Genomic DNA, 57,671 nt, shown 5'->3' on the forward strand with positions numbered 1-57,671 from the left:
TCCTGGTTTAATTCCCCTCTTTCTACTTCGCCGATAACCTGTATTTTAAAGGCCATGCTGTAATCCCGTTGTGTGCGCTTAATGGCTGGTTTTTCCTGCTTTTTCATCTTTAAGTTGATTTAGGGTCAACTTATTTCAGGATGGGACACCATAAACAAAAGAAGCTGGTTTTTTAACCGGCTTCTTTTGTTTTACACGGTTTTGAGAAAACCAATTTCCAAACAAAAACCCTTTTTTAACCTCTTTTTTTGATACGTAAAACTACGCAATCATCATCGTGCTGCCACGCAATCTTTTGGTTGGGTTAAAACCGATGCTTCTTTTACCACCTCATTTTTAGGCATTTATCAATTTTTGCACCAATAATTTTTGCTTTGCAATTAAGCCTTCAATATAAATTATCAAAGCTTTTGTTTTAAATTTATCCTAAACAAAAACCAAAAAACCATGGAAACAGAAAAATCAGTAAATGAAGAAAACGATTTCAGGAGAGGAAAACTTGAACATGTTGGAGGGCCAATTTCTTTAGAAAAAGTAAGGCTTTGGACAAGCAATTACCGAAAGATCAACGACAAAACAATTACCACGTCCCACTTTTTTGGCAGGGAAGTAATTGTGAAATTACTAAAGCAAAGAGGCTGTGTCGGTATCCGAATGCACTATGCGCTGGACGACAAAGGCCACAGGCAATTGATTTTATCCGGTGTGGACGAACATGGAAAAGACCAATTGCCCAACCATACAAACAATAGCTTAAAGGAAGATGGACAGCCTCATACAATTATGGCCGAGGCAAGTGCCAACGGAACTGGCGAATTCAGTTTTTATGACCAGTCATGGCCTTGTCCCGGCACACAAGGCTGTTCTTGATTTATTGCATAGTTAAACAGGCAAACAACGGGTTTTATAAAAATGCCAATATTAAGTTATTTAAGTTTTACATCAGGTTTACTTCCCCTGATAGCGGCAATCATAAATTTTAAAAACCTAAACCAGGTTTTAAAACTGATTGCCGCTTTCCTTGCAATTACTTTTATAATTGATTCTATGGAATGGGTTTATTTTCTCATGCATATTTCCATAAAAAATAATTTTCCATTTGTAAAAAATAATTATCCAATCTTGTATTTATCCATTATATCAAGTTTTATATTTTACACTTGGATATATTTTAATTCGTTCTACAACATTTATCTAAAAAGATTTACGCTCTACGCCGGAATCTTAAGCTTACTGATGTGCTTATTTTTCATCGTTAAAAACAGTATTTGGAATTACCCAACCTGGGGAAACACGGCGTTAAGTTTCTTTATGATTACTATTTGCCTGTTGTATTTCCATCAGTTATTTAACCGGCAAGAATTTTTACACATCGAAGAGCAGCCTTTTTTCTGGTTCAATTCTGGGGTCCTTATCTACGCATCTTTCAACATATTTCTTTACATGCTTTTTACGAAGTTTAAATTTCCCGGCGATTTATACGTCATCCATTTAGTTACCAACATCATTGCTAACCTGTTTTTTACCATCGGATTATTTTGCCAACCACGGAAAGTAGCTTAACAACCATATTAATTATTGGCACGCTCGTCGTAGTTTTGTTGATTGTTTTTTTGTTCCTCTTCGTGATTATTTACCAACGCAGAATGATTGCGAACCAGGAAGAAAAGCGGAATTTACAGATCGAAAAACAGAACGATTTGCTGCGCACCATTTTGGAAACGCAGGAAAGCGAGCGCAAAAGGCTGGCCGAAGACTTGCACGACAGCGTTGGCCAGGTGCTTTCGGCCATCAAACTCAATTTGCACCGGTTAAATAAAACGTGTGCGGCCGATGAACAAGCCGTTCCGCTGTTAAGCAGTACCCGAAACCTGGTTGACGAGTGCATCCAGGAAATCCGCAGCATCATCCAAAACGTGCGGCCGCCGCTGCTGACCGATTTTGGTTTGGTTGAAGCTTTGGCCGACTTTTGCAAAAAGATACAGCAAAACACGGGCATCGAAGTTGGTTTTAAGCACGAAACTTTACAAAACCGCTTTTCGCCCGAAGTTGAAGTTACGCTTTACCGAATCGTGCAGGAACTTTTCGGCAATTCTATCAAACATGCACATGCTTCTTTTATCGGCATAAATTTGGTGTCGGGCCACGAAATGTTGGTTTTGACTTATCAGGACAATGGCTCAGGTTTTGATCTGGCTGCTTATAAAAATGGTTCGGGCCTGAAAAACATGCAAAGCCGGACGGATTTTATCAAAGGGCAGATCGAAATCAAATCAAAACCGGGCGAAGGCATGTCGGCAGAAATAAAAATTAATTTAGTTACTTGATTCTCAAGCGATAATATTAATTTTAGCGATAAAAAAAGCATCATGCCAGTCATAAACTTAGCTATCGCCGATGACCATAAAATTTTCAGGGAAGGTTTAAAAGCCACGCTGGAAGATTGTGCCGATCTGAACATTTTGTTTGAAGCCGGAAACGGGATTGAACTGGTTAAACAATTGGCCTTTAAAAACCCCGACGTGGTTTTGATGGACATCAAAATGCCGGAAATGGACGGGATGCAGGCTACGACCCACATTCAGCAAAATTTTAGCCATGTGAAAGTGCTGGCCTTGTCCATGTTCAACGAAGACAAATACATTCTGGACATGATGAAGGCCGGTGCCTGCGGCTATTTATTAAAAAACGCCGAGCCGCAGGAAATTATTGATGCTGTTTTTACCGTGCATAAAAAAGGCTATTATTTCAACGAGCACCTTTCTATTTCGCTGGTCAAGCAGTTTATGGAAAAAAGCACGCTGCGCGGAAAAGGCAAAGAAGAAACCGAACTGAACGAACGCGAAATCGAAGTTTTAAAGCTGATTTGCCAGGAAAAACAAAACACCGAAATTGCCGATAAACTGTTTTTAAGCGTTCGCACTGTGGAAGGTTACCGCACCAAATTGTTTGAAAAAACAGGCTCAAAAAATATTGTGGGTCTGGTGATTTATGCGATTAAAAAAGGGATTATGGAGGTGTGATACTTTTGTTTGATACCTTTCAACCTTTTACCTTTCCACCTTTTTTTACCCGATAAAAGAAGCATCAGCAAAAAGCCGGCTTGCTGAACCGGCTTTTGTAAATTTAAGTGGATACTGTTTTTATCACACCTTTTTCAATACCGAAACGCTTAACGGCGGCAAAGTTAATTGCACAGATTGGTTTCGATAATTCCAGGCAATTTCCTCTGATTCTAAAGGTTCCGGATTGAGGATCCCGCTTCCCCAATAATGCAAATCATCAGAATTAAATATTTCTTTCCAGGTTCCGGCGGTAGGCACGCCGATACGAAAACCAGTACGGACAACCGGCGTTAAGTTTAAAGCCACCACCAAATCATCTTTTGGGTCGGTCCCTTTTCGGAGGTAAAGCAAAACGGAATCCGTAGCGTTGCCGTCGTCAATCCATTCAAAACCTTTTCCTGTAAATGCCTCCTCATACAAAGCCGGTTCGGTTTTGTACAGTTGGTTCAACGCTTTCACCAAATTCTGCATGCCTTTGTGCGGCCGGTATTGCAGCAAATGCCAATCCAACGATTTGCCAAAAGCCCATTCTTCCGATTGCGCAAACTCATCGCCCATAAACAGTAATTTGGTTCCCGGATGCGTAAACATATAGCTGTACAAAGCGCGCAAATTGGCATATTTTTGCCATTCGTCGCCCGGCATTTTGTTGATCATGGAATGTTTGCCGTACACAACTTCATCGTGCGAAAGCGGCAGCATAAAGTTTTCGGTAAAAGCATACAGCAAGCTGAAAGTGATTTGCTGGTGATGGTATTTCCGGTTGATCGGGTCTTCCTGAAAATACTTGATCGTATCGTGCATCCAGCCCATCATCCACTTCATGCCAAAACCCAAACCGCCCAAATAAGTTGGTTTGCTTACGCCGGGAAACGAAGTGGATTCTTCGGCAATGGTTTGCACATCGGCATAATTGCCATAAACCGCTTCGTTAAATTCGCGCAAAAACTGAATGGCTTCCAGGTTTTCGTTGCCGCCGTAAATGTTTGGTTCCCACTCTCCTGCCTCCCGCGAATAATCCAAATACAGCATCGAAGCAACGGCATCAACCCGCAAACCGTCAACGTGGTAACGGTCCAGCCAAAACAAAGCGTTGCTGATCAAAAAAGCCTTGACTTCGTTGCGGCCGTAATTAAAAATGTAGGATTTCCAGTCGGGATGAAAGCCTTTGCGCATATCTTCATGCTCGTACAAACTGGTGCCATCAAAGCGGAAAAGGCCGTGTGCATCGCCAGGAAAATGCGAAGGCACCCAATCCATAATCACCCCAATCCCGGCTTCGTGAAATTGATCAATTAAAAACATTAAATCCTGCGGGGAACCGTAACGCGTGCTGGCCGCAAAATAACCGGTAATTTGATAGCCCCAGCTTGGATAATAGGGATGTTCGGCCAGCGGCATAAACTCCACGTGCGTGAAACCCATGTCTTTTACGTATTTCACCATCACGTCGGCCATTTCGCGGTAGCCGAGAAACTTTTCAGGGTTTTCGGGACTACGTGCCCAGGAACCAAAATGTACCTCATAAACGGAGTACGGGCTGGTTAAGGCATTATGTTGATGGCGCGTTTTCATCCAGTCGGCATCTTTCCATTCAAAATAAGTATGCGTTACGATGGAAGCGGTGCGAGGCGGTTCTTCCCAGCGCAGCGCAAAAGGATCGCCTTTTTCCAATTCTTCACCGTAAAAAGAACGGATGGCATATTTATAAACTGCGCCATCGCCAACATGCGGAACAAAGCCTTCCCAAATCCCGGAACCGTCCCAGCGCACAAAAAGCTGGTGGCTGTTCCGGTTCCAACCATTAAAATCGCCGGTTACAGAAACCGTTTCTGCATTTGGCGCCCAAACGGCAAAATAAGTCCCGGTTACGCCTTTGTATTCTAATGTATGCGAACCAAACAGTTCGTACAAACGGTAATGCTTGCCGCCTTTAAACAAACCAATATCAAAATCGGTAAAACGGCTGTAAACTTCAACCGGGCTTAAGCTGATGGTTTGAGTGTTTTCTGTTTCGGCAACGCCCGTTTCGGGGGAAACAGTTGCTGGTTTCTTATTTTTTTTGGTGCCTGCCGATGCTTCTTTTACCGCACCTTTTTTGGTGGCCGGTACTTTTTTTTCTTTGGGCAAAGTATCTTTGTTTACTGCTTCACCTGTTGCGGAAACTCCTTTTTTGGCCATAGTATTTTTGTTTTAATATCGGGATAAAGCTATCAATCTGACTGCAAAACTACTGCTTTAAATTGCTTACAATCGGATGATATTTTTAACAGGTTAATAACAATAAAGTTGCAAACGAGAATTAGAATAATATCTACTTTCGCCCGTAATAATACACAAAACTGTAATTGCTAATTTATGCCGCTAAAAGAAGCATCCGGGCAATATGCTATTGCAAACTGTTATTTTACATTAATAACAAGGCAACTGCCTCCTTTTTACGTAGAAAGAACATCAATCTAAGCAGTTCATTAAAAAAAATCTGAGTTACTACCTATGTTCAAACTAAAATTTGCTGTTAGTTTAATTGCCGCTATGGCACTATCTGCAGCACTTTATGCCCAAAACCAAACTGATACCCTGACCCTGAAATTTCAAGACGCCGAAAAAAGGTTTCTGGTAAACAACTTCAGCCTGATTGCGCAACGGTACAATGTGGATGCCAGCAAAGCGCTGATCCAGCAGGCCCGGCTTTGGGACAACCCTGCTTTAAGCACCGATCAAAACTTGTATTCCCGTGGACTGGGGTTTTTTAACCATTCCAACGGCAACGGACAGCTATTTGCACAAATCAGCCAGGTATTTTTAACGGCCGGCAAAAGGGGCAAACAAATAAAAGTGGCGCAAGACGATGCCAGCATCCAGCAAGCCCAGTTTAACGATTTGCTGCGCAACCTGCGTTATAATATGCAGGTTGATTTTGCCCAATTGCACAACCTGATCGAACAAAACCGGATTTTTCAGTACGAGATCGCTTCTTCCAACAATTTGGTTAAAGCCATCAGTACACAATATAGTGTTGGCAATTCCTCTTTGCGGGATGTGGTTCGCCTTCAGGCTGTTGCTTTTGGTTTGGAAAATGATTTGGTGGAGAATGTGCGCCAGATCAACGAACTGGAAAACGACTTAAAAACCTTGCTGGTGGTTAAGGAAACCACGTTTATCGTACCGGACATCGGCACGCCAACCACCAACCCTGTTCCGCTAAATATCAATGCTTTGATTGATACGGCCAGGGCAAACCGCGGCGATTACCAGGCCAGCAAATATGCTTTGGCGCAGGCCGGCCATAATTTGTCGTACCAAAAAGCACTTGCCGTGCCTGATGTTTCTATCGGTGTGGATTATGACCGCGCCAGTAACTACGTGCCCAACTATTATGGTTTGGCCATCAGCCTGCCGCTGCCGTTTTTCAACCGGAACCAGGGCAATATCAAATCGGCAAAATTTAACATCCAAAACCAGGAAAACGTGCTTAAAAACAGTGACCTGCAAGTACGGAACGATGTGGTAACGGCTGTAGAACAATATAATTTGAGCCTGCAATTGTTCTCAAAAAACAATTTGGAGTTTTATAACACTTACGATAAGTTGTTTGGAAATGTGGTTCAGGCTTACCGTTCGAGACAAATGGGTTTGGTTGAGTTTGTTGATTTTTTTGAATCGTACAAAGACACCAAACTAAAAGTGATCCAGCAGGAATACAACCTGCAAAAAGCCATTGCCGACCTTAACTTTAATGTTGGCTCTACCGTAATCAACCCTTAAAAAATAACCCCATTCTATAAAAAAATGAAAAGAGAATTAATAGCCGGTTTCTCCGTATTGGTGTTTTTGACTTCCTGCGAACATAAAAAAGAAGAAGTGGCGCAAAAAAAAGCGGTTTGCATCACCGATTCTTTGGCCAAGATCATCAGTATTGATACGGTTAAAACAACCAATATGCAGGACGAGCTGACACTGTCCGGAGAGGTTTCTTTTGATGAAAACCGCGTGGTCAAAGTTTATCCTTTTTCCAGCGGCCAAGTTACGGACGTCAGGGTTTCTTTGGGCGATAAAGTAAGCAAAGGCCAGGTTTTGGCCGTGATGCGAAGTGCTGACGTGGCAGGCAGTTACACCGATCTCTCAGCTACAAACGCCGATCTTTCTATTGCCAAACGCCAACTGGCACAAACAGAATATTTGTACAAAAACGGCATTTCCAGCGAGCGCGATTATACCGAAGCCAAAGAAAACTACAACAAAGCGCAGGCCGCCAATACAAAAATCCAGGAGCAGCTTTCTATCAATGGCCATGGCAACACCAGCGCCAGCGGCCAATACGTAATCAAAGCATCAGAAAGCGGGTACATTGTAGAAAAAGCCGTTACGCCCGGCAGTTTTATCCGGCAGGACAATGCGGCAAGCATGTTCACCATTTCGGATATGAAAGATGTTTGGATTTGGGCCAACGTTTTTGAGAGCGATATTTCTAAAGTAAAACAAGGTTATGCCGCCAAAGTATCAACGTTGGCTTACCCGGGCAAAGTTTTTCCAGGCAAGGTAAACGAGGTAAGCTCGGTGCTGGACCCGGACAACAAAGTGATGAAAGTTAAGATCACGCTGCCCAACCCAAACATGCTGCTGAAACCGGAAATGTTTACCTCGGTTGTCATCACCAACAGCGAGCAAACGCAATCGGTAACTGTACCGGCTTCTTCCATTATTTTTAATGACAGCAAAAATTTTGTGGTGGTTTACAAAAGCAAGTGCGAATTAGAGGTGCGTGAAGTTAATGTGATAAAAACAGTAGATAATGTAAGCTACCTGTCGTCAGGATTAAAGGCCGGCGAAATGCTGGTTTCTAAAAACCAATTGTTGTTGTACGATGCGCTGACCGAAGAATAAACGTTTTAGCAAGGGTTTGTTTAAATTTTTGCCAAAAATCAACATGCTTCTTTTATGCCTATAAAATTGGTTTTTGTTGATAATACAGATAGAAAAACATTGGCTTTTCAAAATTTTAGGTGCTAAAAGAAGCATCAAAATTTAGGTGATAAAAGAAGCATCGCAAACAAACAGGACAAAATTTAACCAGTTCCAAGTAATTGCAAGACAAGTTGCAATGAAACCATTTTCAAAAAAGAGAACGATTTTAACTCATAACCAACAATGAACAGTTTCATTAAAAATATCATATACTTCTCGTTAAGGCACCGCTACCTGGTGTTTTTTTTAACGGGCGTACTTGCTGCCCTTGGTGTTTGGAGCTATTTAAACACACCTATTGAAACCTTTCCGGATGTAACCAACACCCAGATCATCATTATTGCACAATGGCCTGGCCACAGTGCAGAAGAGGTGGAAAGGATGATCACCATCCCGATGGAAACGGTACTGAATTCAGTCCAGAAAAAATCCAATTTGCGTACTACCTCTTCTTTTGGTTTGTCTTACGTCCGCATTATTTTTGATGACGATGTGGATGACGCTTTTGCCCGCCAGCAGGTTTTAAGCCGCTTGTTAAATGCAGATTTACCCGATGGCGTAAAACCGGAAGTGGAACCGCCATACGGCCCAACCGGTGAAATTTTTCGTTACACGCTGAGAAGCAAGATCAGAAGCATACACGACCTGACCGAGATACAGGATTGGGTTTTAGACCGTCAGTTTAAAGCAATTCCCGGTGTTGCCGACGTAAACAGCTTTGGCGGGGAAGAAAAGGATTTTGAAGTAAGCGTTAACCCTTCTTTGCTTCAAAAATATGGCTTAACCTCGCTGGATGTTTATACCGCCATTAACCGCAGTAATATCAATGTGGGCGGTGATGTGATCGAGAAAAATAATCAGGCTTATGTGGTTAGGGGGATTGGTGTAATTAATAATATTAACGAGATCCAAAACATCATCATCAAAAACGTAAACAACGTACCTATTTTGGCGCGTAACGTAGCTGATATCCACGAAAGCGGCCTGCCCCGTTTAGGCCAGGTTGGCCGTGATAAAGACAACGATGCCATTGAAGGTATTGTGGTGATGCGGAAAGGCGAAAACCCCTCTGAAGTTTTGGTACGGATCAAGGATAAAGTAAAAGACCTGAACGCCCATATCCTGCCGAAAGACACCAAAATTGATGTTTTTTATGACCGTACAACTTTGATGGATTTTGCGACCCATACCGTTATCCATAACCTGATTGAAGGAATTGTGCTGGTAACCGTGATTGTGTTTTTATTTATGGCAGACTGGCGAACTACTTTAACCGTGGCCATCATTATTCCTTTAGCATTGCTTTTTGCCTTTATCTGCTTAAGGTTGAAAGGCATGAGCGCCAACCTGCTTTCCATGGGTGCGGTTGATTTTGGGATAATTATAGACGGGGCCGTGGTAATGGTCGAGGGGATTTATGTTGCACTGGACCACAAGGCCAAAGAAGTTGGCATGGAGAAGTTTAACAAGCTGGCCAAGCTGGGCATATTTAAAAATGTAGGTACAGAAATGGGGAAAGCTATTTTCTTTTCTAAGCTGATCATCCTCACCTGCTTAATGCCGATTTTCGCTTTCCAAAAAGTAGAAGGCAAAATGTTTTCGCCGCTGGCTTATACATTAAGTTTTGCTTTGCTGGGCGCTTTAATTTTTACGTTGACTTTTGTTCCGGCATTGTCGAGCATTTTACTCCGCAAAAACGTCCGCGAAAAACACAATCCGATTGTACTTTTCTTTGAAAATGGTATTCACAGAATGTTCAATTTCACTTATAAAAACCAAAAGTTAAGTTTGATTGTAGCCTTGGTTTTTATGGCTTTAACTTTTGCTTCGGCCAAATTGCTGGGGACGGAGTTTTTGCCGCAATTGAACGAAGGCGCGCTTTGGGTTACAGCACAATTGCCAATGAGCACATCGCTGGAAAGTTCGGTCAGCACCACCAATAAAATGCGCAGTATTTTGGGTTCGTTCCCGGAAGTGCGACAAACCCTTTCGCAAGTGGGCAGGACGAACGACGGAACTGACCCGAAAGGTTTTTTCAATGTACAAATCCAGGTTGACCTAATACCAAAAGACGAGTGGAAACGAAACATCACCCAGGAAGAGCTGATCGCGCAGATGGACAAAAAGCTGAGCCAGTTCCCGGGCATCATCTTTAACTATTCGCAACCTATTATTGATAACGTAGCCGAGGCTGTCGCAGGTGTTCCGGCTTCGATGGCGGTTAAAATTTTCGGAACTGATTTCAAAGTTTTAGATAGTAAGGCCGACGAAGTGATGCGGGTTTTAAGCAAAGTCCAGGGTGTGGAAGATTTAGGGATTTTGCGAAATTTAGGCCAGCCGGAGTTTCGGATTGAACTGGATCAAAGCAAAATGGCTTTGTACGGCGTTTCTACGGCCGATGCAAACGCTGTTATCGAGATGGCGATTGGCGGAAAAGCAGCCACTACGTTGTACCAGGGCGAAAGGAAGTTCGACATCCGGATCCGTTACCAAAAAGACTACCGCGATACCGAAGAAAAGATTGAGAACCTGATGGTGCCAACTTTGAACGGTTCTAAAATTGCCATCAAAGAAATTGCCCAAATCACCAAACTCACCGGCCCGGCCTTTATTTACCGCGACAACAACATGCGTTACATCGCTGTAAAATTTTCTGTCCGTGGCCGCGATTTGGGAAGTACCATCGCCGAAGCACAGCAGAAAGTAAACCAGGCGGTAAAATTTGACCAGGGCTATACCACCACCTGGAACGGTGAGTTTGAAAACCAGATTCGTGCATCACATACTTTGTCCAACGTTGTACCGATCTGTTTGTTGGTGATCTTCCTGATCCTGTTCACCACTTTTGGCAATGTAAAAGATGCCGTATTGGTTATCCTAAACGTGCCTTTTGCTTTGATTGGCGGTATTTTGGCTTTGCACATTACCAATACCAATTTTAGTATTTCGGCAGGTATCGGTTTTATTGCTTTGTTTGGTGTTTGTATCCAAAACGGCGTGATCCTGATCTCTGTTTTCCGTAAAAACCTATTGGAAGGCGTTCAGATAGATGAAGCCATTTTGACCGGCGTTCTGTCGCGCGTCCGCCCGGTGGTAATGACAGCTTTAATGGCTGCTATCGGTTTGATGCCTGCTGCTATTTCTACCGGCATTGGCTCCGAAACGCAAAAACCTTTGGCCATTGTGGTAATTGGCGGTTTGGTTACTTCCACCATTTTAACACTGCTTATTTTACCTATTATTTATAAGATGGTGTACAGTTTTATGCACAAACGGGAAAACCGGAAGCTGCTGCAGAAGATTGGTGCGGTGAGTGGGTAATTGTAAAACATTGTTTTTTATGGCATAAAAGAAGCATTGGCCGGTAGGTTTAACAGGAAAGGTTTAGTTTAAATCAGCCTGAAAAACAACCCAAACGTGGGTTATCCCGATGCTTCTTTTATGCCTTTTTATTTTGTATCCGCAGTAAAACAGTTAACACTAAATTTAAGGTGGTAAAAGAAGTATTGGCATTCGTTCATAAAAAAACAATCTTTTTTCAAAAAACTGTTAGCGCCTGTTTAAATTTTGTTCATTAGTGTTTTGGCTAAAGCCAAGCTGCATTTTACCTATCCCACGGTCTGAAGGCCGTGGCAATTAAGCCGCCTTGTTTTACGGTTTTTTTTGTACATTTTGACAGCAGATTTGCATTGATTTGCTGTTCATTGCCACGGCCTTTAGGCCGTGGACAAAAGGAAACAAAAATGGCTTTAGCCAAAACTAAAAGATGCCAAATTTTAATGGTATAAAAGAAGTATGAAAAACAGACCGGATAAAATTTAAACAGGCTTTTACTATTTGCATTAAAAAACGGATGGTCAGTATACTTTTAGTTGAAGATGACGACCGCGTGGCTTCATTTATCAAAAAAGGCTTAGAAGAAAACCAATACACGGTTGAACTGGCAAAAGATGGCGCGGCGGCATTAAAGTTTGGGCTGAACAAAGAATATGGCCTGATTATTTTAGATATAATGCTGCCTTATGTTAACGGTGTTGAAATATGCAAACAGTTGCGTGTTAAAAACGAACAGGTTCCGATCCTGATGCTGACCGCTTTAGGAACGGTTGACGATAAAGTGAAAGGGCTAAAGGCCGGTGCCGATGACTACCTGCTTAAACCTTTTCATTTTAGCGAACTGCTGGCGCGCATGGAAGCTTTGCTGCGAAGAAAAAAGCAAAACGACACCCATTTGCTCGGGTTTGAAGACATCGAACTGAACACTTTAAACTACGAAGCAAAAAGGGGCGGCCGCCCGGTTGCCTTAACCGTAAAAGAGTTTGACCTGTTGGTGTTTTTCATCAGAAATAAAAATAAAATACTAGCCAGGCAGTTAATTGCAAAAGAGGTTTGGGGGATTGATTTTGATACCGGCACCAACATGATTGATGTTTACGTGAACTACCTCCGCAAAAAAATAGAAAAAGACTACGACCGGAAACTGATCCATACGGTAATTGGCAAAGGCTATATTTTTAAATAAAATTACCGGCAATGAAGATCAAAAACCGCCTCTCGCTTTATTTTACCCTCATCAGTTCCGGGGTATTGCTGGCTGTTTTTATTGCCATCTATCTTTCTTTTGTTGTGTTTTTCCGCAATGATTTTTATAACCATTTAAAGGAAAGGGCAACGGTTACGGCCAGGCTTTATTTAGAAGCCGACGAAATTTCTACAGATTCGCTTAACAAAGTGCGAGTGCTTTACCTTAACGAACTGCCGGGCGAGGTTGTCAGGATTTACAACAGCGACAACAATGCTGCTTTTATCCAGGATAAACTGCAGTACTGGGCTTCGGGCATCATCAACCAGGTACGAAAAAACAACTACATGCAGTTTGTGGAAGGCGACAGGCAAACCGTAGGCATTTATTACAAAGACAACCAGGGCAATTTTGTGATCCTGGTATCGGCAAAAGATTTGGAAGGCCTGCACCGGCTGAAACAGATGCGGGAAATCATGTTTTTTCTGTTTATCTCGGTTGGCATCGGTTTGTTTTTGATCAGCAGGTGGTTTGCACAGGAGGCTTTGCTTCCGCTTAAAAAAGTAGTGAAGCAAATGCAGCGCATCAAGGCGACCAACTTAAACCTGCGGGTAAAAGAAGGGAACAGCAAGGACGAGATCGGCGAGCTGGCATTTAGCTTTAACCAGTTGCTGGAGCATTTGGAAAACGCTTTTGAAATGCAAAAAACTTATATTGCCAATGCCTCGCACGAACTGCGGACACCGGTTACCAGCATTATCGGGGAGATTGAGGTTGCCTTGTACCATCCCCGAAGCGAAGAAGAATACAAAACGCTGCTCAGGTCTGTACTCTCCCATTCAGAGAATTTAAAAGAAACCATCAGCAGTTTGATGGAGCTGGCCCAGGTGGATGCAGATTATACCATTGCCGAGCAATCAACTATCCGGGTGGATGATTTAATTTGGGAGCTGCAAAATTACTGGAACGAAAAGTATGGCAAAAACATGCTGAACGTTTTGATGCAAAAACTGCCGGAAGACGAAACCTACCTTCATTTATCGGTAAACCGCCAGTTGCTGGTTATTGCCCTCAACAATATCATCGGCAATGCTTTTAAGTTTTCGGGCCATAAACCGGTGCAGCTTACGCTGGCCGCCGATGAAAAAGGGATGCAAATACAAGTAAAAGACCAGGGGATTGGCATCCCGGAAGCAAACCGCAACCATGTTTTTAACCCTTTTTACCGGGCCGAAAATGCTTATGGCTTTTTAGGCAGCGGCATCGGGCTGTACATTGCCGATAAAGTGGTGCGCTTGTTCAACGGAAAGATCAGCTTTAATTCTGTTGTAGGTGCGGGCACGGTTTTTACCATCACATTTTAACAAGCTTTCGGCCTGTTTAAATTTTGTTTGATCAACCCGATGCTTCTTTTATGCCATAAAATTGGTGCCTGATTTGTAAGCCGCTTTAAGTTTTGCCTTCAATATTTACCATGCTTCTTTTACCATATAAAAATCAGTGTGGTTTTTGTACCGGTATAATTTCGGCCACCGAATTTATGGGCATAAAAGAAGCATCATACATAAGTTAACCGGAAACAGGCCGTCTTCTATCTGCACAACTGGTTGAAATTCTAATCCCGGTTTAATCTTGCGCTTCTTTTTGGCCCGTAATTTTGTCGAAAATATACTGAAGATGCATAGAAAATCAATAGCAGCTATTTTTTTATGTTTGTTTGGGTTGATAGCTGCCGTAAAACCTGCCGCTGCCCAATCACCGCTGCCAATTACCGATACTTTAAAATTAACGGTGAAACAGGCGGAGGACCAGTTTTTAAAAAACAACCTTCAATTGATTGCCCAGCGTTATAACATTGACAATGCCAGCGCTGCAATTATCACTGCAAAATTATTTCCTAACCCTGATTTCAATTATTCAAACGGCATCTATGCCACGGATATTAGCCAGGGGCCGGCCTTTAAAGAAAATTCTTTTAATTTTTCGCAGCTTTTTACAACCGTCGGCAAGCGGAACAAAAATATACAGTTGGCAAAAATTGGCGTGGAGCAAGCGCGGTACCAGTTTTTTGATTTCCTGCGCACCCTTAAATTTACTTTAAGAAATGATTTTTACAGTATTTATTTTCAGGAACAGTCTTCCTTGGTTTATAACCAGGAAATAAATTCACTGTCAAAACTCTTAACCGCTTTTCGGGAGCAGTACGCAAAAGGCAACATTGCCGAAAAGGAAGTGTTGCGCATCCAGTCGCAATTGTACTCGTTACAAGTAGAATACAATAACCTACAGGTTAACATTGATACTACGCAAAGCGAATTTAAAATGCTGATACGGGCTTCCCCGGCTGTATATATCGTTCCTTCGGTTGATGAAAGTATGTATAGCGGCAAAACCATTGTAGCCAGTGTACCCTACATGCAATTGTTGGATTCGGCCTATGTAAACCGGTACGACCTTAAACTGGCAAGAACAACAGTAGCCTATAACAGCACTAATTTGAGCTTGCAGAAAGCCATTGCCGTGCCTGATTTTTCACTGTCGCTTAATTTTGACCGGCTTGGCTCCTATGGCAATAATTATCTGGGTGGCGGGATTGAGTTTAATCTGCCGTTTTTTAACCGAAACCAGGGCGCCATTAAACAAGCCAAAATAGCGATAGACCAAAGTAAATTTCAGTTGCAAAACCAGCAAAACCTGGTAGAGAACGATGTGGCCACCAATTACAAAGTGGCGCTTCGGTACGAAACGGTTTACAACAGTTTTGACCCCAGGTTTAAAGGTGATTTTACCCATCTGATTGAGGAAGTGTTTAAAAATTACGAGAAAAGGAACATCAGCCTGCTCGAGTTCCTGGATTTTTATGATTCCTACAAAACCAACACGCTGCAATTAAATAACATCGGGCTTAGCCGTGTTACCTCGTTAGAGCAGCTCAATTTTGTTACCGGCACACCTTTCTTCAATCAATAGCAACTATTTTTTCTAATATATTTTCATGAAAAAAAGTACCCTTAAAAACAGCATCCATACGGCAGCTATCTGCTTTGTATTATTAAACTTGTTTTCCTGTAAATCAAACGATACCGCCAGTGATGCAAGGGCACCTTATGTGATCCCTGATTCTTTGCTGCGGACACTCGCCATTGATACTGTAAAAACCTCCAACATTGTTGACGTTTTAAAATTTAACGGCATTGTAGATTTTAATACCAACAATGTAGTTAATGTTTTTCCTTTAGTTAGCGGGAACGTGCAAAACGTAAATGTAATGCCGGGGGATTATGTACACGCAGGCCAAACCCTGGGCATTATCAAAAGTGCGGAGGTTGCCAACTACAACTCTGCACTGGTTGATGCCCAAGCTTCTGTGCGTTTGACAGCCAGGCAATTATCACAGCAAAAAGACTTGTACAACAGCGGCCTGGCATCGCAGGTGGACATAACCAATGCAGAATCTGCGTACCAGCAAGCAGTGGCGGCCAGAACTGCAGCGCAAAAGATATTAAGCATCAACGGCAACAACCCGAACGGCGAATATGTAATTAAAGCACCGATCGAGGGTTTTATCGTGCAAAAAAACGTAACGAACGGCATGGCCATCCGCACGGACAACGGTACAGGCCTTTTTACCATTTCCGATCTGAAAAATGTATGGGTACAAGCCAACGTTTACGAAGAAAATATCGGCAAGGTGCACCAGGGCGACCCTGTTGATGTAACTACAATTTCCTATCCCGACAAGGTTTTTAAGGGCCGTATAAACGAGATCATGAACGTGATTGACCCGACCACCAAAGTGATGAAAATGAGGGTGGTTTTAAACAACCCGGGCTACCTGCTAAAGCCCCAAATGTTTACCACGGTAAGTGTGAACAATAATGAAAACAAACAATCCATCTCTGTTTCGAGCCATGCCCTTGTTTTTGACCACAGCCAGTATTATGTTATTGTGATAAAAGGTGAAAAAGATGTACAGATCAGGCCGGTAGATTTGATCAGCACGAATGGAAACACGGCCTACATCAAAAGCGGCCTGGCGCCCGGCGAAAGGGTAATCACATCAAATGCCATCCTTATTTACGGCTCGTTGAACAGCTAATTTTTCATCCTCAAACAAACAGAAATGATAAAAGTCCTCAGAGGTATCATTGGCTTTTCGTTAAAAAACAAATACCTTATCCTATTTCTTGCAGCTGCGTTGGTAATTACAGGCATCGTTACATTTATGCAAATGCCGATTGAAGCTTTCCCGGATGTTACCAATACCGAGGTTGACATTATTACCCAATGGCCGGGCCAAAGCGCAGAAGAGGTTGAAAAACTGGTAACCATCCCGATAGAGATTGCCCTAAACGCGGTACAAAAGAAAACCAGCCTTCGTTCTTCCACCATTTTCGGCCTAAGCTATGTCAAGGTGATTTTTGAAGACAACGTAACAGACCAGGAAGCCCGGCAGCAAGTGTACAATTTATTGACCAATGCTGCTTTGCCCACCGGCATTAGCCCATCCGTACAGCCACCGGTAGGCCCAACCGGCGAAATATTCAGGTACACGCTGAAAAGTTCTGTAAGAGATGTAAGGGAGTTAAAAACCATACAGGATTGGGTGATAGACCGCCGTTTAAGGGCTATCCAGGGCATTGGCGACATCAACAGTTTTGGCGGCAAAACAAAAGCTTATGAAATAACGGTTGACCCGGGCAAACTGACCACACTCGGCATCACCCCTTTGGATGTGTTTACGGCTATCCAGAAAACAAATATCAACGTTGGCGGCGACATGATCGTGCAGAACAACCAAGCTTTTGCGGTAAGGGGTTTAGGGTTGTTGCAGGATATTAACCAGATCGGGAATGTTGTGGTAAGCAACAACAACGGCGTGCCTGTAATTGTGAACGATGTGGCAACCGTATCCATATCAAATGTGCCTCGGCTCGGATGGGTAGGCCGAAGCGATGCGGTAATTGATAAAAACGGCAAAAGAAAGGTAATTGACGATGCAGACGCAGTAGAGGCAATTATCGTGATGAGAAAAGGCCAAAACCCGACCGAAGTTTTGGCCGCCCTCAAAACCGAGATCAACAAGATCAACAATGAAGTTTTGCCGGCAGATACCAAAATTGTGCCCTATTACGACCGCTCAAACCTTATCGGTTTTGCAACTCACACCGTGCTGCACAACCTGATCGAAGGCATATTGCTGGTAACCTTTCTGGTATCCATCTTTATGTTTAACTGGCGCACTACGCTTATCGTTTCTATCATTATCCCTATGGCACTGTTGTTTGCATTTATTTGCCTGCACCTGATGGGCATGTCGGCAAATTTGCTTTCGCTTGGCGCAGTAGATTTTGGGATTATCATAGATGGCGCCGTTGTAATGACGGAAGGTATGTTTGTAATCTTAGACCATGAAGCCGCAACGATGGGAATGGACCGGTTTAACAAAAAGATCAAACTCGGCCTGATCAAAAACAATAGCGCCAACCTGGGCAAGGCAATATTTTTTGCCAAGCTGATCATCATCACTGGCCTGTTGCCCGTATTTGCCTTTCAAAAAGTAGAAGGCAAACTTTTTTCGCCGCTTGCTTTTACATTAGGCTTTGCTTTGCTGGGTGCATTAATCACCACGCTTACTTTAGTACCTGTCCTGATCAGCCTGCTTCTTAATAAAAACGTACACGAAAAGCACAACCCTTTTGTACATAACCTTACAAAGTTTATGCTTTTCGGGTTTACTACTTCTTTTAGGTTTAAAACATTGGTAGTTTTCACATCGCTAATTGCTATGGTAGTAGGCTTATTCTCGTTCAGTTTTTTAGGCAGCGAGTTCTTGCCGGAGCTGAATGAAGGTTCAATATGGCTGAGGGTCCAGTTGCCTTATAGCATCTCGCTGGATAAATCCGTAGAAACATCAAAACAGGTACGCAAAATATTGATGTCTTTTCCGCAGGTGCAATATGCCGTATCCCAAACCGGCCGGCCAGATAATGGTACGGATGTAGCCGGATTTTATAACAACGAGTTTGATGTGGTGATGTACCCGGAAGATGATTGGAAGCCTAAAATTACGAAAGAAGAACTGATCGAGCAGATGAACGCTAAGTTGGCCGTACTTCCCGGTGCCGACCTTAACTTTTCCCAGCCCATAAGCGATAATGTGGAAGAAGCGGTTTCCGGCGTAAAGGGTTCTATCGTGGTAAAAGTTTACGGTGATTCCTTAAACTATGCAGAAGGAAAAGTTACCGAAGTTTATAATGTGCTAAAAGGGGTTAAAGGTATTGCAGATTTGGGCGTATTAAAAAGCATCGGGTTGCCCGAACTGGACATTAAACTCGACCAGCAAAAAATGGCCCAGTACGGCGTGTCTGCCGCTGATGCCAATTCAGTCATATCCATGGCTATCGGTGGCACTGCAGCCTCTACTTTATACGAAGGCGTACGGACGTTTGATATTCGCATCCGTATCCCCGAAGCCTACAGAAAAACACCTACAGACATAGGAAACCTGCTGGTGCCTACCCAAAGCGGGACAAAAGTGCCGGTTAAAGAAATAGCGGAAATCAGCCAGAAAACAGGCCCTTGTTTAATTTTTAGGGACGCGAACGAACGCTATGCTACCCTCAAATTTTCTGTACGCGGCCGGGACATGGGCAGTACCATTGCCGAAGCGCAACAAAAAGTAGCCGCTAAGGTTAAAGTAAAACGTGGCTACCACCTGGCTTGGCAAGGTGATTTTGAAAACCAGCAACGGGCAGAAAAGCGGCTGACCCAGGTAGTCCCCATCAGCCTGGCCCTAATTTTTTTACTGCTTTACATTATGTTTGGCGATATTAAAGATGCCGCACTGGTGTTCCTGAATGTGCCTTTTGCCATTGTAGGCGGCATCCTGGCTTTGCTGATCACCGGCACCAATTTCAGTATCTCTGCCGGTATTGGTTTTATTGCCTTGTTTGGCATTTGTATCCAGGATGGCGTGCTGCTCATCACCGTGTTTAAGCAGAATATTGACAGGTTTAAAGGCCAGCACCAATCTTTGTACACCTCCCTCAAATTAGGCGTAAATTCCAGGATCAGGCCGGTGATGATGACTGCCCTAATGGCCGCCATTGGTTTATTTCCGGCCGCCGTTTCGCATGGCATTGGCTCCGAAAGCTCCCGGCCTTTGGCCCGGGTTGTTATTGGCGGCATCCTTTGTGCCATGGTATTTAGTTTATGGGTTTTCCCGCTGATTTTTGGCTGGGCTTATCGGAAAACGGATGAAACGACGCGGTAGGATAAGTGTCGTTTATTTTTGGTGGATATGCTTCTTTTACCGTAGCTAAAACACAAAAATGGAAAAACAGGAAGAAATTGTTGCAAAAGATTGAAGCGGTGAGCAGATAAGGCTATTAAGAATGAAACGAAAAAGCCGGTTTTTTATCAAAGTTAACTTTTTCTATAGCATTAAGAGCCTGTTTAAATTTTATTCAATTTATATTTATTTACCATGCTTCTTTTACCCTATAAAAATTGGTATTACCTAGTTTTTAACTTATTTAGGCTGTTACAGGCACCAATTTTTTATAGGGTAAAAGAAGCATCAACCTAAAAAGGATGGTCGGAAAAAAGTTTAAACGACTTCAATAATTAACTTCTATTTTCCATATTTCGTAAATTACAAATAGCAGATTTACTTAAACAAAAAGGGGCTGTTCTTTTGAAACAGTCTCTTACACTATTTGAAAAACCTTAATACTACCATCCTGGGTTCTGTACCAAATTCTTATTAATAATAAGATCATTAGTTGGTAAACCCCATGTAAACTTAGCAGCGTCAGCAGGTACTGATAAAGTATTATAGTTAGCACCTATGTTAATGATGTTAAGATTTTGAGGATCATGCCTTGTAAATCCTTCATGATAACGCTTTAGGTCAAATAAACGGAAGCCTTCAAAGGCTAGCTCACGAAATCTCTCGTCTTTAATGTCTTGAATTAAGGATGTACCTGATGATGAAACTGAACCTATACCACGTGCTACACGCAAAGAATTAAGTGCAGCCAATGCATTTGCGGCATTACCAGCTTTAGCAGCAGCTTCAGCAGCAATTAAATAGATTTCACCAACACGGAATACTTTAGGTGCCTGAGCATAGTTGGTACTAGCCCCGGTAAATAAAGTTGGGTTACCGGGGAACTTATTCACTAGTATGATACCCGAAACTGTATTACCAGATATGGATACTGTTTTAGTATCAAAATACACAGATTTACGAATATCTGAACTTGAGTAAAAATCAATTACCCATTTAGATGGAATAAAATCAGGATCAAAAAGCCCGTTTCCAGGAAGATATCCTAAATAAATATTATTAGTATTTGCAGCCTCGGTTGTATTATTTGCATTTAACTGTAAAATATCTTCTACAGTACCGTCTGTAGCCCAATAAGATTTAAATGTAGTTGCATTTAATATCAAAGGATATTTATTACTAGTAATTATGGTATTAGCAGCAGTATAAGCTCCGGCCCAGTCTTGCATGTGTAATCTTACTCTTGCTTCTAAAGCTAAAACTGCATCAAGGGTAAAAGTTTTTGAGCCTTGTGTACCCGTTGTATTTGCTAAAAGGGTTTTGGCCTTAGTTATATCAGAAATAATTTGATCGTATACCTGTTTAACTGTTGCACGAACAGGTAATGCGTTTAAATCGTACTTGGTTAGGACTGGCACACCTAAATCTGTAGCTGCGGTTGCTGATTCATAAGGTTTTGCAAATCTTATGATCAAGTTATGATAATAATAAGCTCTTGCTAAATAAGCATCACCTCTATATTTGTCTAATGTGGCAGCATCAGCTGTACCGGTGGTAGATATGTTATCAAATCCGGCTAAAGCAGTGTTTATGTTTGCAATTGCAAAATAATACCCCGACCATGCAGTAACAATTGCACCGTCATCAGCCAAAAAAGAATCTCCCCATCTATGTGGAGAACCATTTCTATTTCCGTAATCTAATGATGCATTTAATTGATCTGCTTGTACATCCTGGCTAACTACATATGGTCCATATGCCGTACTTCTTAATATACCATAAAGTCCAGCATCCCAAGATTGCGCATCTTTTATTGTTTTAAATGAGGTGCTAACCTCGATAGAATCATACGGATATAGATCAAGTTTTTTGCAGGATGAAAGTACTGTTAAAGAAATTGCAGTGGCAATTAAACTTTTTTTTATGTTTTTCATTGTCATATTTTTAATACCAACATTTATTAGAATTTGAGACCTAAACCTACCGTATATTGTTTTGTGTTAGGATTGGTACCTAAAGCTAAGTTAGAATCAACTTCCGGATCTGGGCCTGTGTATTTGGTAACGGTAAATACATTACGGCCAGTTAAGAAAATATTAATACCCTTAATTACATTAGTTTTTTTAAGGATTGATGCAGGAACATTATAACCTAAAGTAAGTACTTTCAACCTCATGAAATTTGCATTTTCAATCAATCTGGAATCGAATTGAGTGAACTGTACACCATATTTAGGAAATGTAGTTACATCGCCGGGCTGTTTCCAATAATCCAATATGGTAGCCCATTGGTTGTATCCTACAAACTGGTTAGGGTTTTCAAAAAAGTACCTATCGTTATTGATTAAGTTTTTACCAAGTGCGTAACTAAATTGGGCTAACAATGTGAACCCTTGATAGCCAGCGTTCAAACCAAAACCACCGGTCATTTTAGGATTAAGACGAATACCTGTATTTTGCTGTAGTGCAGCAGTACTAAATGTTGAAGTTATTGCACTACCATCTTTCCTTGTCATACCAGGACTGGTAGCATTTGGTAAATACCATTCTGGCAAACCAGTTTGCGAATTTATATCTTTAAATATTGGGTACACAAAAGATACTGGTTGTCCGATTACCCAAGCTACACCAGTACCTGACTGAACCCAATAATCTTTACCTTGAAATAAACTAAGAACTTTATCCTTATTTGAGGTGAAATTAAGATAAGGAGTAATGTATGCTCTTTTAGATCTATTTTTATAAACATCAAAATCCAGGGTAACGTCCCAGCCAGTGTTTTGATATTTACCTACATTGTTATAAACGCTTGAAAAACCCACAACATATTGATATGGTACGCTAACTAACATATTGGTAGTAACACGTTTATAATGTGCAATGTCTAGTCTGATTCTATCGAAAAAAGATGCTGAAAAACCAAAAGTGGTATTTTGTTGCTTTTCCCAAGTTAAATTAGGATTACCAGGTGTACTAATACTAAATCCTGTGCCACCATTATAAGTGTTGGTACTTGCTGTTTGATAACTTAAATAGTTTTGATTGGTTACACCAAAATCAGAGTTACCGGTACTACCAGTGCTTGCTCTTAATGATAAATCATCTAACCAAGTAACGTTTTTCAAAAAGTTTTCTTGACTGATTTTATATAAGCCACCTACAGACCAAAAAGTAGCTGAACGATTATTAACACCAAAACGTGAAGATTTATCCTGACGAATAGATGCATCAACAAAGTAACGGGAATTGAAGTCGTAACTTACTCTCCCAAAAAGAGAATGATATGCATATTCTGTTTTGCCGGAACTTACCGCTATACTAGTAGGTCCGTTATTAAGCAATAACAAACGATCATCGGTTTGACCAGTTGAAGAACCCGAAAAAGCTGTATAAGTATTATCAATAGATTCCTGACCAGCAAGAAGTGTTACATGATTTTTGGTACGAATATTAAATTTATATTCACCAGTATTGGTAATCGTTCTGGTTATACTTCTTATAAAACCTTCACCAAGAGAACCGTTGTTCAATGACCCTAAGTATGAAGGCAATCTTGAAGTAGTTATTCTTTGATCATAAGCATCTAAACCAGCTTGACTTTTGATAGTTAAACCTTTTATTGGAGTAAGTTGAATGTATCCAGTTGGGTTAAATGTTATTTGATTGGTTGGACTTGGGGTTTCGTTTGCTAAGTACTCCGGATTGTACCGGTTCCAACCAGGAATATAAGTATATTTATTACCATTAGCATCAACTGGTGAATAATATGGTGCTGCTAGTAAAGCTAAACCACGATTAGTACTGTTACTTGTGTAAGGGTTAGTTTGTCTTTGATCACTACCTATTGCCATATTTAAACCAAATTGCAACCAATCGTTCACTACTGAAGTTACATTTGAACGTAAAGTATAGCGTTCGTATTTAGAACGGTACGCTAAACCTTCTTGGTTAAAATATCCGGCTGACACATAGTAACTTGTTTTACCACCGCCACCGGACACTGTTGCTGTTGACTGAAAGGTTGGCTGATTATTTCTATAATATGTTTTATACCACTGAGTATTATAGGGATAAGTAGTTTTTATAGTATTAACTTGTGTTTGGGTTAATTGACCACTAGCTAAACGAAAATCTAAAAACTGCTGTGAATTCATGAAACGGGTAAAGAAATCGAGGTTTGCAAGTTTTGATATACCATATTGGCTGGTTATATCAATCTGTGCAGGTGCGTTTGCGTTACCTTTCTTAGTAGTTAAGTAAATTACACCATTAGCTGCACGTGCACCATAAATCGAAGTGGCAGAGGCATCTTTTAAAACAGAAATATTTTCAAAATCATTAGGATTTAAGCTTAGAATTGAGTTTTGATCAACAGGAATTCCATCCAGTACATATAAGGGAGTGGAACTTGCACTTAAAGAACCTGAACCATTTATCCTTACTGAAGATACTGCGGAAGGCTCACCAGAAGAAGTAAAGATTTGCAAACCAGCTACTTTACCTTGTAAGGCATCAAAAGTATTTGCTGTTGGTTTATTCTCAATATCTCTTGCACTTACTGTTGCAACCTGGCCAACAACATTAGATGCCTTTGTACCAGTACCATAACCTACAACTACTACCTCATTTAATTGTTGATTGTCGCTGGCTAATTTTACACCAACTCTTCCTGACACAGGAATTGGAACATCTTTTTTTATAAAACCTATAAAAGTAAATACCAATCTTCTGGCATCATTAGGAACAGATAGAGAAAATTCACCATCACTACCAGTAATCGATCCAATTTTAGTTCCTTCCACCATAACCGACACTCCTGGCAACGGCTGCCCATCATCAGCCCCAGTCACTCTTCCCGAAATTTTTCTGTTCTGCGCAAATGCACTGCTCAATGCAAATAACCCGAAAAGAAAAAAAATAAGTAATTTTTGCTTCATGCTTTATTTTATTTAGTTAAAGTAATCTCCGAAAATATAAAAAAATTTATTAAGTGAAGAATTTGTAATAAAATAAATAAAAAAATCACAAATTTATACCGAACTAATTAATTAGTAATTATTGTTGCAAGGAAAAGCAGCTTTTATTACCGGAATAAATTTTTAATGAAGCTTTAAACATCCACACTCTATTAAAGAAGAGATTTATGAAGAAAAAGCATCAGAATAAATAAAATCAACCTGCGATTCCTTGTTTTTTACAAAAATCACATCCTTTCAGGAACTTTTATTCCTAACAAAAGCATGGCGGCACTGATTATTTTCGCCGAAACTCCAGATAAAGCTAACCGAAACTGTTTTACCGCCTCTTCCTCTGCTTTTAAAATACTTTCTTCATGGTAAAATTTATTGTACAGCTTGGCCAGTTCGTAAACGTAGTTGGCAACCACAGCGGGACTGTAAGTGTTAGCAGCTTCCGTTAAAACAGTCGGATATTGCTCCAACTGTACGATCAAATCCTTTTCTACCGGCGATACTGTTTTTACCGGCATAAAAACAGTATCCGTTTTGAAACCGCCTTTAGTTAAAACCGATCGGATTCGCGCATAAGTATATTGGATAAAAGGTCCGGTATTTCCCTGAAAATCCACGGATTCGTTCGGGTCGAACAACAAACGTTTTTTAGGTTCTACTTTTAACAGGAAATATTTGAGCGCGCCCATGCCAATCGCATGGTACAATTCCTGTTTTTCTGCTTCCGGGAAATCGGCTGCTTTTCCTAAAATATCTGTTTGTTCTTTGGCAGTGGCTTCCATTTCTGCAATCAAATCATCGGCATCCACCACTGTTCCTTCGCGCGATTTCATTTTCCCGGAAGGCAAATCCACCATCCCGTACGATAAATGGTATAAACCTCCGGCCCAGCTTCGGCCTAACTTTTTCAGGATCAAATACAGTACTTTAAAATGGTAATCCTGCTCGTTGCCCACCACGTTGATGGCTTTGTCGGTTTGGTATTCATCGTATTTTAACTGCGCGGTTCCCAAATCCTGCGTCATGTAAACCGAAGTCCCGTCGGCACGCAAAACCAATTTTTCGTCCAAACCATCGGCCGTTAAATCAATCCAAACCGAACCATCCGGCTTTTTAAAAAAAACACCTTTTTCCAAACCTTCTTCAACAATGTCTTTTCCAGATAAATACGTATTCGATTCGTAATAATACTGGTCAAAATCAACGCCCAATTTTTTGTACGTTTCCTCAAAACCAGCGTAAACCCAGCCGTTCATTTCCTTCCACAAAGCAATTACCTGCGGGTTGCCCTGCTCCCATTGTTGCAGCATTTCCTGCGCTTCGCGGATCAACGATGCATTCTTTTTGGCTTCGTCTTCCGTTTCGCCCTGGTTTTTTAATTCTTCAATCTGTTTTTTATATTCTTTATCGAAGATCACATAATACTTTCCTACCAAATGATCGCCTTTTAAACCCGAAGTTTCAGGCGTTTCCCCGTTCCCAAATTTTTCCCAGGCCAGCATTGATTTACAGATGTGGATGCCGCGATCGTTCACCAAATTGGCTTTGATCACTTCATAACCATTTGCTTTTAAAATTTCGGCAACCGAATATCCCAACAAATTATTACGCACATGGCCCAAATGCAACGGTTTATTGGTGTTTGGCGAAGAATATTCTACCATTACTTTTTTTCCGTTGGCAGGAAAAGTACCAAAGTTTGGCTGGTTAATTTGCTGATAAAAAATAGCCAGCCAATAGCTGTTTTTAAGGGACAAATTTAAGAAGCCTTTGATCACGTTGAACGACTCGATCGCTTCTACTTCGTTCACCAAAAATTCGCCGATGGCAGTTCCGGTTTGTTCGGGTGATTTTTTTGAAAATTTTGTCAGCGGAAAAACAACCAGCGTTACATCGCCTTCAAACTCTTTTCGGGTTTGCTGCAAGCTTAAATTTTCGGCAGCAATATCAGTTGCAAACAAAGTTTTTACGGCACGAACGGCAGCTTCTAAAATAAAATCCATAGCGCGAATTTACACAATTGAGAATTTTTGCGGAACACTAATTTTAGGTGGATAAAAACAGCATCGAAACCGTTTCTAAATATTCTGGTAGATTTGCTTGTCCACTTAAAACTTATATGCTTCAAAAAGACACTTTTCAAATACAAGTCAGTTCTGAAATTGGCGATTTACACCGGATTTTAATTCACAGCCCGGACAAAGGATTAGGAAAAGTAATCCCTTCCAAAGCGCAGGACTGGCTTTTTGAAGACATCGTTCACCTCGAAACTATCCGCAAAAAAGAGTACGATTTGTATGTCAAGGTTTTGCTTTACTTTCTGGATCCGGCTTTAATTCAAGGTAAAATCCAGGAAATAGATGCTAAAAACAGCACGCGTAATTTTTACAAACCCAACAAAACCGGTTTTTATGCTTCCGAAAAAGTAATCGAACTGGAAATTTTGCTGAAAGAAATTTTGGACGGACAAACCGTTAGGCAGCAATTGATCGCTGCCGTTTGTGCGACAGAAAACTGCAATTACCAGCAACAGCAAACTTTAATGGATTTGCCTTCGGCGGATTTGGCCACGCTTTTTATTTCGGGAACGTTGCCCGACGGAAAGATTTTTTTCGCGCCTTTGCCCAATTTGATTTTTACGCGCGATTTGGGCACAACCATTAACAACTATATTTTATTGAACAAACCAGCCCGTAAAGCACGTTCGCGTGAGGCGTTGTTGTGCAAATACATCTTTTTTAACCATCCTTTTTTTGAAGCTTACCGGCAAAATATCATTGAAGTGCCGCAAACCGAAGAACATTTTTTAATCCCCGAAGGAGAAATTGACCAGCAAAATACGCTGGAAGGCGGCGACGTGATGATGGTGAGCAAAAACCATTTATTGATTGGTTGCGGCGAACGGACAACGCCTTTGGCCGCAAGCAACGTGATTAAATTGTTGTTTGAGAAAAACGTGGTTCAAAAAGTAACGGTGATTAAAATTCCGCACAAACGCGATTTTATGCACCTGGATACTGTTTTTACCCAGATAAAAAAAGGGTTATGGGTTTTGCTTTCTTCGCTTTTTAATCCCGAACAAAATAATCCGCAGCAACTGCCTTTAACGCATTTGATGGACATTAAAAAACCAGACCGGCCGGAAATTATCCAGTTTGAAAATGGAAGGATCGAAACGCCAAAACGATATGAACGTTTGGAAGATTTACTTTCTGAAATTAGCGAAAAAGAATTGGGCTTTAAGGAAAAAACCCAGTTTATTTATTCGGGCAACAACATTTTCCCGCACGATTCGCGCGAGCAATGGACCGACGGCTGCAATTTATTGGCGCTAAAAGAAGGCGTGGTTTTGGCTTACGACCGAAACGATAAAACCTTGCAAGCGTTTAAACAACAAGGTTTTATCGTAATCAAAGCAGCAGATTTGCTTAAAAAACTGGAACGCGGAGAACTACAGACCGAAAACATCAGCAACACCATCATCACTTTTCCTTCTGCCGAACTTTCGCGTGCGCGCGGCGGTTTTCATTGTATGAGTATGCCGTTATTCCGTGCCGAGCTGTAAATTGCCTGTTATTGGTTCTGCAAAATTTGCAAACGGTTTTTTGATGGTTTCCTTCACCGTTTTTTTGATGGTTTCGCGGTAATATTCGTCAATGCTCCAATCATAAATGGCGCAGGGTTCTACCTGGTACTTTTTAATTAGTTCGCACAGTTTTGAAACCGCTTCTTCTTCGTGGTGTTCTGTAATGCTAACGGCTTTCCACCATTGCACAACAAAAAAACGGCGGCATTGTAAAAGGATGATCTGGTACAAACCACGGTATTTTCCCGGTTGGATAATAATTTTGGTCATTTTCGTTCTGCTTTTTGCCAGGTTTTAATCCGGCAATATCTTTTTCACATTTTCAAGGCACGTAAACAGCATAGTAGTCTGTTTGCACAAGTTAAACACTAAAAAGAAAACTTTATTACCATCAACGAAAAAATAATGACAGCACACATCCTCATGGTTCGGCCAATAAACTTTGCTTTTAACGAGCAAACGGCGGCAAGCAATGCTTTCCAAAAGCTAAGCGAACAAACCGAAGTTCAGCAAAAAGCCTTGCAGGAGTTTGATGTTTTTGTGGAAGTTTTGCGCGAAAACGGCGTGGATGTTACCGTTTTAAATGATACGCCCGAACCGCACACGCCGGATTCCATCTTCCCGAATAACTGGGTTTCTTTTCACGAAGATGGCTCTGTTTTTTTATACCCGATGCAGGCCGAAAACCGAAGGCTGGAACGCAAGGTTTTTTATGCGATAAAAGAAGCATTTGAAACAAAACAGGTTTACGATTTGAGTTATTTTGAAGATCAGGACAAGTTTCTGGAAGGAACCGGCAGCATGGTTTTAGACCGCGAAAACAAACTCGCTTACGCCTGCATTTCGCCGAGAACAGCTATTGAAGTAATTGATGAGTTCTGCAAAATTTCCGGCTACCAATCCGTTTTGTTTCATGCCAAAGATGAAGCCGGAAAAGCCATTTATCATACCAATGTTCTGATGTGCATCGGTGATCGGTTTGCGGTTATTTGTTTGGATTCTATTGCAGACGACACCGAAAAAGAGGCGGTAAAAGAAGCATTGCAGCAATCGGGAAAAGAAGTGGTCGAGATTTCTTTTGCGCAGATGAACGCTTTTGCGGGCAACATGCTTCAGCTTCAATCCAAAGCCGGAGAAAGTTTATTGGTGATGTCCCGAACGGCTTTTTCGTCCTTAACAAAAGTACAGATCGAAACTTTGGAACGCTATTGCAAACTCATTCATTCGCCTTTAAACACCATCGAAAGCAACGGCGGCGGCAGTGCGCGCTGCATGATGGCCGAGGTTTTTTTGCCGGTAAAAACAGCATCGCAACAAGGCTAAAAATCAATCAGAAATATTACGGCCGGATGGTTAAAATTTCCGTATAAAACTTCACATTTGCCAAAATTTTAATAGATGCAGAGTTACGAAGAATTCCTCGACCTGAGCGTGGGTTTCCCGCAGGAAGGTTTTGAAATTATTGATGATGAATTGTATTTCCACGATTTAAACCTGATGGAAATGATCGAAACGTACGGCACGCCGCTGCGTTTTACGTACCTGCCGATAATCAGTAAAAAAATACAGCAGGCTAAGTTGTTGTTCCAGTCGGCCATTGTAAAAAACAATTACCGCGGTTCGTATAAATATTGTTATTGCACCAAAAGCTCGCACTTCCGCCACATTGTGGAAGAGGCTTTAAAAAACGACATCCACTTGGAAACTTCCTCGGCTTTTGATATGCCGATGATTGATGCGTTGGAGAAAAAAGGCTCGTTGAGCAAAGACATGACCGTGATCTGCAACGGCTTTAAAACCTACCAGTACAAACAGTATATTATTGATATGCTGCACGATGGCTTTAAAAACATCATCCCGGTTTTGGATAATAAGGAAGAGTTTAACCTGTACGATGATGAAGTTGAACTGGATACGCCTTGCAACCTCGGCATCCGTATTGCTTCGGAAGAGCAGCCGGACTCGCAGTTTTACACCTCGCGTTTGGGCGTGCGGATGGAAGACGTGATTGATTTTTACAACAGCAAAATTGTAGGCAACCCTTATTTTAAAGTGAAGTTGCTGCACTTTTTTATCAATTCCGGGATTTCGGATACGCCTTATTATTGGAACGAGCTGGAGCGCTACGTTACGTTGTATTGCAAGTTTAAAAAGATCAACCCGGATTTGGACACGTTGGATATCGGCGGCGGCATGCCGTTTAAAGATTCGCTGGTTTTTGATTTCGATTACGAATACATGGTGAACGAAATTGTAAGCCGGATCAAAGAAATTTGTGCCGAAAACGATACGATTGAACCGGATATCATCACCGAGTTTGGCAAATACACGGTTGCCGAAGCTTCGGGGATTTTGTACAAAGTGTTGGGCCGCAAACAGCAAAACGACCGCGAAAAATGGCTGATGCTGGATGGTTCTTTCATCACCAATTTACCTGATGTTTGGGCTTTGAACCAGAAATATGTTTTGCTGCCGATCAACAATTGGGATGCCGAATACGAGCGTGTAAACCTGGGCGGCATCACGTGCGACGGCCAGGATTATTACAATCAGGAAGCGCACATGAACAGTGTTTACATGCCCAAAACGCGTAAAGTGCAGTATTTGGGTTTCTTCAACACCGGTGCTTATCAGGAAGTTTTAAGCGGATACGGCGGCATCCACCATTGTTTGCTGCCTTCGCCAAAGCATGTCATCATCCGCAGAAACCGTGACGAAACCTTTAATTTTGATGTTTTTGGCGAAGAGCAAAATAGCAAGCAGGTGTTAAAGATTTTGGGCTACACCACTTAGGTAGCTGTTTAAAAAAATCTTGAATACGTTTTTAATTGCCGTTGGCTTTAGCCAACGGTTTTTGCAAATCAGAATACTGGCTTTAGCCAAACCATTTATTCTTAATTTTGGCTAAAGCCCTCCAAATGCCTGTTGTTCCGTTGGCTAAAGCCAACGGCAATGAAATTGTATAGTATCTTGGAAATCAGCTTAAACAGTTTTTAAGTAGTTCGTTTAACTTCTCTTTTTCTCTAAATCAAACTATTCCTACTGGTTTTCATTCTATAATAAACCTCTAAAATGAAGTCAGCCGCTATGTTTAGTAATGAATTCCTTTCTTCGATGCGCCATTGTGGGGATTTTCCTGCGGATAACCTAATTTCAGAAGTTTTTGCAGATGAAACCCAAAAAGCAAATTTCCGCTCGTTTTTGGATTCCCTCACCTACAACCATCAGCTTAACAGGCTTGATGATTTTTATGCGGTAAAAGAAGCATTCCTCAACGCAAAAAAATTACCGGATTGGGCCGACCAAAAGTTGATGCAGCAAGGCACCGCTTTTTTTGCAGTTCACGCTACGGCCATCATGAATTTGCTGGGCTTGCTTTCGCTTCCTTATTGTTACGCTGCGGCGGATGGCGCAAAAGTTTTGGATTTGTCCGAACGCATCCGAAATAAACCCGAACACCGTTTGGGCGAAACCGCCGATTTTATTTGGGACGTGATGGCACCAAACGCTTTTGAACCCGAAGGAAAAGGTTTTGTCAGCATTTTAAAAGTGCGTTTGCTGCACGCGGCCATTCGTTTTTACACACAAAAAAGCGGCAAATGGAACCAGGATTGGGGCTTGCCGGTGAACCAGGAAGACATGGCCGGAACCAACCTTTCGTTCTCGCTTATCGTGGTTCGTGGCCTGCGCAAATTTGGGTTGACGGTTGAATATCCCCAACAACAAGCTTTTATGCACTTGTGGAACGTGATCGGTTTTTTGCTGGGCGTGGACGAACGTTTGCTGCCCGAAACCGGAAAAGAAGCGCTGCTGCTGGAAGAATCCATCCGCATCCGAAACTTTAAAACTTCGGAACACGGCCAATCGCTTACCCGCTCTTTAATCAAATATTTTTCTACTGTTGATGCAACTTTCCCGCAAAAAGAAACCATGCAACTGATGCGTTATCTGATAGGCGATGATGTGGCCGATCTGTTGGCGCTTCCGCCGCAGCAGGCACCAAATTCCACTATTTATTTTTTAAAGTTGATCAACAATTTCCAACTTTTCGGAAAAGGGAACCCGCGTTTGGCTTATCAAAAACAACATTCCGCTTTCAAAAAAATGCGTTCTGCACCTGCAACCAAAAAATCGCCACGCTTTAATTTGCCGCTTAGCTTAACTTCCTGAAAAAACAGTGCTAAAAGAAGTATTATTGCAAAAGCACATCAACAAATGACGATACTTCTTTTAACCCTATATATTTTAATTGGTGCTTATTTTGCCGGTTTAATCGGTTCGTTAACCGGTTTGGGCGGAGGCGTCGTCATCATCCCGCTGCTTACTTTGGTGCTTGGCATTGATATCCATTATGCCATCGGTGCTTCCTTAGTTTCGGTGATTGCCACTTCTTCCGGCTCGGCGGCAGCGTATGTAAAAGAAGGGATCACGAACATGCGGCTGGGCATGTTTTTGGAAATTGCAACAACCACCGGTGCGGTTTTAGGCGCGTATTTGGCCAGCTATATCCCCGCAACCTTTATTGCTATTCTTTTTGGCCTGATCTTGCTTTTCTCGGCCATCATGTCTTTTGTCAAGAAAAACACACTGGCCGATCCGGTTTCCAGCAAACCTGCAACCTGGTTGAAGTTGGGCAGTTCGTTCCCCGATGAAGGCAAGCAAATCCAATACGGCGTGCGCAATATTTTTGGAGGATTTGGTTTGATGAGCTTTGCCGGGATGATTTCGGGCTTGCTGGGCATTGGTTCGGGCTCTTTAAAAGTGGTTGCGATGGACAACATTATGCGCATCCCTTTTAAAGTTTCTACCACCACCAGTAATTTCATGATCGGCGTAACCGCAGCCGCAAGTGCCGTGGTTTATTTGCAGCGCGGTTATATTGATCCCGGCCTTTCCATGCCGGTAGTGTTGGGCGTGGTTTTGGGCGCAGTTACGGGTTCAAAAATCCTGGTGAAGGCAAACACCAAATCGCTGAAAATTATTTTTGCCATTGTCATTTCGGTTATCGGCATCCAAATGATCTACAAAGGTTTAAGCGGAAAAATATGAGCAGCGAAAAAAAGATATTTAAGGATGCAGATGTTCAGTTGATGATCGGTTCTTTACTGCGCTGGGGCGTTATCGTTTCCATGTCGGTGGTTTTTATCGGAGGGCTGGTTTACCTTTACCGGCACGGCCTGGAGAAAGCTTCTTACCATCAGTTTATCGGCGAACCTGCTTTTTTAAAAAACATCCCGGGCATTCTACAAGGCGTTGCGGCCATAAAAGGCCGGGCAATTATCCAAACGGGTATTTTATTGCTGATTGCCACGCCCATTGCCCGCGTGCTGCTTTCTGTTTTTAGTTTTTTGCTGGAAAAAGACTATCAGTATGTCATAATTACGCTGATCGTTTTGGGCATCATTGCGTTCAGTATGCTGAGCGGTGTTGGCGGTTGAAAGTTGGTGCAACTAACTTCTGTCCATTTTTTTCCGATGCTTCTTTTATCACCTAAAAATCATTGGGCCTTCCTAATTTTTTACAAACCAATTTTAACAGAAAGATTTTGGGGCGAAGCTTAAACACCAAATTTATATGCCTAAAAGAAGCATCGTGATCAAGCTAAACTTTTTTATTTGCTGCTGTAATTTGTTTAAGCTTTTAGGCCACGTTTAAATTTGCACTAAACCTTTCGATAATCTTAGAAATTATGGCATGCTTCTTTTACCGGGTAAAAATTGGTGGCTGTATTTAATAAACCTAACAACCAACGGCCAACATTTTTTGGGCGGTAAAAGAAGCATCAACCCAAAAAAAGAGGGCGGAAAAACCGTTTCATCAGCTTCAATATAAGTTGGACAATTTCGCAATTGCAATACAAATATTTAAGTGCCTTTTGTTTGCAATTGATTTATTATAAACGATTTAATAACAAAAAGGGAACGAATAAAAATTGTGTGCGTATAACAAGGCTATTTATATAAACTAATTCTAATGGTTTAAATAATAGCCATGCCCTTAGCCGTTCCTTTTAAAAAAACAATCATTTGTTGTGTTGTTTTTTTCCTTACTTTCAAAACAACTGCCTTTAGCCAGCACAAAACAATCAAGTTTGAGCATATTGGCATTGCCGAAGGTATTTCGCAAATCAACATCACTTGCATTTTTCAGGACAGCCGCGGGTTTATGTGGTTTGGCACGAGGGACGGCCTGAACCGCTACGACGGCTATAATTTCACGGTTTACAGGTACGACCCAAAAAATAACAATACCATTAGCAATAATTTTATCCAGGACATTACCGAGGATAAAAGCGGCAACATCTGGATCGCGACACAAGTTGGCGGCATCAATAAATTTGATGTTAGAAAAGAACGGTTTACCCGGTTTTTGCACAACGAACGTAACGCCAACAGCATTTCGAGCAATGAGGTAAACAAAATTATGTTCGACCATGAAGATAACCTGTGGATTGCCACGCAAAACGGGGGCTTAAATTATTACGATACCAAAAAGGATTATTTTAAGCATTACCTGCACGTTGCCAGCGATTTAAAAAGTGTGGGCGATAATAGCATTACCGCACTTTTGGAAGATTCTAAACACCAGTTATGGGTAGGCACCTACACCAACGGCCTAAACCTGTTTGATAAAAAAACACAAAGCTTTACCAAATTTCTTCATAACGACAGCAACCCGGCCACGTTGTCTGGCAATGGCATAACCAGTATTTTTGAAGATGACGGACACAAGCTCTGGATCGGCACACAAGAAAAAGGGCTTAACTTACTTGATGAAAAAAGCAAGGCCTTCCGCAAGTTTTTGCATGATAAAAACGACCCTGCAAGTTTAGTGGGCAACCATGTGTTCAGTATCAACCAGGACAGCAACGGCAATTTATGGGTATCCGCAGAAAACGGAGGCATCAGCATATTGCGAAAAGGCGCCAGCCATTTTGACAATTATGCCCATGATGATATTGACAACAACAGTTTAAGCGGAAATTCTATTAACGCCATTTGCAGAGACAAGCTGGGGAATATGTGGCTTGGCGCATTTAGTGCAGGTATCAACTTTTTTAAAAAAAGCACGAATAATTTTGTGCATTACAGGCACAATACTTTGGCAAATAGTTTGTCCAATAATTTTGTGCTTGACCTGGCAGAAGATGCAAAAGGAAACATTTGGGTTGGCACAGATGGCGGCGGCATTAATAAATTTGACCCTCAAAAAGGCACTTTTACTGCCTTAAAACAGCAACAAAACGGTAAAGGCATTGCAGGTAATTATGTGATTGACATTGCCGAAGACAGTAGCCGAAATTTGTGGATCGGGATGTGGGCAAGCGGTGTAAGCGTGCTGAACGAGGCTACCAACCGGATCACTAATTATAAACACGACCCTGCCAATCCGAATAGCTTAAGCGGCAATAACATCTATTCGATTATCCATACACGGGACAAAAAAACCTGGATCAGCACTTTTAACGACGGCCTGAGTGTTTACGACAGCAAAACAAAAACTTTTGTACGGTACCGCTTTGATGCCAACAACCCGAAAAGTATCAGCAGCGACCGGATTTATGCTTTGTTGGAAGACCGGCATAATAACCTCTGGGTGGCCACTTATGATGCTGGTTTGGATTTACTGGACCGTAAAACAAATACGTTTACCCATTTCCAGCACCAGGAGAAAACAAACAGCATCAGCAGTAACGCCATTACAGATTTGTTTGAAGACCGTAAAGGGAATATCTGGATCAGCACGTTTTCGGGCTTAAATTTATTTGACCCGCAAACCCGTAAATTCAGGGTCTTTAGTAAAACCGAAGGCTTGCCAAGCGACCTGATTTATGCGGCTCGCGAAGACAATAAAGGCAGGATGTGGATCAGTACAAACGCGGGCATTTCGATGTACAGCCCTGAAAGCAACAAATTCGAAAACTATACCACTGAAGACGGCCTGCAAGGCTCGGAATTTAAAGCCCATTCTGCTTTAAAAAGTCGCACCGGCATGATGTATTTTGGCGGTGTCAATGGTTTTAATGCTTTTGACCCGGCAAAAATAGCCAAGGAAAAAGGCTTTTCCCCGGTGGTCATCACAAATTTTCAGTTGTTTAATAAACCTTTGGCCATTGCAAAAAACAATGCCGACCCATCGCCTTTAAAACAAAATATTTCTTACACCAAATCCATTACCCTCTCCTACAGCCAGTCTTTTATCTCGCTGGAATATGCAGCCCTTGACTATGCTTCCGCAGACAAAAAAGAATATGCTTACAAATTAGAAGGTTTTGAAAAAGACTGGAACTATGTAGGCAGGCGAACGATGGCATCGTACACCAATTTGGCCCCGGGCAACTATGTTTTTAAAATCAAATATAAAAACAGCGCCGGTATCTGGTCGCCTGCCACTTCCGGTTTGCAAATTATCATCCTTCCGCCTTTTTGGGCCACCTGGTGGTTTAGGGTCATTGCTTTAGGTGTTGTTGTTTTCAGTGTTTACACCTGGTACAAAAGCCGCATCCGTTTTATCCAGGGGCAAAAAGCTTTGTTGGAGAAACAGGTGATCGAACGCACTACAGAAGTGGACAAACAGGCCGGAGACCTGAAAGTGCTGAACAAGGATTTATTGGCAAAATCTGAAGAAATGGCCCTGCTCAACAAAGAATTAGTAAGCCAGACACGGGAAGCAGAAAAGGCCAACCAGGCCAAAAGTATTTTCCTGGCCACCATGAGCCACGAAATCCGTACGCCGATGAACGGTGTATTGGGGATGGCCTCTTTGCTGAACGAAACGAAGCTCGACCCGGAACAGTATGAATTTGCGCAAACGATATTGCACAGCGGCGAAGCTTTGCTAAACGTGATCAACGATATCCTCGACTTTTCCAAAATCGAATCGGGCAAGATGGAGCTCGACCCGCATTCGTTTGATATTCGTACCTGTGTTGAAGAAGTACTGGACCTGCTGGCAGGAAGGGCGGCACAGGCAGGGATAGATTTGATGTACCAGATTGACCACAAGCTGCCAACCCAATTAATTGGCGACAGCATGCGTTTGCGCCAGGTACTGATCAACCTTTTGGGAAACGCTTTAAAATTTACACCAAAAGGCGAAGTGTTTTTAGGATTGACGATGGCCGCAGAAACATCCGGAGACGGACTGCAACTTAATTTTGAAGTAAAAGATACCGGTATCGGCATCCCCGAAGGAAAATTGGACAAGCTGTTCAAGGCTTTTTCCCAGGTTGATTCTTCTACTACCCGAAATTATGGCGGTACCGGGCTTGGCCTGGTGATTTGCGAACGGTTGATCAACCTGATGGGCGGCGACATTACGGTAAGCAGTGTTTTGGGAGCTGGCACAACTTTTAGTTTCAACATAAAATGCAAGGTAAGCCAGGAAAATAAAAAATCTTTCACCCTGATCAATATGGCCGAAGTGGAAGGCTGCAAGGTGCTGGTGGTAGATGACAACGCCACCAACCGGCGCATTTTGCAATTGCAGTTGGAAAACTGGAAGCTGAAACCGGTAATGGCGCATTCGGGCAAAAATGCGCTGGAAACATTAAGCAGTTGCCCTGATTTTGACTTGGTGATTTCTGATATGCAAATGCCGGAAATGGACGGCGTAGAACTGACCCAGTTGATCAAGAAAAAACACAAAACGTTGCCGGTTATCCTGCTTAGTTCTGTGGGCGATGAGACACGGAACAAATATCCCGACCTGTTTACTTCCGTTTTAACGAAACCGGTGAAGCAGCAACATTTAAGCCGCGTGATCTTGTCGGCATTGCAGCACCAGCCGAAGCAGGCCGAAGCAGACCGCAAGCCGGACAGCCTCCTTAACAAAAATTTCGCCACAACTTATCCGTTAAAAATTATGGTGGCCGAGGACAACCAGATCAACCAGAAACTGATTTTGAAAGTACTGGAGCGGCTTGGGTACACGGCCACCCTGGCAGAAACAGGCAAAGAAGTGCTAAATTTGCTCAATCAGCAATACCATGATGTGATTTTGATGGATATGCAAATGCCGGAAATGGACGGCCTGGAAGCAACGCGGTACATCAGAAAACACCATGCCCGGCAACCAGCCATTGTGGCGCTTACGGCAAACGCAATGGCCGAAGACCGTGAAGAATGCTTTAAGGCCGGGATGGACGATTATATTTCCAAACCCATCAAAATCGAAAAACTGATAGCCATATTGCAGCAAATAGGGTCAAAGGTTTTTACAGAAACCCAAATTGTATAGATGCTTCTTTTACCACCATAAAATCAGTGTGTTATTTCATTTTATCTGTAGCCACCAATTTTTAGGTGGTAAAAGAAGCATGAAGAAACAGGCCGGGCAAAACCTAAAACCGGTCAATTACCGATTGCCCGCACCTCGTACCTCCTCCCTATTTCCTATCTTCGTGCCATGACTTTTACAGAAGCCAAAGCGCAGGTTGAAGCTTTATCTGCCGAACTGAAACAACACAATTACAACTATTACGTGCTGGCGCAGCCCAGCATTTCGGATCAGGATTTTGACCGGAAACTGGCCGAACTGGCTTCGCTGGAAAAGCAATTTCCGGAGCTGCTCGACCCCAATTCGCCCACACAAAAAGTGGGCGGGGAAATCACGAAAGAGTTTCAAACTGTCAAGCACCAGTGGCCGATGCTTTCTTTGGGCAACACCTACAACGAGCAGGATTTACTGGATTTCGACCAGCGCATCCAAAAAGCCATAGGCAGCAATTTTGAATATGTAGTTGAATTAAAGTTCGACGGTTTGTCCATCAGTTTGGCTTATGAAAACGGCAAACTCATCCGCGCCGTTACGCGCGGCGATGGCACGCAAGGCGATGAAGTAACCAATAATATCAAAACCATCCATGCCATTCCGCATCATTTAAAACCAGGAAATTATCCTGATCAATTTGAAATCCGCGGTGAAGTTTTCATGCACAAAAAAGCTTTTGAACGATTGAACCAGGAACGTTTGGACAATGGCGAAGTAACGTATGCCAACCCGCGCAACTTTGCTTCCGGAACGGTAAAACTACAGGATTCTGCCGAGGTTGCCAAACGTCCGCTGGATTGTTTCCTATACTTCTTTTATGCCCATAAAAACCAGTTTAAAACCCATTGGGAAAGTTTGCAAACGGTAAAAAGCTGGGGTTTCCCGGTTTGCGAACATACCGCGCTTTGCAGCAACATCCAGGAAGTTTTGGCCTTTATCAAAACCTGGGAAACCGCGCGTTTTAAATTGAGCTATGATATTGACGGCATTGTTTTAAAAGTAAACAGTTTTGCGCAGCAGGAAGAATTAGGCTTCACGGCAAAATCACCGCGCTGGGCCATTTCCTACAAATACAAAGCGGCTTCGGCACAAACCATTTTAGAAAGCGTGGGCTACCAGGTTGGCCGAACGGGAGCCGTAACGCCAGTTGCACATTTAAAACCGGTTTTGCTGGCCGGAACAACGGTAAAACGCGCCACATTGCACAACGCCAATGAAATTTTACGCTTGGATTTGCACGAAGGCGATACAGTTTACGTAGAAAAAGGCGGCGAAATCATCCCCAAAATAACAGGCGTAAACGAAGCAGAACGAAAACCGGGGGCCAAACCGGTTGAATATGCAACCCATTGCCCGCGCTGCGGAACTTTGCTGGAACGAAAAGAAGGGGAAGCTGCTTTCTATTGTCCGAACGATGAAGGTTGTCCGCCTCAAATTGTGGGGAAAATCCAGCATTTTATCAGCCGGAAAGCCATGAATATTGATGGTTTGGGCGATGAAACGATCGAGAACTTTTACAAAAAAGGCTTGCTGCACCACATCAGCGATTTGTACGAACTGAAGCAGTACAGCGATGAACTGCGCAAACTGGAACGATTCGGCGAGAAATCCATCACCAACATGATCAGCGGCATTGAAAAATCGAAAGAAATGCCTTTTGAAAAAGTGTTGTTCGGATTAGGAATCCGTTTTGTGGGCGAAACCGTGGCGCGAAAACTGGCCCGGCATTTCAAATCCATTGATGCTTTGCAACATGCTTCTTTTACCGACCTAATTTTGGTGGATGAAATTGGCGACCGCATTGCCGAAAGTTTGATTGAATATTTTACCGTTCCGCAGCATTTGGAACAGATTGAAAAGCTAAAAAAAGCAGGACTTCAATTCACCCTAAAAGAAGAAGTGAACGAATTGCAAAGCGAAAAGCTTTCGGGCAAAAGCTTTATCATTTCCGGTGTTTTTGAACAGTTTTCGCGCGAAGAACTGAAGCAGATGATCGAACAAAACGGCGGAAAAATCCTCGGCAGCATTTCTCCCAAACTCGATTATTTGGTTGCGGGCGAAAACATGGGGCCTTCCAAATTAGAAAAAGCACAGAAACTGAATATTTTGATGATCTCGGAACAGGAACTGCTGGAACTGATTAATGCTTGATTTTTATCCGGCCTGTTTTTCAATGCTTCTTTTATGCCATAAAATTTTGATGTGTTATAGTTTTGGCTAAAGCCAATTTGTTTCCTTTTTATCCACGGCCTAAAGGCCGTGGCAATGAATAATTGACAATTCGAGCTTTTATTTTTTTGATAATAATTCCTTAACGACTGCTGCCGTAAAACCTCAAAATATTAACTTCGTAGCTTTCAAATCTAAAATGAACAAATTTTATGGTACCGGAGTTGCCATCATCACTCCTTTTCAAACGGATGGTTCTGTTGATTTTCCTGCATTGGAAAAACTCATCGAAAACCTGATTGCCAACGGTATTGATTATTTGGTTTCGCTGGGCACAACCGGCGAAAGCGCTACCTTAAGTGCTTTAGAAAAAAAGGATATCTGGCAATTTACGGCGCAAACGGTTGCAGGCCGCGTTCCTTTGGTTGCTGGCATTGGCGGCAACGATACGCGAGCCATCATCGAAAATATTAAAAACTTTGACAAACAAGGTTTTGATGCCATCCTTTCGGTTAGCCCGTACTACAACAAACCTACTCAGGAAGGCATTTATCAGCATTACAAAGCGGTTGCCGCCGCTTCCGATTTGCCATTGATTTTATACAATGTTCCGGGCCGGACAGGAAGCAATATCTCCGCAGCAACAACGGTAAGGCTGGCGCATGAGGTTGACAAAATTATAGCGATAAAAGAAGCATCGGGAAATTTCGAGCAGTTTAACCAGATCATGCGCGATAAACCTGCAGACTTTATGCTGATCTCTGGTGATGACCCGGTTACTTTGCCCATGATTGCTTTGGGCGCTGTTGGTGTGATTTCGGTTATCGGCAATGCCATCCCGCAACTGTTTTCTGATATGGTCCGGCTTTGTTTGGAGGAGAAATGGGAAGCGGCCCGGAATTTACACTTTAAGCTGATTGAATTTACACGTTTAATGTTCGTAGATGGCAACCCGGCAGGCGTAAAAGAAGCCTTGCAATTTGTAGGCATTTGCGAAAATACCTTGCGTTTGCCTTTGGTTCCGGTAAACCCTCAAATTTCCAATTTGATCAAGGAGGAACTGCAAAAGTTGAACGCATAAAAAATCCGGTCAGCAATAACCGGATTTTTAGGTGCTAAAAGAAGTATTACTTTTTTTCAGATTCCGAATTTTTGGTGTCCTGAATTTCCAAACGGATAGCTTGGGCCATGTTTTTTATATCCTGCATCCCTTTTCTGATGCGTGTACCGGCAGCACTATTGCCTTTGTTATAAAACTTGTCGGCATCGGCTTCCAGACTTTCAATCAGTTTTTTAAGTTCTTCAAATTTTTTCATTGGGTTAATTTCGGTTTGGCTTTAAATTTAATTGTGGTAGCTAATATATATGGTTTTTAACGGAATAGCAATGGTAAGTTTTTTTAAGTTGTGTTTTGCCTAATCAATATCCATTAAAAAAGCACTAAAAACCAGATCAATTTTTCATCAAACTTTCCCTGATAAAAAAAGCACCAAATTTTTTAAACCCGGTGCTTTTAAATTAAGTCAATATTTTTTTTAGCCCTCTGCCAAAGCAAACTTATTTACTTTGTAATAGCCGGCTTTTAACTTTTCAGCCACTTCGCTGTAAGCATCCAAAGTACGTTGCACATCTTCTAAGCTATGTGTGGCCGTTGGGATGATCCGCAGTACAATTAAACCTCTCGGGATAACCGGGTACAATACGATGGAACAGAATATGGCATAATTCTCGCGCAAATCCATTGTCAAACTTGTTGCTTCGTCCAATTCACCCTTTAAAAATACTGGTGTAACCATGGTATTGGTAACGCCCAAATCAAAACCGCGCGCACGTAAACCTTCCTGCAAAGCCAAGGCAATTGTCCATAATTTTTCGCGTAGTTCGGGGCGGTTGATCAATAGTTCCAAACGTTTTCTTAAACCAATTACCATCGGCATAGGCAATGCTTTGGCAAAAGTTTGGGAGCGCATGTTGTAGCGCATAAAATTGACAATGGTTTTGGTTGAAGCCACAAATGCGCCAATACCAGCCATTGATTTGGCAAAAGTGCCGAAGTAAACATCAACGCCATCAATACAATTTTGTGCTTCATGTGTACCTGCACCGGTTTTTCCCATCGTACCAAAACCATGGGCGTCATCAATCAGCAAACGGAATTTGTATTGGTCTTTTAAAGCTACGATTTCTTTTATTTTCCCTTGTGCGCCCGACATGCCGAAAACGCCTTCGGTAATTACCAAAACACCGCCACCGGTTTGTTCTGCCAACTTGGAAGCGCGTTCCAATTGTTTTTCCAAACTCGCCATATCGTTATGCTGATAAACGTAGCGTTTGCCCATATGCAACCGTACACCATCAATGATACAGGCATGAGATTCTGCATCATAAACAATCACATCGTTCCTGTCCACCAAACTGTCAATAATAGAAACCATGCCTTGGTAACCATAATTGAGCAAAAAAGCGTCTTCTTTGCCTACAAAAGCGGCCAGGTCTTTTTCTAAAGCTTCATGTTGGTTTGAGTTTCCTGACATCATGCGCGCGCCCATCGGGTAAGCCATTCCGTAAGCAGCCGCAGCATCGGCATCTGCTTTTCGTACCTCCGGATGGTTGGCCAGGCCTAAATAATTGTTCAAACTCCAAACTAAATGTTCTTTTCCCCTAAAATTCATGTGGGCATCTATTTCGCCTTCTAATTTCGGAAATGAAAAATAGCCGTGCGACCAGCTTTGGTGCTGGCCTAACGGGCCCATGTTTTTTTGTATTTTGTCGAATAAATCCAATGTAGTTTACTTTTAATAAATATAGCCAAAATTAACTGATAATTTTTTATCAGCAAAAGAAGCACCAAACTCTTACCTAAAACCAACAAAAAAGGCCCTTGTTTAAGCAAGAGCCTTTTTGAAGTATTTATTTACGAGGCTGTTTAAAATTTGCTCAAGGTGTTAATGCTTCTTTTACCACCTAAAAATCATTATGTTATGCTTTTGTCATGCCGAAATTGTTTCGGTATCCCACAAGGTTCTCTTGTTATTTTGTCCTGAGATATCCTGAAACAAGTTCAGTATCACAGTAGAATTAATTCGAAGACCAATTTTTAGGGGATAAAAGAAGCATGGCAACTTTTTCTTGCACAAAGAAAAACAGACCCAAAAGTTAATCTACATTATCATGCAGAAAAGAATTGTTGGGGCGGATTTCTGTTTTGCCATCTTCATCGGCCAGCAAAGAAAACCTGGAAACCTGCGATTCGGAAGAATGCGTGTTTTGCTGCAACGCAACTTCTTTGCGTTTGTAAGCAGGTACGTTTTCCAGTTCCTGGATGCTGCCGCTCCTTAATTTCATGCTCAAATCTTTTAAACGTTTAATCCGCTCTCTCGAATTTCTTAATTGCTCTTCGATAGATTCGTCAGTTTTCTGATCGTCTGCACCTGCGGCAACAGGTTGCATTTCCGGTTTGGCTGGTTCTGGTTTGGCTGGCTGTGCTACAGGTGTTTCCGCTGGTTTGTCAAAACTTAAAGGCTCCACCGTTTTTATGGTAAACCCGGAAGGATCGCGTTCGTTTTCCTGCTTGTTGTCGTCATCGTTCAGCTTATAACGGATTGTTCCGGTCTGTTCATCGCGGTAACCATCCTCTCTTCTTTGGAAACCATTGTTTACCAAACCCTGGTTTTCGTCGGCTTTCACCTTCAAAAACGGTTCCTGAAAGTTTGCATCCCTATTGTTGGTAACCGTAAACTCGTTTACAGGTTTAACCAAAGGCTGGTTGTCTGTGATTAGATGAGAAACAACTTTTTTAGAGCTTTGAACCTTTTCGCGTTCATCTTTGGTTTGAAATCCGGTTGCGATAATCGTTACCGAAATTTTTTCGCCCAGGTTTTCATCTTTGCAATTGCCCCAAATTAAGTCGGCCATCAAACCCGCTTCTTCCTGGATATAATCCGTAATGATGCTCACTTCGTCCATCGTTACTTCTTTATCGCCCGAACTGATATTAAGCAAAATGTAACGCGCGCCTTCAATCTCGTTGTCTTTTAACAACGGAGAAGCCAAAGCACCACGCACCGCTTCGTAAGCCCGGTTTTCGCCAGCGGCAGAATAACTTCCCATGATAGAAACGCCGCTGTCTTTCATCACCGTGCGTACATCTTTAAAGTCAACGTTGATGTAGCCCGGCAAAGTGATGATTTCTGCAATACCTTTTGCGGCAGTGGTTAAAATATCATCGGCCTGTGCAAAAGCAGCGCCTAAAGTCAGGTTCCCAAAAATCTGACGCAAACGGTCGTTAGAGATCACCAGGAAAGAATCTACATATTTGCGCAGTTCTTCCATGCCTTCTTCGGCCTGCATTTTCCGGCGTTTGCCTTCAAAAGAAAACGGCGTGGTGATGATGCCAACGGTTAAAATATCCAGTTCGCGGGCTGCCTGTGCAATGATCGGGCTGGCACCGGTTCCTGTTCCGCCGCCCATTCCGGCGGTAATGAACAGCATTTTGGTGTTGGAGCCCAGCATTTGTTTAATATCGTCAATATTTTCTATTGCTGAGTTTTTTCCAACTTCCGGTATCGAGCCTGCGCCCATTCCTTCGGTTAAACTGGCGCCCAACTGTACCTTGTTCGGGATCGGGCTTAACTCCAAAGCCTGGGCATCGGTATTGCAGATGATAAAATCAACACCGGTAATACCCTGCTTGTACATATGGTTAACTGCGTTGCCGCCGCCGCCGCCAACACCAATTACTTTGATGATGGACGACTTTTCTTTTAACATTTCAAATTGCATAATACCTGATCTTAAACTATATAGCTGTATTGACGACTCTTTTTTTAATAAACGTAATATTACGTTTTTTACCCCAATGAAATTAAATTTGATTTTTATTTAATTATTTTAGAAAGTCCTCATCCTTAATGTCATCCTTAATAAATATCTTTCCTTTCTCCAACATCCTCGACAATAACCCGTGTTTCTTTTCGGCCGGTGCATGTGCCGGTTTCGCCTGCGTTTTTACTTCCGAAACCTGCGGCACATCGGTATCCTCCATTTTTTGGATCCCTTTGATCAGCAAACCGATACCGGTTGCATACATCGGACTTTGCAAATCGTCAAAGATGTTTTTTTGTAAAACCTCGTTTTTAGCCAAATGTTCGCTCGGATAACCAATACGGCAATCCAAACCGGTTACATATTCTACCAGTTGCGGCAAATGTTTTAAATCAGCGCCACCGCCGGTAATTACAATTCCGCCAATCATTCTTTTCTCGTAGCCGGAAGTTTTGATCTCGTAATAAACATGCTCGATAATTTCTTCCATCCGTGCCTGGATTACGTAAGCCAGGTTTTTTACAGATATTTCCTTCGATTCCCTTCCGCGTAAACCTGGCACACAAACAATCTCGTTGTCCTTGTTTTCTTCTGCCAAAGCCGAACCAAAACGCGTTTTTAACATCTCTGCAATGTTGCGCATCACCGAGCATCCCTCGCGGATATCTTCGGTAACGCTGTTTCCTCCAAACGGAATAACAGCCGTGTGGCGTATAATCCCTTCATGAAAAATAGCCAGATCAGTTGTACCGCCGCCAATATCCACCAAAACCACGCCTGCTTCTTTTTCTTCTTCGGTTAAAACCGCTTCTGATGATGCCAACGGTTCCAGGATCAATTCATGGCTTTCCAAACCTGCTTTGGTAACACATTTTACAATGTTTTTAACCGCCGTAACCTGACCGGAAATGATGTGGAAATTTGCTTCCAAACGAACGCCAGCCATTCCGATCGGGTCTTTAATGCCCGGCTCGTTGTCCACCGTAAATTCTTGCGGCAATACATGGATAATTTCTTCTCCCGGAGGCATCACCAAATTGTACATGTCTTCGATCAACTTTTCGATGTCCTTGCGGTTGATTTCCCGGTTCAAATCCCGGCGGGTAATTAAACCGCGGTGCTGCAAACTTTTGATGTGCTGGCCCGCAATTCCTACGTTTACCACGCGGATTTCCACGTTTGATTGTGCTGCCGCTATTTCGATGGCTTGCGTAATCCCTTGTACCGTTTTATCAATATTTGATACCACACCGCGCGTTACGCCTGCCGATTCTGCCTTTCCAATGCCCAGTATTTCTACCGTATGGTCTTTACTTCTGCGGCCTACAATGGCGCATATTTTTGTTGTACCAATATCCAGCCCAACTACTATGGGCGAGCTTTTGTCATAACTGATAGAAACCTTTTCCATTTCTAATGTATATTTTGAATTGTGTCTTGATTAATTTGGTTAATTGCTGGTGTTGTTGTTTGTTCTGCTTTTGGCTTTGGTTTTAGCGCTTCCAGTTTTAGCAGTGAGTCGCTTTTAATAGCAACGATCTGATTGGCAAACTTAATGTTAATAACTTTATACGCGCCCCAACCAACTTTGGGTATCGCCTGCTGATAAAAAATTAAAAGATTTTTAAATTTTTTATCCAACGAATCGGCATTGCCCAGCAAAATCCGCTGGTTTCCTACCCGTGGAATTAATTCAATTTCATGGTTTGCATTTACGTTAATTTGTTCGATCTGCGCGTCCCATAAAGAATCACGGCGGATAAAATCAGCCGTTTTGAACAATTGCCTGGCCATTTCGGTGTGCAGCGTATCTATCCGGTTGATAAAAATTTCATCAATATTTCCCGTAGCAACCAAAACCGGGGCCGTAAAATTTGAAGAAAGCGGAATCTTTAACCCGTACTGATCTACATAAAAATCCTGCTCAAAACGGTTCATCACGCGCAAAATGGGTTGCCGTTGCCGTACTTCTACATTGATCACGCCGTCCATATCCGCATAAACTTTGGCAAACTCGATAAAAGGATTTGCCTGCAACGTTTTTTCGAGTTGATGGATGTTGATCTCGTCCAGCTTTTTGCCAACCAACGAATTATTGCCCACATGCAAAATCGAATTGATTTCCTGCCGGTCCACAAAATACTGGTTGCCCGGAATATAAACCTTTACTTCGCGGCACAGCAACGATGCTTTTTTTATGCCGATAAAACTCATCAGCACAAACAAACCGCCCAAACAAACTGCCCAGATGGAAGCGTATAAAATGGGCATCCAAACCCGCTTTTTAAACATCTTGCAAAGCTGCTTTTAAAGGTTCAACCATTTTGTCAATATCGCCTGCGCCGACGGTCAGCAGCAGTTCCGGCTTTTGTTGTTGCACATAATCCAATGCTTCTTTTACCGTATATTTTTTGGTGTGTAATGAAGGCTGCATCCGCGCTAAAATCATTTCTGCATTTACGCCTTCAACCGGCAGTTCCCTTGCCGGATAAATATCCAGCAAAAGCAGATGATCGGCTTTATTCAAAACTTCGGCAAACTCATCTGCAAAATCCCGCGTCCTTGTGAATAAATGCGGCTGGAAAATCACAGTTAATTCTTTGTCTGGATACAATTCTTTTACCGAAGTAATTGCCGCCCGAAGCTCTTCCGGGTGATGGGCATAATCATCAATGTAAACCGTTTGATCTGTGTTGATAATGTATTCAAACCGACGTTTTATTCCCAAAAAAGATTTTAAAGCTGCCTTTATTTCCTGCGGATCAATCTCTAAAAACAAAGCCGTTTGTATCGCTGCAACTGCATTTTCTACATTATGAATTCCGGCAATTCCTAACTGAATATTTTCAATTTTGGTTTGAGAATTTCTGAAATCAAAATAATAGCTGCCGTTTTTGATGTTGATATTTTCTGCCGAAGCATCAGCATTTCCATCAACAGTATAAGTCAAACCGTTTTTTAAAGGCAAGCTTTTTTTATAGATCAATTTTCCGTCTACTTTAAGTTGAGAAGCAAATTGCTGAAAAGCTTCGACCATGCTGTTTTTATCACCATAAATATCCAAATGGTCGGCATCCATGGAAGTAACCACCGCAATATCAGGATGCAAAGTGAGGAAAGAACGATCGTATTCATCGGCCTCAACCACCAACATTTCGTTGCTGCCAAACAAAACATTGGTTTGATAATTGGTTGCAATGCCGCCCAAAAAAGCCGAACAATCATTTCCTGAAGCGCGTAAAATATGCGCAATCATGCTGGAAGTGGTGGTTTTGCCATGCGTTCCGGCAACGGCAATCGTAAACATACCTTTGCTGATGATGCCCAAAACTTCCGACCGTTTTTTTAAACTGAAGTTTTTATCCTGAAAGAAACTTAAAATCAAAGAATTTGCAGGAATGGCCGGCGTATAAATCACCAGCGTTCCTTCTTCCGGTTCGTTAAAATCAAAAGGGATATAATCAATCTCGTCGTGATACGCAATTTCGATATTTTCCTGCTCCAACGCCGTGGTTAAAGCAGTTTGCGTTTTATCGTAACCGGCAATTAAACAGCCGCGATGCTGAAAGTACCGCGCCAAACCGCTCATGCCGATCCCGCCGATACCAATCAAAAAAACACGTTGTATGCTGTTCAGTTCCATTGTTTTTTATGCCGTAAAAACAGCATCAGTTTTATTTTCTGTAATTTTTAATACTTCTTTTGCAATGTTTATATCGGCATCCGGCATGGCCAGTTTGCCAATTTGTGTGCTTAGTTTTTGTTGTTGGTTTTCATCCTGCAATAAATCCAATACTGTTTTTACCAGTGTTTTTTCAGCGTCCGCGTCTTTCACCAAAATTGCTGCACCCTTTTCAACCAAAGCCAAAGCGTTTTTAGTTTGATGGTCTTCGGCCACATTGGGCGAAGGCACCAAAACCACTGCTTTTTTTACCATACATAATTCGGCAATGGTTCCGGCCCCTGCACGTGAGATGATGACATCCGCAGCAGCATAAGCCAAATCCATCCGGTTTAAAAATTCTAAAACACAAATATTCGGATGGTTATTTTCGCCAAGCTGTTCTTTTACATTTTGATAATAATACTTCCCGGTTTGCCAGATTAGCTGCACATCCGCATCTATCAATTGCTGCAAACCGGCCAGCATACATTTATTTAAAGTGCCGGCGCCCAGACTTCCGCCGGTAACCAAAATTGTTTTTTTATTTGGATTGAGGTTGAACGACTCGAAAGCTTCTTCCCTTTTGCCTTTAATTTCCACTGATGTCCTGCGGATTGGATTTCCAGTTTTGATAATCCGATCCACTGGAAAAAACTGTTCCATCCCGTCAAAAGCCACACAAATTTGCTTTGCTTTTTTTGCCAGCCATTTATTGGTGATGCCCGCGTAAGAGTTTTGTTCCTGAATTAAAATCGGTAAGTTTTTGGTGGAAGCTGCGTACAACAACGGGCCGGAAGCATAACCGCCAACGCCAACCACCGCATCAGGTTTGAAGTTTTTGATGATGGATTTTGCTTTGCTCACACTACTTAAAACTTTAAACGGCAACGACAGATTCTTCAAGATAGAACCGCGCTGATAACCTGCAATATCCAACCCAATAATCTGGTAACCGGCAGCCGGAACTTTATCCATTTCCATCCGCCCATTCGCACCAACAAAAAGAATCTCCGTTTCCGGATGCAGCTTTTTCAGCGCATCAGCAATGGCAATAGCCGGGAAGATATGTCCTCCTGTACCGCCGCCGCTAATGATAATCCTTTTTGCCATGCTTCTTTTATCTGCCTAAAATTGATAACTGTCTATGCTTCTTTTATCTGCCTAAAATTAGGCTGCAACTTCTTTTTCCCTGATCTCGCCGACCACCACTTTGCGGTTGTCTTCGTACTCGTCAATGTGCCGGCTTACGGATAAAATAATCCCGAAAGCCACGCTGGTAAACAATATTGAGGTTCCGCCCATACTCACCAAAGGCAGCGGCACGCCCGTAACCGGACCCAAACCAACGGCAACCGCCATGTTGGCAAAAGCCTGAATGGTTAAACTGAAACTTAAACCTGCAGCCAGCAGCGCGCCGAACGCTTTTGGCGCTTTGGTTACTATTTTGATGCAGCGGTACAACAGGAAAAGATAGATGACGACGAGTGCGAAACCACCAATCAGGCCATATTCTTCGATAATAGTTGCATAAATAAAATCAGAATATGGGTGAGGCAGGTAATTGCGCTCCGTACTGTTTCCAGGCCCTTTTCCGAAAATACCGCCGGTTGCAATGGCAATTTTTGCATGATCGGATTGGAAAGATTTATCGCGGTCAACTTTGCTTGGGTGCATAAAAGTTTGAATCCGCGAAGCATATGTTTTTCTTCTCGGCCCTAAAAAGATAACGCCGGCCAGCAAAACAGCGCCTGCCAAACAAACCACCGCAATTTGTTTGATGCTAATACGACCGATAATCAACAACAAAACGCTCACGCCAAAAAGCATTAACGCCGTTGATAAATTGGCCAATGCGATCAGGATAAAAACCACGCAAACCGAACCCATAATTGGCAAGAAAGATTCTTTTACATCTTTAATATTCTCCTGCTTGCGCGATAAACTGCGGGCTAAAAAAGTAATTAAGGAAAGCTTGGCCAAATCCGAAGTCTGGAAAGTTAAGCCGGTTCCGGGAATGGCAATCCAACGACTGGCATCATTCACATGGTTTCCAAAAAGCAGCGTATAAAGCAGCAGCGGAATGGTTACCATCATCAGGATTTTTGAAATGCCCGAATAATACCGGTAATCTAATTTGTGCGAAATATACATCAATGCAATGCCACCAAAAATCATGGCCAAGTGCTTTACCAAGATAGATTCTGCACCCACACCGCGTTTGTAAGCCAGCGTTCCGGTTGAACTGTAAACCGCCAATGCCGAAATGACCGACAACAAGATCACGATCAGCCAGATCCAGCGATCGCCTTTTGTTTGGCCAAGAATTGCTTGTATGGTGTTTTTCATTCAGTTTTTGTTAATAGTTTATGGTTAATAGTTCATAGCCGCGCGTCCATCTGCCATGAACTATCAACTATTACCTATCGGCTTCCTTCTACAACTCCTTCACCGCCGCTTTAAATTGCTGGCCGCGGTCTTCATAATTTTTAAATAAATCAAAACTGGCGCAAGCGGGAGACAGCAAAACCGTATCGCCTTTTTTTGCTAAGTGATAAGCCATTTGTACCGCTTCCTGTGCTGAGAATGCGTTCACAATCATGTCCACGTCTTCTTCAAAAGCTTCGTGAATGCGTTTGTTGTCTTTTCCCAAACACACAATCGCTTTCACTTTTTGCTTCACCAACTCCTTCAGCATCGTGTAATCGTTGCCTTTGTCCACGCCGCCCAAGATCAAAACGACATCCGTGTTCATACTTTCCAGGGCAAACCAAACCGAATTAACGTTGGTGGCTTTAGAATCGTTAATGAATTTGATGCCCGCAATCATGCCTGCAAACTCCAACCGATGCTCAATATTTTTAAAATCGCCCATACTTTCGCGGATGGTTTCGTTGCGCAGTTCTAAAACTTTTGCCGTAATGCCCGATGCCATGCTGTTATAAATATTGTGCTTTCCCTGCAAGGCCAACTCCCTGATATTCATGTTCAAATCTCCTTTATCCGTTAAAATAAAAATCTCATCTTCGCTAAGGTACGCGCCTTGATCCACCTTTTTTTGAATGGAAAAAGGAAGTTGTTTGGCCAAAATTTCCCTTTTGGCGATACCTTTCATCGTTTCTTCGTCATCGGCACAATAAATCAGATAATCCGCACCAGTTTGGTTCTGGATGATCCGAAATTTAGAATCGGCATAATTTTCCATTTTATATTCGTACCGGTCTAAATGATCGGGCGTAATATTCAGCAACACAGCAATATCCGCTTTAAACTGGTACATATCGTCGAGCATAAAACTGCTGATCTCCAGCACGTAATGGTCGTACTTTTCGGCAGCCACCTGGTAGGCAAAACTTTTACCAATGTTGCCCGCCAAACCCACATTTAAACCTGCTTTTTTAAGCAGGTGATAAGTGAGGCTTGTGGTCGTGGTTTTTCCGTTTGATCCGGTGATGCAGATCATTTTCGCGTTGGTATATCTTCCCGCAAACTCAATTTCCGAAATTACCGGGATTCCTTTTTCCCGCAGTTTTTTGATGATCGGCGCTTTTTCGGGAATGCCCGGACTTTTCACCACTTCATCAGCCTGCAAAATCGTTTCTTCGGAATGCTTTCCTTCTTCAAAATCAATGTTCCAGTCTTGCAGTTGCAGTTTGTATTTTTCGTCCATCTTCCCAAAATCAGAAACAAAAACTTTAAAGCCCTGCTTCCGAGCCAAAAAAGCTGCACCAACGCCACTTTCGCCAGCGCCCAAAATGCACAGGAACTTTCCGTTTCCGGTAGCCGTTGCTGCTGTTTGATTTCCTCCCGTTTCCAATTCGTTATTTGTTTTTAAGATGATGCTTCTTTTACTACCTTAATTTTAGTGTAACAATGGTTACGATGGCCAGAAAAATGCCGACGATCCAAAACCGCGTAACGATCTTGGATTCGTGGTAACCTTTTTTCTGAAAATGATGGTGCAGCGGCGACATCAGGAAAATCCTTCGGCCTTCGCCATATTTTTTTTTGGTGAATTTGAACCAGCTTACCTGCAAAATCACCGAAACCAGTTCGATCAGAAAAATACCGCATAAAAGAGGTATCAGCAGTTCTTTACGGATCATTATCGCAAAAGCCGCGATAATTCCGCCAATGGCCAGGCTTCCCGTATCGCCCATAAATATTTGCGCCGGGTACGAATTGTACCACAAAAAGCCAACACAAGCACCTACAAAAGCACCAGCAAAAATTACCAGCTCGCCCGAATTTGGGATGTAAACAATGTTCAGATATTCGGCAATAACTGTATTGCCCGAAACGTAAGCAAGCACGGCAAGCGTTATTCCAATGATGGCCGAAGTCCCCGTCGCCAAACCATCAATTCCATCCGTGATATTTGCACCGTTGGAAACCGCAGTGATGATAAAAATGGTGAACAACATAAACACAATGAGCGAATAATGCTCGTAACCGGGACCAATAAACTTGATTACTTTGGCATAATCAAACTCGTTGTGCTTGTAAAAAGGCACGTTGGTTTTGGTGGATTTGATGTCCTGCGTGTAAATGTATTTGTTGCCAACCTGATGGACTTCCACCGGAACATCGGCTTTTACCGGCAGCGTTACGGTTTGGCGGATGACAATTTCGGGACTGAAATACATCGTCCAGCCAATAATAATGGACAAGCCAACCTGGCCAATAATTTTAAAACGGCCGGCCAAACCCTCTTTGTTCTTTTTGAAAACCTTGATGTAATCGTCCAGAAAACCAACTGTTCCCATCCAAATCGTGGTGATGATCATCAATATAATGTAGATGTTGTCCAGCTTGGACAGCAATAAAGTTGGGATCAAAATCCCCATCAAAATCATGATGCCGCCCATCGTTGGCGTTCCTTGTTTTTGCATCTGGCCTTCCAAACCTAAATTTCTTACGGTTTCTCCAACTTGCTTTCTACGGAGGTATTTGATGATTTTTCCGCCAAAAACAGTCGTAATAATAAGCGAAAGGATAACCGACATGGCTGTGCGGAACGAAATGTACTGGAATACACCAACGCCCGGGATATTGTGGTTTTTATAGAGATAGGTAAACAGGTAATACAGCATCAGCTCATCAGTTTAAATTGTTCTGCCAAAATCTGTTTATCGTCAAAAGGGTATTTCACGCCTTTTATTTCTTGGTATTTTTCGTGGCCTTTGCCAGCCAGTAGAATGATGTCGTTGGGCTGTGCCAAATGACATGCTGCTTTTATCGCCTCTTTTCTGTCGGCAATGGCAAATGCTTTCCGTTGCTGGTCTGGCGTGATGCCGCTTTGCATATCACGAATGATCTGATCCGGTTCTTCGGAACGCGGGTTATCCGAAGTTAAAATCACTTTATCGCTCCAATCGCAAGCCACCGTAGCCATCACCGGCCGTTTTGTTTTGTCCCGATCTCCGCCGCAACCAATTACCGTAATTACCTGTTCGTTTCCTTTGCGGATGTCTTTGATCGTGCTTAATACATTTTGAACGGCATCCGGCGTGTGCGCGTAATCCACAATCCCAATGACTTTATTTGCGGAAATAAAATAATCAAACCGGCCTACCGCTCCGTCTAACCGGCTTAAAGCGGTTAAAACTTTTTCTTTATCCTGATCAAGCAAAATAGCTGAACCATAAACCGCCAGCAAATTATAAGCGTTAAAACTGCCCACCATTTTAAACCAAACTTCCTGCCCGTCAATGTTTAAAAGCAGGCCGCCAAACTGGTTCTCCAAAATCTTGGCTTTAAAATCGGCCATACTTTTTAAAGCATAGGTTTTTTTACTGGCTTTGGTATTTTGAAGCATTACTTTGCCGTTGCGGTCGTCCAAATTTATCAGGGCAAAAGCAGTATTGGGCAAACCATCAAAAAAGCCTTTTTTGGCTTTTAAATAGTTATCAAAAGTTTTGTGGAAATCGAGGTGATCGTGGGTGAGGTTTGAAAAAATGCCGCCCGCAAAATGTAAGCCTGTGATCCGATGTTGCACAACCGAATGCGAACTCACTTCCATAAAAGCGTAATCGCAACCGTGCTGAACCATTTCGAGCAATAGTTCATTCAAAGCAATCGGATCAGGCGTGGTATGTGTTGCAGGAATAATTGCATCGTTAATCCGGTTTTCGACGGTAGAAAGCATCCCGCATTTATAACCCAATTCCCTAAAAAGTTGAAACAACAAGGTTGCAATGGTCGTTTTGCCATTTGTTCCGGTTACGCCAACCAATTTTAATTTTTGGGAAGGATGATCGTAAAAGTTGGCCGCCGCAAAACCCAAAGCTTCGGATGCTTCTTTTACCCTGATAAAAACAGTATCAGGATTTTGGTTCTGCGGGATTTCCTCACAAACCACAGCAACAGCGCCGGAAGCAATGGCTTGTTCGATAAAACGATGTCCATCAACCAAAGTCCCGCGAACGGCAAAAAACAAACTTCCGGGAACCACTTTTCTTGAATCAAAAACAAGCGCAGTAATTTCCCGGTCCGGTTTGTTTAAACCAGTCAGATCAGTAATCCCTGCGCATATTTCTGTCAATAACTTCATTCGAGTTCCAATACTATTTTAGATCCTTTTGGTATAATGCTGCCTGGCCCAACCGATTGCCGCACCACCGTTCCGCTGCCGACTACGGCTGTTTTGTAGCCTGAATTTCCCATGATAAACAAAGCATCGCGCAAACCCATCCCAACGGTTGATGGCACGCCTTTTTTGGCCGGTGTTTCTGTAGAAACACCTTCGTTGGTATCAATGGCTGATGGGTTAATTTTGCCAGTTTGCGGTTTCAATTTAAGCTTTGTATAAACTTCTTGCAAAGCTTTTGGCTGACCGGCTTTTGCCTGTGGCGCTTGTGTATTGTTTGCTACGCGGATGGAAGAAGTCTGGTTTAAATCCATATCACTGGAATAAACCCGGTCTGCAATTTCCCTAAAAACCGGGCCTGAAACCGAAGCACCGTAATAATCTCCTTTAGGATCATTAATAACAACAATCATCGAATATTTAGGCTTATCTGCCGGAAAATAGCCTACAAAAGAAGCTTGATATTGGCGCTTGCCTCTGTAGCCTTTATTTGCATCTGCAACTTGTGCAGTACCCGTTTTACCAGCTATTTTATATAGTGGATTATAAACAAATTTTTTACCACTACCTTCAAGAACTACACCTTCCAGCATATTTTTTATTTTTCTTAAAGTTATATCCGAGCAAATTTTCTCCTTGATTACCCTGGCCTGGAATTGCTCAATCGGGTTGCCCAGCCTTCTGATCTCTTTTACAAAAATCGGCGCAATGTATTTACCATTGTTGGCAACCGCACTATAAAAGGAAAGCATTTTTAAAGGCGTCAACTGCATTTCGTAACCGTAAGCCATTTGCGGCAAGGTCATGTTTTTGTTCCAGCTTTTGTTTTCGGGGTTTTTAATGACTGGCTGTGCTTCTCCCGGGATTTCTAATTTTAATTTTTCGTTCAGATGCCAATCGTACAAATGGTCGGTAAATTGCGATTGGTTATTGTGATAAGCATTGTTCACCAAAAAAGCTACGGCAGCATTGGATGATTGTTCGAATGCTTTTTTTACCGTAACCACACCGATACTGCCATGCGAATCCTTGATTATATGGCCTGGTATTTGATAAAAACCCGTATTCACCATGGTGCTGGTGTCCACTTTATGGTCTTCCAGCAAAGCCATGTACGAAGCCAATTTAAAGGTAGAACCGGGATCCTGGTTGCCGGCAATGGCATAATTAAACTTTTCCTGATATTCTCCTGGCGCTACTTTGGTGAAATTGGCAACGGCACGCACTTCGCCTGTTTGTACTTCCATCAAAATAACGGTACCGTGGTCGGCATCGCTTTTGATTAACTGTTTTAACAAAGCACTTTGCGCCACATCCTGGTAATTAACGTCCAAGGTTGACATGATATCCGCACCTTCTTTTGGCGCGATTTCAAAGTCTTCGTTTATCGGTTTCCAAACGCCACCTGCAATCCGCTGCATTAGCCGCTTGCCGGATTCTCCATTGATAAAAGAAGCATACGCACCTTCTAAACCAACACCATTTTTTACGTTCTCATTTTTATAACCAATCGTCCGGGCAGCAAGCGAACGGTACGGCAAAATCCTTTTGTTTTTTTGAACCACGATCAACCCGCCGCCATATTTGCCCATATTAAAGATGGGAAACTTCTTGATCTGCTTTAAATCCTGAAAAGAAACTTTACGCTTGATAAGCAGGTAACGGGAACTATCACGGCGGCCATCGCGTAGGTAACGCGAATAATCGCGGGCAGATTTATCGCCAAAAAAAGCCGACATTTTCATCGCCAAA

At 42.3% G+C, this 57,671-nt stretch carries 37 protein-coding genes (1 of these 37 running past the window's edge); 20 read left to right on the top strand and 17 right to left on the bottom strand.

From position 1 onward, the window contains the following. Positions 1-447: 447 nt before the first annotated feature. From V5804_RS01485 to V5804_RS01495, 3 genes are all read left to right on the top strand, one after another. Positions 448-870: a hypothetical protein gene (locus tag V5804_RS01485; RefSeq protein WP_369589605.1), complete on the top strand. Its 423-nt coding sequence runs from the start codon at positions 448-450 to the stop codon at positions 868-870. Positions 871-1,646: 776 nt separating this feature from the next. Next, the gene (locus tag V5804_RS01490) at positions 1,647-2,327 is read left to right on the top strand and encodes a sensor histidine kinase (RefSeq protein ID WP_369589606.1); all 681 of its coding nucleotides are present in this window, start codon (positions 1,647-1,649) and stop codon (positions 2,325-2,327) included. 42 nt (positions 2,328-2,369) lie between these two features. After that, entirely contained in the window at positions 2,370-3,023 is a 654-nt protein-coding gene (locus tag V5804_RS01495) for a response regulator (RefSeq protein WP_369589607.1), read from the top strand. 123 nt (positions 3,024-3,146) lie between these two features. Here the strand turns inward: V5804_RS01495 and glgB are convergent, their stop codons facing one another. Further along, complete coding sequence (gene glgB / locus V5804_RS01500) at positions 3,147-5,246, bottom strand: 1,4-alpha-glucan branching protein GlgB (protein WP_369589608.1); 2,100 nt, start codon at positions 5,244-5,246, stop codon at positions 3,147-3,149. Between the two features lie 315 nt (positions 5,247-5,561). On the opposite strand from glgB, the gene V5804_RS01505 reads away from it, so the two are divergent. The 8 genes from V5804_RS01505 (at position 5,562) to V5804_RS01540 (ending at position 19,831) form a co-directional block, all read left to right on the top strand. After that, positions 5,562-6,833, top strand: coding sequence for a TolC family protein (locus V5804_RS01505; RefSeq protein WP_369589609.1), 1,272 nt, complete (start codon positions 5,562-5,564; stop codon positions 6,831-6,833). 24 nt (positions 6,834-6,857) lie between these two features. Then, on the top strand, positions 6,858-7,952 hold the full coding sequence (locus tag V5804_RS01510; protein WP_369589610.1) for an efflux RND transporter periplasmic adaptor subunit: 1,095 nt from the start codon (positions 6,858-6,860) through the stop codon (positions 7,950-7,952). Positions 7,953-8,216: 264 nt separating this feature from the next. Next, entirely contained in the window at positions 8,217-11,354 is a 3,138-nt protein-coding gene (locus tag V5804_RS01515) for an efflux RND transporter permease subunit (RefSeq protein ID WP_369589611.1), read from the top strand. Positions 11,355-11,886: 532 nt separating this feature from the next. Continuing rightward, on the top strand, positions 11,887-12,555 hold the full coding sequence (locus tag V5804_RS01520; RefSeq protein WP_369589612.1) for a response regulator transcription factor: 669 nt from the start codon (positions 11,887-11,889) through the stop codon (positions 12,553-12,555). 11 nt (positions 12,556-12,566) lie between these two features. Beyond that, a complete protein-coding gene (locus V5804_RS01525) occupies positions 12,567-13,919 on the top strand; it encodes a sensor histidine kinase (protein ID WP_369589613.1) in 1,353 nt (450 codons plus the stop codon). Positions 13,920-14,232: 313 nt separating this feature from the next. Then, entirely contained in the window at positions 14,233-15,525 is a 1,293-nt protein-coding gene (locus V5804_RS01530; RefSeq protein ID WP_369589614.1) for a TolC family protein, read from the top strand. A gap of 25 nt (positions 15,526-15,550) precedes the next feature. Further along, on the top strand, positions 15,551-16,654 hold the full coding sequence (locus tag V5804_RS01535) for an efflux RND transporter periplasmic adaptor subunit (RefSeq protein WP_369589615.1): 1,104 nt from the start codon (positions 15,551-15,553) through the stop codon (positions 16,652-16,654). A gap of 24 nt (positions 16,655-16,678) precedes the next feature. Further along, positions 16,679-19,831, top strand: coding sequence for an efflux RND transporter permease subunit (locus tag V5804_RS01540; RefSeq protein ID WP_369589616.1), 3,153 nt, complete (start codon positions 16,679-16,681; stop codon positions 19,829-19,831). A 461-nt stretch (positions 19,832-20,292) separates the two neighbouring features. Here the strand turns inward: V5804_RS01540 and V5804_RS01545 are convergent, their stop codons facing one another. From V5804_RS01545 to argS, 3 genes are all read right to left on the bottom strand, one after another. Further along, positions 20,293-21,783, bottom strand: coding sequence for a RagB/SusD family nutrient uptake outer membrane protein (locus V5804_RS01545; protein WP_369589617.1), 1,491 nt, complete (start codon positions 21,781-21,783; stop codon positions 20,293-20,295). Between the two features lie 26 nt (positions 21,784-21,809). Then, entirely contained in the window at positions 21,810-24,785 is a 2,976-nt protein-coding gene (locus V5804_RS01550; protein WP_369589618.1) for a SusC/RagA family TonB-linked outer membrane protein, read from the bottom strand. 266 nt (positions 24,786-25,051) lie between these two features. After that, positions 25,052-26,821: an arginine--tRNA ligase gene (gene argS, locus V5804_RS01555; protein ID WP_369589619.1), complete on the bottom strand. Its 1,770-nt coding sequence runs from the start codon at positions 26,819-26,821 to the stop codon at positions 25,052-25,054. A 116-nt stretch (positions 26,822-26,937) separates the two neighbouring features. Here argS and V5804_RS01560 point away from each other — a divergent pair, with 116 nt between their 5' ends. After that, on the top strand, positions 26,938-28,383 hold the full coding sequence (locus tag V5804_RS01560; protein ID WP_369589620.1) for an arginine deiminase family protein: 1,446 nt from the start codon (positions 26,938-26,940) through the stop codon (positions 28,381-28,383). Here V5804_RS01560 and V5804_RS01565 read toward each other — a convergent pair. Next, positions 28,363-28,674 carry a hypothetical protein gene (locus tag V5804_RS01565; RefSeq protein WP_369589621.1) on the bottom strand — a complete coding sequence of 104 codons (312 nt, stop codon included), beginning with the start codon at positions 28,672-28,674 and terminating at the stop codon, positions 28,363-28,365. The genes V5804_RS01560 and V5804_RS01565 overlap by 21 nt on opposite strands. Before the next feature lie 135 nt (positions 28,675-28,809). Between V5804_RS01565 and ctlX the strand changes: the two genes are divergently transcribed. From ctlX to dapA, 8 genes are all read left to right on the top strand, one after another. Beyond that, positions 28,810-29,727 carry a citrulline utilization hydrolase CtlX gene (gene ctlX, locus V5804_RS01570; protein WP_369589622.1) on the top strand — a complete coding sequence of 306 codons (918 nt, stop codon included), beginning with the start codon at positions 28,810-28,812 and terminating at the stop codon, positions 29,725-29,727. Positions 29,728-29,802: 75 nt separating this feature from the next. Next, positions 29,803-31,197, top strand: coding sequence for an arginine decarboxylase (locus tag V5804_RS01575; protein ID WP_369589623.1), 1,395 nt, complete (start codon positions 29,803-29,805; stop codon positions 31,195-31,197). A gap of 279 nt (positions 31,198-31,476) precedes the next feature. Beyond that, complete coding sequence (locus V5804_RS01580) at positions 31,477-32,574, top strand: oxygenase MpaB family protein (protein WP_369589624.1); 1,098 nt, start codon at positions 31,477-31,479, stop codon at positions 32,572-32,574. A gap of 45 nt (positions 32,575-32,619) precedes the next feature. Beyond that, positions 32,620-33,453, top strand: coding sequence for a sulfite exporter TauE/SafE family protein (locus V5804_RS01585; RefSeq protein WP_369589625.1), 834 nt, complete (start codon positions 32,620-32,622; stop codon positions 33,451-33,453). Then, positions 33,450-33,842: a DUF1634 domain-containing protein gene (locus V5804_RS01590; protein WP_369589626.1), complete on the top strand. Its 393-nt coding sequence runs from the start codon at positions 33,450-33,452 to the stop codon at positions 33,840-33,842. Before V5804_RS01585 ends, V5804_RS01590 begins: the two co-directional genes overlap by 4 nt. Before the next feature lie 553 nt (positions 33,843-34,395). Next, entirely contained in the window at positions 34,396-38,643 is a 4,248-nt protein-coding gene (locus V5804_RS01595) for a two-component regulator propeller domain-containing protein (RefSeq protein ID WP_369589627.1), read from the top strand. 168 nt (positions 38,644-38,811) lie between these two features. Continuing rightward, the gene (gene ligA / locus V5804_RS01600) at positions 38,812-40,827 is read left to right on the top strand and encodes an NAD-dependent DNA ligase LigA (protein WP_369589628.1); all 2,016 of its coding nucleotides are present in this window, start codon (positions 38,812-38,814) and stop codon (positions 40,825-40,827) included. Positions 40,828-41,044: 217 nt separating this feature from the next. Then, positions 41,045-41,926, top strand: coding sequence for a 4-hydroxy-tetrahydrodipicolinate synthase (gene dapA, locus V5804_RS01605; protein WP_369589629.1), 882 nt, complete (start codon positions 41,045-41,047; stop codon positions 41,924-41,926). A 46-nt stretch (positions 41,927-41,972) separates the two neighbouring features. Here the strand turns inward: dapA and V5804_RS01610 are convergent, their stop codons facing one another. The 12 genes from V5804_RS01610 to V5804_RS01665 form a co-directional block, all read right to left on the bottom strand. Next, on the bottom strand, positions 41,973-42,161 hold the full coding sequence (locus tag V5804_RS01610) for a histone H1 (RefSeq protein WP_369589630.1): 189 nt from the start codon (positions 42,159-42,161) through the stop codon (positions 41,973-41,975). 219 nt (positions 42,162-42,380) lie between these two features. Then, positions 42,381-43,628 (bottom strand): aminotransferase class I/II-fold pyridoxal phosphate-dependent enzyme, encoded by a 1,248-nt coding sequence (locus V5804_RS01615; RefSeq protein WP_369589631.1) that lies wholly within the window; start codon positions 43,626-43,628, stop codon positions 42,381-42,383. Between the two features lie 373 nt (positions 43,629-44,001). Then, entirely contained in the window at positions 44,002-45,627 is a 1,626-nt protein-coding gene (ftsZ, locus tag V5804_RS01620; RefSeq protein ID WP_369589632.1) for a cell division protein FtsZ, read from the bottom strand. 103 nt (positions 45,628-45,730) lie between these two features. Then, the gene (gene ftsA / locus V5804_RS01625) at positions 45,731-47,080 is read right to left on the bottom strand and encodes a cell division protein FtsA (RefSeq protein WP_369589633.1); all 1,350 of its coding nucleotides are present in this window, start codon (positions 47,078-47,080) and stop codon (positions 45,731-45,733) included. A gap of 2 nt (positions 47,081-47,082) precedes the next feature. After that, on the bottom strand, positions 47,083-47,940 hold the full coding sequence (locus V5804_RS01630) for a cell division protein FtsQ/DivIB (RefSeq protein WP_369589634.1): 858 nt from the start codon (positions 47,938-47,940) through the stop codon (positions 47,083-47,085). Between the two features lie 13 nt (positions 47,941-47,953). After that, complete coding sequence (gene murC, locus V5804_RS01635; RefSeq protein WP_369589635.1) at positions 47,954-49,312, bottom strand: UDP-N-acetylmuramate--L-alanine ligase; 1,359 nt, start codon at positions 49,310-49,312, stop codon at positions 47,954-47,956. A 6-nt stretch (positions 49,313-49,318) separates the two neighbouring features. Further along, positions 49,319-50,443, bottom strand: a complete 1,125-nt coding sequence (murG, locus tag V5804_RS01640) for an undecaprenyldiphospho-muramoylpentapeptide beta-N-acetylglucosaminyltransferase (RefSeq protein ID WP_369589636.1) — start codon at positions 50,441-50,443, stop codon at positions 49,319-49,321. 57 nt (positions 50,444-50,500) lie between these two features. Next, positions 50,501-51,679: an FtsW/RodA/SpoVE family cell cycle protein gene (locus tag V5804_RS01645; RefSeq protein WP_369589637.1), complete on the bottom strand. Its 1,179-nt coding sequence runs from the start codon at positions 51,677-51,679 to the stop codon at positions 50,501-50,503. Between the two features lie 88 nt (positions 51,680-51,767). Next, the gene (murD, locus tag V5804_RS01650) at positions 51,768-53,147 is read right to left on the bottom strand and encodes a UDP-N-acetylmuramoyl-L-alanine--D-glutamate ligase (protein WP_369589638.1); all 1,380 of its coding nucleotides are present in this window, start codon (positions 53,145-53,147) and stop codon (positions 51,768-51,770) included. A gap of 34 nt (positions 53,148-53,181) precedes the next feature. Further along, the gene (gene mraY / locus V5804_RS01655; RefSeq protein ID WP_369589639.1) at positions 53,182-54,423 is read right to left on the bottom strand and encodes a phospho-N-acetylmuramoyl-pentapeptide-transferase; all 1,242 of its coding nucleotides are present in this window, start codon (positions 54,421-54,423) and stop codon (positions 53,182-53,184) included. Next, positions 54,423-55,883, bottom strand: a complete 1,461-nt coding sequence (locus V5804_RS01660) for a UDP-N-acetylmuramoyl-L-alanyl-D-glutamate--2,6-diaminopimelate ligase (protein WP_369589640.1) — start codon at positions 55,881-55,883, stop codon at positions 54,423-54,425. The genes mraY and V5804_RS01660 overlap by 1 nt, the downstream gene beginning before the upstream one ends. Beyond that, positions 55,880-57,671 carry the 3' portion of a penicillin-binding protein gene (locus V5804_RS01665; protein ID WP_369589641.1) on the bottom strand. 296 nt of this gene lie beyond the right edge of the window, so the window shows 1,792 of its 2,088 coding nt (coding positions 297-2,088); its start codon lies beyond the right edge, outside the window; the stop codon is at positions 55,880-55,882. The genes V5804_RS01660 and V5804_RS01665 overlap by 4 nt, the downstream gene beginning before the upstream one ends.

The sequence above is a fragment of the Mucilaginibacter sp. genome, assembly GCF_041088075.1.
Lineage (GTDB): Bacteria > Bacteroidota > Bacteroidia > Sphingobacteriales > Sphingobacteriaceae > Mucilaginibacter_A.

Bases quoted from the DNA above. Each gene is read 5' to 3' on its own strand.
- V5804_RS01585 (WP_369589625.1), top strand. From the start codon at position 32,620: ATGACGATACTTCTTTTAACCCTATATATTTTAATTGGTGCTTATTTT.
- mraY (WP_369589639.1), bottom strand. From the start codon at position 54,423: ATGCTGTATTACCTGTTTACCTATCTCTATAAAAACCACAATATCCCG.
- ftsZ (WP_369589632.1), bottom strand. From the start codon at position 45,627: ATGCAATTTGAAATGTTAAAAGAAAAGTCGTCCATCATCAAAGTAATT.
- V5804_RS01595 (WP_369589627.1), top strand. From the start codon at position 34,396: ATGCCCTTAGCCGTTCCTTTTAAAAAAACAATCATTTGTTGTGTTGTT.
- V5804_RS01530 (WP_369589614.1), top strand. From the start codon at position 14,233: ATGCATAGAAAATCAATAGCAGCTATTTTTTTATGTTTGTTTGGGTTG.
- V5804_RS01660 (WP_369589640.1), bottom strand. From the start codon at position 55,883: ATGAAGTTATTGACAGAAATATGCGCAGGGATTACTGATCTGACTGGT.
- V5804_RS01540 (WP_369589616.1), top strand. From the start codon at position 16,679: ATGATAAAAGTCCTCAGAGGTATCATTGGCTTTTCGTTAAAAAACAAA.
- V5804_RS01485 (WP_369589605.1), top strand. From the start codon at position 448: ATGGAAACAGAAAAATCAGTAAATGAAGAAAACGATTTCAGGAGAGGA.
- V5804_RS01535 (WP_369589615.1), top strand. From the start codon at position 15,551: ATGAAAAAAAGTACCCTTAAAAACAGCATCCATACGGCAGCTATCTGC.
- ftsA (WP_369589633.1), bottom strand. From the start codon at position 47,080: ATGGAAAAGGTTTCTATCAGTTATGACAAAAGCTCGCCCATAGTAGTT.
- murG (WP_369589636.1), bottom strand. From the start codon at position 50,443: ATGGCAAAAAGGATTATCATTAGCGGCGGCGGTACAGGAGGACATATC.
- V5804_RS01630 (WP_369589634.1), bottom strand. From the start codon at position 47,940: ATGCCCATTTTATACGCTTCCATCTGGGCAGTTTGTTTGGGCGGTTTG.
- V5804_RS01505 (WP_369589609.1), top strand. From the start codon at position 5,562: ATGTTCAAACTAAAATTTGCTGTTAGTTTAATTGCCGCTATGGCACTA.
- V5804_RS01565 (WP_369589621.1), bottom strand. From the start codon at position 28,674: ATGACCAAAATTATTATCCAACCGGGAAAATACCGTGGTTTGTACCAG.
- V5804_RS01510 (WP_369589610.1), top strand. From the start codon at position 6,858: ATGAAAAGAGAATTAATAGCCGGTTTCTCCGTATTGGTGTTTTTGACT.
- V5804_RS01610 (WP_369589630.1), bottom strand. From the start codon at position 42,161: ATGAAAAAATTTGAAGAACTTAAAAAACTGATTGAAAGTCTGGAAGCC.
- murC (WP_369589635.1), bottom strand. From the start codon at position 49,312: ATGGAACTGAACAGCATACAACGTGTTTTTTTGATTGGTATCGGCGGG.
- ctlX (WP_369589622.1), top strand. From the start codon at position 28,810: ATGACAGCACACATCCTCATGGTTCGGCCAATAAACTTTGCTTTTAAC.
- V5804_RS01590 (WP_369589626.1), top strand. From the start codon at position 33,450: ATGAGCAGCGAAAAAAAGATATTTAAGGATGCAGATGTTCAGTTGATG.
- V5804_RS01550 (WP_369589618.1), bottom strand. From the start codon at position 24,785: ATGAAGCAAAAATTACTTATTTTTTTTCTTTTCGGGTTATTTGCATTG.
- V5804_RS01560 (WP_369589620.1), top strand. From the start codon at position 26,938: ATGCTTCAAAAAGACACTTTTCAAATACAAGTCAGTTCTGAAATTGGC.
- ligA (WP_369589628.1), top strand. From the start codon at position 38,812: ATGACTTTTACAGAAGCCAAAGCGCAGGTTGAAGCTTTATCTGCCGAA.
- V5804_RS01545 (WP_369589617.1), bottom strand. From the start codon at position 21,783: ATGAAAAACATAAAAAAAAGTTTAATTGCCACTGCAATTTCTTTAACA.
- V5804_RS01580 (WP_369589624.1), top strand. From the start codon at position 31,477: ATGAAGTCAGCCGCTATGTTTAGTAATGAATTCCTTTCTTCGATGCGC.
- dapA (WP_369589629.1), top strand. From the start codon at position 41,045: ATGAACAAATTTTATGGTACCGGAGTTGCCATCATCACTCCTTTTCAA.
- V5804_RS01520 (WP_369589612.1), top strand. From the start codon at position 11,887: ATGGTCAGTATACTTTTAGTTGAAGATGACGACCGCGTGGCTTCATTT.
- V5804_RS01495 (WP_369589607.1), top strand. From the start codon at position 2,370: ATGCCAGTCATAAACTTAGCTATCGCCGATGACCATAAAATTTTCAGG.
- V5804_RS01490 (WP_369589606.1), top strand. From the start codon at position 1,647: ATGATTGCGAACCAGGAAGAAAAGCGGAATTTACAGATCGAAAAACAG.
- argS (WP_369589619.1), bottom strand. From the start codon at position 26,821: ATGGATTTTATTTTAGAAGCTGCCGTTCGTGCCGTAAAAACTTTGTTT.
- V5804_RS01515 (WP_369589611.1), top strand. From the start codon at position 8,217: ATGAACAGTTTCATTAAAAATATCATATACTTCTCGTTAAGGCACCGC.
- V5804_RS01525 (WP_369589613.1), top strand. From the start codon at position 12,567: ATGAAGATCAAAAACCGCCTCTCGCTTTATTTTACCCTCATCAGTTCC.
- glgB (WP_369589608.1), bottom strand. From the start codon at position 5,246: ATGGCCAAAAAAGGAGTTTCCGCAACAGGTGAAGCAGTAAACAAAGAT.
- V5804_RS01575 (WP_369589623.1), top strand. From the start codon at position 29,803: ATGCAGAGTTACGAAGAATTCCTCGACCTGAGCGTGGGTTTCCCGCAG.
- V5804_RS01645 (WP_369589637.1), bottom strand. From the start codon at position 51,679: ATGAAAAACACCATACAAGCAATTCTTGGCCAAACAAAAGGCGATCGC.